Source organism: Motilibacter deserti (assembly GCF_011250635.1).
Classification (GTDB): Bacteria; Actinomycetota; Actinomycetes; order Motilibacterales; family Motilibacteraceae; genus Motilibacter_A; species Motilibacter_A deserti.
Genome location: NZ_JAANNP010000006.1, coordinates 57,672 through 115,342, shown reverse-complemented (window position 1 = coordinate 115,342; position 57,671 = coordinate 57,672). Strand labels below are relative to the sequence as shown.

The window sequence follows — 57,671 nt, the reverse complement described above, 5'->3', positions numbered from 1 at the left end:
AAGGTCGCGTACATCCCCACGCCGACGAGCAGCGCGACGAGGTTCGTCGTCCAGACGGCCGGCAGCCGCATCATCTGCAGGTCGATCAGCGGCGCCGCGGAGCGCTGCTCGGCCGCCACCCAGCCCGCCGCCAGCACCACGGCGGCCACCAGCAGGCCGAGGACGCGCGCCGAGGCCCATCCCCACGCCGGGCCCTCGCTGAGCGCGAGGAGAAGGCAGACGAGCCATGCCGACAGCAGGGCGGCCGGGAGCACGCTGATCCGGCCGGGCGTGCGCACGGGCGACGGCGGCACCAGCGCGTACGTCGCGATGGCGGCGAGGACCACGATCGCCAGCGGGATCCAGAAGAGCCAGTGGTAGTCGAGGGCGTCGACGATCGGGCCGGCCAGGACGATGCCCAGCCCGCCGCCGACCGCGGTCAGCGCGGCGAGGACGCCGACCGCCCCCGCGACCTTCTCGCGCGGGAACTCGTCGCGCACGATGCCGAAGGCGAGCGGGAGGACTCCGCCGCCGATCCCCTGGACGACGCGCGCGAGGATCAGGACCCGCACGTCGGTCGCCAGTGCCGCCAGCAGCGAGCCGGCGCCGAGCGCGACCAGGGTCGCGAGCAGCATGCGCTCCTTGCCCACCGCGTCACCGATGCGTCCGACGATCGGGGTGAAGATCGAAGCGGACAGCAGGTACGCCGTCAGCACCCACGTGACCGTCGCCTGGTCGGTGTCGAGGTCGTGCTGGATCGTCGCGAGCACCGGCGTGACCAGCGACTGCAGGAGCGCGAACGCGGCGACGGCGGCGGCGAGGACCGCGAACGTGGCCCGATGGCCGGTGCGGCGGGCACGACTCGGGAGCGAGGTCGGCATGGCAGGTCCTTCGGTCGAACGGCGCGGAGCCGCGTTGGATGTGGAGGTGCCTCCACTTCGACCCTCAGCTTAACCGGAGGTTGCTCCGCTTCGCAACGCGTTTTCCCGGCCGTCCGGGCAGCCCTGTGCAGGCGCGGCCCGGGGCAGGCCCGGGCGCGGATAGGGTCGCGGCCGTGCGACGACTGTTCGGCGGGCTCCCACCCGAGGTGATGGTGCTCTCCGCCGTGGCGTTCGCCGTCGCGCTGGGCTTCGGCGTGCTGGCCCCGGTGATCCCGCTGTTCGCCGAGAGCTTCGGCGTCGGCGCCGCGGCGACGGGCGCCGTCATCAGCGCCTTCGCCCTGACGCGCCTGGCGTTCGCGCTGTCCGGCGGCCGCCTCGTCGACCGGTTCGGGGAGCGGGCCATCCTGGCCAGCGGTGTCGGCATCGTCGCCGTGTCGAGCGCGCTCGCCGGCCTCTCCCAGTCGTACGCCCAGCTCGTCCTGCTGCGTGGCGTCGGGGGCGTCGGCTCGGCGATGTTCACGGTGTCGTCGATGAGCCTGCTGCTGCGCGTCGTCCCCGATGAGCTGCGCGGCCGGGCGGCCGGCCTCTACCAGGGCGGGTTCATCCTCGGTGGGATCAGCGGCCCGGCGTTCGCGGGACCGTTCAGCGCATGGTCGCTGCGCGCACCGTTCTTCTTCTATGCCGCGACGCTCGCCGTCGCCGGCGGCATCGCGGTCGCGTACCTCAGCCACGCGAACCTCCGCGAGCGGCCCGAGGGCTCCGCCCCTGAGGAGGACCGCACCGGGCTCGGCGAGGCGATGCGCAACCGTGCCTACGTCACCGCGCTCTTCTCCAACCTCGCCACCGGATGGGTGGCCTTCGGCATCCGCAGCTCGCTCATCCCGCTGTTCGTCAAGGAGGGCCTGGACGAGGGTACCGGCGTGGCGAGCATCGGCTTCACGATCTCCGCGGCGGTGCAGGCCGCGTTGCTGCTGCCCGGCGGACGCCTGACGGACCAGCGCGGGCGGCGGCTGACGCTCACCCTGGGCATGGCGCTGGCCACCGTGAGCCTGCTGTTGCTGACCTTCGACGAGACCGTGACCGGCTTCCTGCTCGCGATGGCGTTCTTCGGCGCCGGGTTCGGCCTCGTCTCCCCCGCCTCCGGCGCCGTCGTGGGGGACGTGGTGCGCGGGCGGGGCGGGACCGTCGTCGCCGCCTACCAGATGGCCGCCGACGTCGGGTCGATCTCCGGGCCGCTCGTCGCCGGCTGGCTGGCCGACGAGGTGTCCTACGCCGCGGCGTTCGGCATGGGGGCGGTGATCCTCGGGCTCAGCACGGTGCTGGCGACGACCCTGCCCGAGACCCGCCGCTCCGTCACGGCGGCCCGGGCGCGCTGACCGGCGGCCCGTGCCCGCAGCCCGGGGCCCGTGTTCGCACACACGGGCCCGGGGCTGTCGGAAGCGGCAGTGGTCAGCTCGCCGGCATGAGCACCGAGTCGATGAGGTAGACCGTCGCGTTCGCGGTCTTCACGCCACCGCAGATGACGTTGGCGTCGTTGACCTTCAGCGAGTCGCCGCTGCCGGTCACGTCCACGTCGCCGCCCTCCACGGTCGTCTGCATCCCGACGACCTGCTCGGGCGACAGCTGGCCGGGGACCACGTGGTAGGTCAGGATCTGGGTGAGCAGGGTGTCGTCGGTCTTCAGCGTCGCGAGCGTCTTCGCGTCGATCTTCGCGAATGCCGCGTCGACCGGGGCGAAGACGGTGAACTGGTCGCCGTTGAGCGTGTCCACGAGGTCGACCTTGGGGTTGAGCTTGCCCGACACCGCGGACACGAGGGTCTTGAGCAGCGGGTTGTTCGACGCGGCGGTCGCCAGGGGGTCCTGCGCCATACCCGCGACGGAGCCCGCGCCGCTGGGCACGGCCTTCGCGTAGTCGGCACAGCCCGGCCCCACGAGGCCGGACGCGGCGTCCGTGCCGGTCATGTCGCTGCCCGTGGAGGCCTCCGTCGAGGGAGCCATGGAGGGCGCCATCGACGGCGTCATCGACGGGGCCGACGAGGTCATGCCACTGTCGCTCGTGGTGCCGGCCGCCGTGTCGTCGCCGTCGTCGCCGCACGCGGTCAGCCCCAGCGTGAGGGCGGCGAGGACGCCGGCTACGGCGAGCGGCTTGCGGGTCGCGAGGTTCATGATCTGCCTTTCGTTCCTGTGTCGCATGGTGTGCGAGGGCATGGCTGAGCAGGCCGCCGGCCCGCGAGCGGGCACGGCGCAGCCGTGGGTGTCTCTTGCTGCCCGGCGTCGCCGGGGTGCGGTCAGTCCGTGACCCGGACGACCACCGAGTGCCATCCCTGGGAGCCTTCAGGGAACGGCGCTTCGCGTGTTTGTGGCTGCGTCTCACCGTCCGCGTCGGTGGCGCGGACCTCGAGCTTGTGGGTGCCGGGCTCGGTGGCGTCCCACTCCCAGACCCACTGGCGCCAGAGGTCCTTGCTTCCCGCGGCGGACAGCTGCGCCGGCTGCCACGGCCCGCCGTCCACCCGGACCTCGACCTTGCTGACTCCACGGTGCTGGGCCCACGCGACGCCCGCAACCGCAACGCGTCCGGGTGGGTTCTTCGAGAACGGCCGGGGCGTGTCGATGCGTGAGGCGGTCTTGATCGGCGCCTGCTCGGCCCAGCCGCGCTTGACCCAGTAGGCGTCGTACGCGTCGAAGCTGGTGAGCTCCAGCTCCGTCACCCACTTGGTCGCCGAGACGTAGCCGTAGAGCCCGGGAACCACCATGCGCACGGGGAAGCCGTGCTTCGGCAGGAGCGGCTCGCCGTTCATCGCCACGGCGAGCATGGCGTCCCGCCCGTCCATGACGACCGCCGTCGGAGTCCCTATGGTCATGCCGTCGACGGAACGGCTGACGATCTGGTCGGCTCGGGCGCGGGGGCCGGCCTCCTCGAGCAGCGGCTTCAGCGGGACGCCGAGCCATCTCGCCGTGCCCACGAGGTTCCCGCCCACCTCGTTGGAGACGCAGGTGAGCGTGATGTCGCGCTCGATCATCGGCCTGGCCAGCAGCTGCTGCCAATCGAGGCTCAGCTCCCGTTCCACGTCGCCGTGGATGCGCAGCCGCCAGTCCTCCGTCGTGAGCTGGGGCACCGTCAGCGCCGTGTCCACCCGGTAGAAGTCCCGGCTCGCGGTGTAGAAGGACGACAGGCCCGCCGTCCGCAACATCGCGCCGGGGGCGAGCGCCGGGGCCGGGCTCGCCGGGACGGGGAGGCGTACGGCAGCCCGCGAAGCCGCCACATCGAGCCGGCTGCGAGCCGCCCGTGCGATCAGCTCGGTGCTCACGGCGGCGACGCCGACCCCCGCCGCCGCCACGAGGAACCGCCGCCGTCCCACCCCCACCTGGGATTCCGGCTTCTGGCTTCCTGCTTCCGTCGTCGTGGCGCGCGGAGCCACCCGCGACGACACGGCGTGCAGCAGGAGACCGAGAGCCAGCCCACCGAGCAGCCCCCCGACCAACGAGGGGAGCACGTCCTGCCAATCGGCGTTCGGCCGTGAGACGGCCGCAGACGCGGCCACGGCCGCGAGCAGCGCGATGAAGGCATAGCCCAGGACCCTGCGCCGGACCGCGAGCGCACCAACCAGCAGGGCGAGCACGAGAACGGTCGCGACGACGCCGGCGATGAGGACGTCCTTGTCGTTCTCGCCGAAGGTGCGGATGGCGAACTCCTTGAGCCACCGCGGCGTCCGATCGACGAACGCGCCCCCGACGGCGATCACCGGCGAGGACGTGCGCCCGAGGAGAGCAGCCACCAGCTCCGCGGTGCCGAGCGACAGGAGCGCGGCGAGCAGCCCGGACAACGCCCCGAGGGCGCGTTGTCCGCGGAACCCGTCCCGCTCGCTATCGCCTGTCACACAGAGTCTTCGCCCCTGCTCCGCGTCCGGACTGCTCCGTCCGCTGCGATGGAGGTCACCGTTTGGGAACGCGTGGCGGCGGTCATCCGCGCAGCGCCTGGTCCAGGTCCGCGACGAGGTCGTCGACGCTCTCGATGCCGACGGACAACCGGACGAGGTCGGCGGGGACCTCGAGCGGGGAGCCGGCCGCCGACGCGTGCGTCATGCGCCCCGGGTGCTCGATGAGCGACTCGACGCCCCCGAGCGACTCGCCCAGGGTGAAGACCTTCGCCCGCTCGCAGACACGGAGCGCGGCCTCCTCACCGCCCTTGAGCCGGAACGACACCATGCCGCCGTACGCGCGCATCTGCTTCTGCGCGATCTCGTGCCCCACGTGGCCGGGCAGCCCGGGATAGAGCACCTCGGCGACGGCCGGCGAGGACTGCAGGAACTCGACGACGCGCTCGGCGTTGGAGCAGTGCCGGTCCATGCGCACGGCCAGCGTCTTGGCGCCGCGCAGGACGAGCCAGCTGTCGAAGGGCCCGGGCACGGCACCGGCGGCGTTCTCCGAGAAGGCGAGCCGCTCGCCCAGCCCGGTGTCGCTGACCACCAGCGCACCGCCCACGACGTCGGAGTGGCCGCCGAGGTACTTCGTCGTCGAATGCACCACCACGTCGGCGCCGAGGGCGAGCGGCTGCTGCAGGTAGGGCGAGGCGAAGGTGTTGTCCACCAGCACGAGCGCGGCGGAGTCGTGCGCGATCGAGGAGATGGCCGCGATGTCGGCGATCGACAGCAGCGGGTTCGACGGGGTCTCGATCCACACCAGCTTCGTCGAGCCTGGGCGCACCGCCGCGCGCACGGCGTCCAGGTCGCGCAGGTCCACCGGGTCGTACTCGACCCCCCAGCGCGACCAGACCTTGGCGAAGAGCCGGTAGGTCCCGCCGTAGGCGTCGTTCGGGACGATCACGTGGTCGCCCGGCGACAGCACCGTGCGCAGCAGGGTGTCCTCGGCGGCCAGCCCGCTGGCGAAGGCGAGCGCGCGTCGGCCGCCCTCGAGCGCGGCAAGGCACTCCTCGAGCGCGGTCCGGGTCGGGTTGGCCGAGCGGGAGTACTCATAGCCCCCGCGCAGCCCGCCGACGCCGTCCTGCTTGTAGGTGGACGCCTGGACGATCGGCGGCACCACGGCCCCCGTAAGCGGGTCGGGCTCCTGCCCGGCGTGGATCGCAAGGGTCTCGAAGCCGTACGCGTCGGTCATGCGTCTCACGCTAGCCCCGCTCCTGCTACGGCGCTCCCGAGGGAGCCCCGTGACGCTCGAGCAGATGCTTGACCTTTGATCTCGCGCGCACAGGCAAGGGAGTGCTTGACGATCCAGCGGTCCTCGACCGCGCGTTCCACGCCCTGGCCGACCCGAGCCGGCGCAGCATGGTCGACCGGCTCAGCCGTGGGCCGGCGTCGGTGAGCGAGCTGGCGCGGCCACTGGAGATGTCGCTCGCCGCCGCTCTGCAGCAGGTGCAGGTGCTCGAGGCGAGCGGGCTGGTCGAGTCGCGCAAGACGGGCCGGGTGCGTACGTGCCGGCTGAACGAGGAGGCCATGCAGTCGGCCGAGCAGTGTCTGGCGGAGCGGCGCGGCGTCTGGGAGCACCGGCTCCAGCGGCTCGGCGAGGTGCTCGACGAGCAGGCGGCAACGACAGACGAAGACCGGAGCGCACGTCGTACGACCCGGAAGCGAGCGAGCACGTCGTGAGCGTGGAGATCAGCACCTGGAGCATCGAGCGCGACCACCCGCACCCGCCGGAGCGCGTCTTCACGGCGTCGGCCGACCCAAAGGTCAAGGTCCGGTGGTTCGACCTGTCCGACGCCGCGGACCCGGACTACTCCGCCGACTACCGGATCGGCGGGCGGGAGAGGTTCCGCTCCCCGCGGGCGATGCCCGTCTATACCGAGCGGGGCGCCTACCTCGACGGGCTCGACGAGGCGGCTTCGCGGCGTACGGGCACGCCCGGGCAGCTGGACCGGCTCGCCGCCGCCCTCGAGGAGGCCGCATGAGCGCCAAGGATGAGGCGCTGGTCTCGGTACAGCCGCAGTAGCGGCGCTCTGGCGTGCTGGAATCGCGCACGCTCCAGCAGCGTTGCCTGGACATGGTGTTCGGACGTATGAAGGCATCGATGGTCCCCGCCGAGTCGGCCCTCCCCGGCCGGCCGGCACGGCCGTTCTCCCTCGCCGGCACGCACACCGTGCTCGGCACCCCGATCGAGGGGCCGTACCCGGCCGGCCTCGAGACCGCGTACTTCGCCATGGGCTGCTTCTGGGGCGCCGAGCGGGCGTTCTGGAAGGTTCCCGGCGTCTGGACGACCGCCGTCGGCTACCAGGGCGGGTTCACCCCGAACCCGACCTACGAGGAGACGTGCACCGGCATGACCGGGCACACCGAGGCCGTCAAGGTCGTCTTCGACCCCACGAAGGTGACCTATGCCGAGCTGCTGAAGGTGTTCTGGGAGTCGCACGACCCGACCCAGGGCTACCGCCAGGGCAACGACGTCGGCACGCAGTACCGCTCGGCGGTCTACTGGACCTCGGAGGAGCAGCGTGCGGCGCTCGAGGCGTCGCGGGCGGCCTACCAGGCCGAGCTCACCCGCGCCGGCCACGGCGAGATCACGTCCGAGCTCGCGCCGGCCGGGGAGTTCTACTACGCCGAGGACTACCACCAGCAGTACCTCTCGGACGCGAAGGTGCCGTGGGGCTACTGCGGACTCGGCGGGACCGGCGTGTCCTGCCCGGTCGGGCTCGACACGTCCGCGGCGACGGAGTCCGCGCCCGCTGCGGGCTGACGCTCAGCGAGGGCTGACTCCACAGTGACGACAGAAGGGCCAGCGACACTTGTCGCCGGCCCTTCTGCACGCCTCCCCCACCCCTCATCGCTGATCATGCACATGTGGCAAGTTGTCCACAACGCAGAGCCTGTGGACAACTCGCCACAGGTGCATGATCGCCGCGAGAAGAGTGGGACGGTCGAGGCTCAGGTCGCGAGGTACCCCAGCATGTCCTGGCGGGTGATGACCCCGACCGGGTCGCCGTCGGCGATGACGACCGCGGCGCCGGCCTGCTCGAGCGCGGTGACCGCGGCGCTGACCGGCTCGCCCGCGCCGAGGATCGGCAACGGCGCGCTCATGTGCTGGTCGAGCCGGTCGGCCAGGTGGGCGCGCCCGGCGAAGAGGGCGTCGAGCAGCGCCGCCTCGGACACCGACCCGACGATCTCGGCGGCCTTCACCGGCGGCTCGGCGCGCACGACCGGCATCTGCGACACCGCGTACTCGCGCAAGATGTCGACCGCCTCGCGGACGGTCTCGGTCGGGTGCACGTGCACGAAGGCCGGGACGTCACCGGACTTGGCGCGCAGCACCTCGCCGACCGTGGCCTCCTTCGAGGTCTCCAGGAAGCCGTAGGACGCCATCCAGTCGTCGTTGAAGATCTTCGACAGGTAGCCGCGCCCGCCGTCGGGCAGCAGCACGACCACGACGTCGTCAGGCCCGAGTCGCTCGGCGACCCGCAGCGCCGCGACGACCGCCATGCCGCACGAGCCCCCGACGAGCAACCCCTCCTCGCGGGCGAGCCGCCGCGTCATCACGAAGGAGTCCCGGTCCGACACCGCGACGATCTCGTCGGCGATCTCGCGGTCGTACGCCTCGGGCCAGAAGTCCTCGCCGACGCCCTCGACCAGGTAGGGCCGGCCGCTGCCGCCGCTGTAGACCGAGCCCTCGGGGTCCGCGCCGATCACCTGAACTCGCCCTTGTGAAGCTTCCTTCAGGTATCGCCCGATGCCCGAGATCGTGCCACCGGTGCCGACACCAGTCACGAAATGCGTGATCCTGCCTTCGGTCTGCTCCCAGAGCTCCGGCCCGGTGGTCTCGTAGTGCGACCGGGGGTTGTTGGGGTTGGAGTACTGGTCCGGCTTCCAACCGCCCTCGGTCTCGCGGGCGAGCCGGTCACTGACGTTGTAGTAGGAGCGCGGGTCCTCCGGGTCGACCGCCGTCGGGCAGACCACGACCTCCGCGCCGTAGGCCTTGAGGACGTTGCGCTTGTCCTCCGCGACCTTGTCAGGGCAGACGAAGATGCATTTGTAGCCGCGCTGCTGGGCCACGATCGCTAACCCCACGCCGGTGTTGCCTGACGTCGGCTCGACGATCGTGCCGCCGGGCTTGAGCTCCCCGGACGCCTCCGCGGCCTCGATCATCCGGGTCGCGATGCGGTCCTTCACGGAGCCGCCCGGGTTGAACGACTCGACCTTCGCCAGCACCAGCGGCTGGACGTGCGACGCGACGGAGCGCAGGCGGACCAGGGGTGTGCCGCCGATCAGGTCGACGACGGACTCGGCGTATTCCACGTCGGCAGCCTAGGCGCGAGCCCTTGGATACGGTGAAGGCCCCTGCGGCCCGGCGGGCGCCCACGACCGCCTCCGGCTGCGTACGCATCGAGGAGGTCGCCCCGTGCCCGCCCGCCGTCCTTGTCCCCCGCCCGAGCGCCAGCCGTGAGCCGGGCATCGGCGGCACGGCGGATCGCGGTCGGGGCGGCGTACGGCGGCACCGGCGTCGGCGCGCTGTCCGCCACGACGTACGCGCTGCTCTCCGCGCAGGCCAAGCTCGCCCGCCGGCGCATCGGGCAGCCCGTCGACGACTCGCCGAACGCCGACGGGGTCTACGGCGCGCGCTTCGCCGGCGCCCCGCTGTCGATGGTGATGCTCGGCGACTCGAGCGCCGCGGGCCTCGGTGTGCACCGGGCCGAGGACACCCCCGGCGGCGTCATCGCCGAGGGGGTGGCCACGGCCGCCCGCAGACCAGTACGGCTCACCCGGGTGGCGAAGGTCGGGGCGCGCTCGGACGGGCTCGACCAGCAGGTGACCCGCGCCCTGGAGGCCAGCCCGCACGTCGCGGTCGTGATGGTCGGCGGGAACGACGTGACCCACCGCGTACGCCCCTCGGCGTCGGTGCGGCACCTCGACGAGGCGGTCCGGCGGCTGCGCCAGGCCGGCTGCGAGGTCGTGGTCGGCACCTGCCCGGACCTCGGCACGATCCAGCCGATCGCCCAGCCGCTGCGCCTGATCGCACGGCACTGGTCCCGCCAGCTCGCGGCGGCGCAGACGATCGGCGTGGTCGAGGCCGGCGGGCGCACGGTGTCGCTCGGTGACCTGCTCGGCCCGGAGTTCGCCGCGAACCCGATGGAGATGTTCGGGCCGGACCGCTTCCACCCGTCGGCAGCGGGCTACCGCGCCGCCGGCCAGGCGCTGCTCCCGTCCGTGCTCGCCGCGCTCGGCCTAGCGCCGGTCGGCGAGGACACTCCCGACGCCCGGCGCGGCGAGGGGCTGCGCAGCGTCGCCGAGGCGGCCGTGGAGGCGGCCGACACTGCGGGCACGGAGGTCACCGGCACGCAGGTGGCCGGGCGCGAGCGCGGGCCGCGCGGGCGGTGGGCGCTGCTGCTGCGGCGCCGCCCGGGGCCGGCGGGCAGCGAGCCGGGCGCCGGGACGGAGACCGAGCCCCGCGCCGGGGAGGGGACCGAGCCGGGCATTGCGCGGGGCCGCGGGCCCGACCTCGGGCCCGCGCCGGTTGACCGCGCGGCGCCGCTCGCGGACGAGGAGCAGTCCTTGGACGTACGTGCGCCGGTCGCGCCGCTGCAGCGCCGCGACGCGGTGACGGGGAGCGGGCAGGCCAGCTAGCCGATGGTCGTCCGCCGGATGCGGATCGGCCCCTTCGCCGCCGCCGGGTCGACGACCTCGCCCCCCTGGGTGATGACGACCTCGCCCGCGGCCACGAGGCGGCGCGCCGCAGCCCGCGCGGGCTCCATGAGCTCGCGCCAGGCCTTCCCGCCGACCGCGCGTGCCGCCTCCGACGGGCAGATGGTGGCGCCCATCGCGCGCCGCGCGAGCAGCGTGCGGATCGAGTCCTCCAGCTCGCGGTCGGTCGCCCGCGCGCCCTCGTGCGTGCTCACCGCGCCCACCCTGGCGCGACCACGGCGCCCGCCCGCCGTCGTCCGCGCCCACGCGCCAGCGCCCGCCCTGGCGTGCTCACAGCGCCCGCCGCACGTCGCGCAACGCGCCGAGCGCCGCGTCGACCGCAGGCTCGCCGTCGCCCTGCCCCGCGCGCTCGTCGAGGACGGAGAGCAGGTCGCTCCCGCACACCGCCACCAGGTCCCCGCTCGCCGTGTCCGCCAGCCCGGGCAGCTCACGCCGCGGCTCGCCCTCCAGCTGTGCCGCCGCGTCCGCGAGTGCCTGGGCGGCGGCCCGCGCCGCGGCGGCACGCGAAGGCCACGGCGGAGCCGGCTCGCCCAGCCGGCCCACGGCCAGCGTGCGCAGCCGGTCGGCCACCCGGCGTACCTCACGCTCGAGCTCGTCCCGGGGCGTCCCGTCCTCGTCGCCGATCACGACGCCAGTGTGGCGAGCCCGCGCGGCACTTGCGAACCACCCCGGTCTAGGAGGAACCTCGGAAGCGACACGTTGCCAACCCACGGAGGCACCGCCGATGTCCCTACGCCCGTCCGAGGAAACCCACACCCAGCTCGTCGCGCGGATCCCGCAGGCAACCGGACGACCCATGGCCGAGTGGTTCCAGGCCCTGGAGGACGGGCCGAGCCTGCTCCGCCAGGAGGAGCGGGTCGACTGGCTGCGGACGGAGCACGACCTGTCACACGCGTACGCGCAGGCCATCGTGCACGAGCACGTGAAGCAGAAGGCGTCGCGCAGCTTCAGCTGACGCCGTCGACCAGACGTCACCGGAGCACCGACAGTGGACGCCGAGCGCGCCCGGGAGTTCGTCCGGTCGAACTCCCGGGCCGTCCTGACGACCTTCCGCGCTGACGGGCGGCCGCAGCTGTCCCCGGTCACGGTCGGCGTGGACGACGCGGGCCGCGTTATCGTGAGCTCGCGGGAGACTGCGGTCAAGGTGCGCAACCTCCGCCGCGACCCGCGAGTGGCGGCATGCGTCTTCACCGAACGCTTCTTCGGCGACTGGGTCCAGGTCGAGGGCACCGCGGAGATCGTCGCGCTGCCCGAGGCGATGGAGCTGCTCGTCGACTACTACCGCCGGATCGCCGGTGAGCACCCCGACTGGGACGACTACCGCGCCGCCATGGAGCGTGACCGCCGCGTCCTCCTCCGGTTCGCCATCGAGCGCGCGGGGCCGAACGTCTCCGGCTGACTCAGCCCGCGCCGAGCGGCGCGGGGTTATGCCCCCGGCAGCCCGGGCAAGCGGCAGCCTGTGACTCGAATCGGATACACGATCATGGGCGAGCAGGCCGGCCCGCGCCAGCTCGTCCGCGACGCCGTACGCGCCGAGCAGGTCGGCTACGACTTCCTCGTGAGCAGCGACCACTACAACCCCTGGCTGCGCGCGCAGGGGCATTCGCCGTACGCCTGGACCGTGCTCGGCGCGGTCGCCCAGGCCACCGAGCGCATCCCGTTCATGACGTACGTGACCTGCCCGCTGTTCCGCTACCACCCGGCCGTCGTGGCGCAGAAGGCCGCGACGCTCGCGCTGTTGAGCGAAGGGCGCTTCACGCTCGGGCTCGGCGCCGGGGAGAACCTCAACGAGCACGTCGTGGGCGGCGGCTGGCCGCCGGTCGACGTGCGCCACGAGATGTTCGAGGAGGCGCTCGAGATCATCCGTGAGCTCTTCGACGGCGGCTACGTCACCTTCCACGGTGAGCACTACGACGTGGAGTCGGCCAAGCTCTGGGACCTGCCCGACGAGCCGGTGAAGATCGGGGTCGCGGTGTCCGGCGAGCAGTCGTGCACGCTGGCCGGGTCGTACGCCGACCTCATGATCGCCACCGAGCCGAAGCCCGAGCTCGGGGAGTACTTCGACGCGGCCGGCGGCCGGGGCAAGCCGCGCGTCGGCCAGCTGCCGGTGTGCTTCGACCGCGACAAGGACGCGGCGGTCCAGCGCGCGCACGAGCAGTTCCGCTGGTTCGGGCTGACGTGGAAGGTCAACGCCGAGCTGCCGGGGCCGACGGCTTTCGAGGCCGCGTCGCAGTTCGTCAAGCCCGACGACGTGGCCGAGTCCATCCCCTGCGGCCCAGACGTCGCCGCCTTCGTCGAGGGCGTGAAGCCTTTCGTGGAAGCCGGGTTCACCGATGTGGCGCTCGTGCAGATCGGCGCCGACTCCCAGGACGCTTTCCTCGACTGGTCCGAGTCCGAGCTGCTCCCCGCGCTGCGCGAGGCCTACGGCTCCTGACCGCCCGCCCCCGGGTTGGCAGAATGCCGCATCGTCGCAGGACCGGATTGGCAGGATGCCGCATCGTCGCGCCTCTATCGGCGCGATGCCGCATCGTGACGGGCGCGGATCGGCACGATGCCGCATTCTGAGCCTCGGCGTCCGGAGGAGTGGCGCGTCGGGCGGAGTGGCGCGTCCGGAGCAGTGGCGCGTCCGGAGCAGTGGCGCGTCCGGAGGAGTGGCACACTTCGGCACCGGCACCGGCACCGGCCCCGCCCACGCGACGGCGCGACCCTGGAAACGCCGGAGGGCCGGCCCCCTTGGGGGCCGGCCCTCCGTCCGCTACCGCGAGCGTGCCGCGCGATCCGAGCCGCCATCCGAGCGCGGCGCGGCCTGCGTCAGTCGTTCCCGCGCAGGATGGCGAGCAGCCGGAGCAGCTCGACGTAGAGCCAGACGACGGTGGCCATGAGGCCGAACGCCGCGAGCCAGGAGTAGCGCTCGGGCAGGCCGTTGCGCACGCCCTGCTCGACGAAGTCGAAGTCGAGCACGAGGAAGAACGCGGCCAGCGCGACACCCGCGACGCAGAGCAGCACGCCCAGGCCGCCGATGCCGTAGAAGCCCCAGCCGTCGCCGACGCCGAACAGCGCGCCGACGAGGGACGCGAGGGCCACGCCGAAGTACGCCAGCCCCGCGATCGTCAGGACCTTCATGAACTTCGGCGTCGCGCGGAGCACCTTGGTCTTGTAGAGCGCGAGCATGGCGCCGAACGCGGCCAGCGTGCCGATCACGGCCTGGCTGACGATGCCGGGCCACTGGTCGTTGAAGACCGCGCTGATGCCGCCGACGAAGAGGCCTTCCGCCGCGGCGTAGCTGAGGATGAGCGCCGGGTTGGTCGACTGCTTGAACGAGATGACGAGCCCGAGCACGAGGCCGACGATCATGCCCACGAACGCCAGGCCCGGCGCCACGAACCAGGCGAACGCCGCGCCGACGAGCAGCACGCCGAAGCAGGCGAGCGTCTTCATCACGGCGTCGTCGATGGTCATGCGCCCGGTCTGAACCGGCCCCGCCGACGGACGGCGGTACATCTCCTCCAGCGACCCCGGCGTGGGGGTCGGGACGTCACGGAACGTCGCGTTGCCCCCGCGCGAGAAGCCCTCGCTCCGGTTGAACACGGGGTTCCTGCTCTCCACTGTGACACCTCCGGTGGGCGCCGCACCATGCGGAGCCTCGTAGATGAGAACGTCGCGGCGACTCCGCGTAGTTCCGCGCGCAGGGACGACTTGCCGCAGCCGGCGTCCCGCACCGGAAGGTGTGCCCCCGGTGGGGCTCGAACCCACACTCGGCGCTTTTTAAGAGCGCTGCCTCTGCCGATTGGGCTACGGGGGCGGACGGGCGAAAGGGTACGGCCGACGGGCCGTGCCCGCGGACGCTTCGGCTCGCCCGCGGAAGGCCGAGCCCGGCCTGCGGGACTACAGGTAGGTCTTGCGCTGGTGGATCGCGTGCGCGCCGGCGACGCGGTCGAGGAAGAGCAGGCCGGCGCAGTGGTCGATCTCGTGCTGGTACGCACGGGCCTCGAACGCGTCGGTGCGCACCTCCAGCCGCTCCCCCGTGCCCGGCACCACGCCGGACACGAGCACGCGCCCGGCGCGGCGTACGTCACCGGTCAGGTCGGGAACGGACATGCATCCCTCGCGCCCCTTCTCCCAGCGCGAGGCCTCGACGACCTCGGCGTTGGCCAGGACGACCGGCCCGTGGACCGTGCGGGCCTTGGGGTGGCCGGTGACGTCGAGGGAGAAGAGCCGCCAGCCGACGCCCACTTGCGGCGCGGCGAGCCCTACGCATCCCGGGGACACCCGCTGGGTCGCCAGCAGGTCGGCCGCCAGCTGCACGACGGCCGGGTCGAGCGGGTCGACCTCGGCGCCGGGCCCGGACAGGACGTGGGCGGGGGCGCGTACGACGGGGAGGACCCGGCCCTCGGGGAGCTCGGGCAGCAGGCTGGCGTCCACGCTCAGAGCAGGTCGGTGTCGACCGGTCGCAGCGAGACGTCGACGTCGAGGGACTCGGCGGCGACGCGCAAGGCTCGGTGGAGCGCGGCGACGTCGGTGCCGGTCGGGAGGTCGACCTCGGCGACGAGGACGTAGAGGTCGCCGGAGAGGCGGGTCGTGAGGTCGGTGACGCTGCCGCCGACCCCGGCGACGACGCCCAGCATCGAGGAGACGATGCCGGGGCGGTCCCCGCCGTGGACCGAGAGGAGGTACGGCGCCCCCGAGACCGCCGCGACCCCGGCCTCCGGGACGGGCCGTACCGACACGTCGAGCGAGCCGTCGGCCGAGACCGGGGCCAGCGCGGCCTCGACGTCGGAGAGAGCGCGCTCGGTGGAGACGACGAGCACCATCGCGAAGTGCCCGCGCAGCAGCGTCATCGTCGAGTCCTCGAGGTTGCCGCCGAGGCGCGAGAGGTAGCCCGTTACCTCCGCGACGATCCCGGGCCGGTCGGTGCCGAGCACCGTCACGGCCAGCAGAGCCATGCGCGCGCCCCTGCTGCTACTGGCCCTGGCCGCGGCCCGGGCCGGAGATGGCGGCCTCGGGCTGCTCCTGCACCTTGGGCAGCGGCGCGAACTCCTCGAACTCGTGGCGCGGGCGCTGCAGCGACCCCAGCGACACGACCTCACGGCGGAAGAAGAGCGCGGACGCCCAGTCGGCCTGGACCTCGATCTTGCGGCGGAAGGTGGGCACCCGGCTCATGTGGTAGATGCGGTGCATCATCCAGGCCGGCCAGCCCTTGAGCTTGACGCCGTAGACGTTGGCCACGCCCTTGCGCAGGCCGAGGCCCGCGACCGAGCCGGCGTACTTGTGCTTGTAGTCCTTCGGGCCGAACCCGCGGATCGCCGCGACGACGTTGTCGGCCAGCACGGGCGCCTGGCGCACGGCGTGCTGGGCGCTCGGGCTGCAGAACCCGCCGGGGCCGGTGCCGGTGAGGTCCGGGACGCCGGCGCAGTCGCCCGCGCCCCACGCGCCCTCGACGCCCTCGACCTGCAGCTTGGTCGTGCACTTGAGCCGGCCGCGGTCGTCCAGCGGCAGGTCGCTCGAGCCGAGGACGGGGTTGGCCTTGACGCCGGCGGTCCAGACCACGGTGTTGGTGTCGAACTCCGTGCCGTCGCTCAGCACGACGTGCCCGTCGACGCAGGAGTTGAGGAACGTCTTGAGCTTCATCTCCATGCCGCGCTTGCGCAGCGACTCGAGGGTCCAGACGCCCATCTCGGGACCGACCTCGGGCAGGATGCGGTCGGCGGCCTCGACGAGGACCCAGCGCAGGTCCTCGGCCTTGATGGTCTCGTAGTAGCGCGTCGCGAACTTCGCCATGTCCTGCAGCTCGGCGAAGGCCTCGATGCCCGCGTAGCCGCCGCCGACGAAGCAGAAGGTCAGCGCGCGGCGGCGCAGCTCGGGGTCGCTGCTCGACTCGGCGAGGTCCAGCTGGTCGATGATGTGGTTGCGGAGGTAGATCGCCTCCTCGACCCGCTTGAACCCGATGCCGCGCTCGGCGAGGCCGGGGATGGGGAGGATGCGCGGGACCGAGCCCAGGGCCACGATGACGTGGTCGTAGCCGACCTCGTAGGGGTCACCGTCGTGCGGGTTGACGTGCACCACCTTGCGGGCGTGCTCGATGCCCGTGACCTCGCCGGTCACGACCTTGCACACGTCGAGCACCCGTCGCAGCGGGACCACGATGTGGCGCGGCTCGATGTTGCCGGCGGCCGCCTCGGGGAGGAACGGCTGGTAGGTCATGTAGGACCGGGAGTCGATGACGATGACCTCGGCCTCGTCACGTCGCAGCTTCTTCTGCAGACGGAGCGCGGTGTACATCCCGACGTAGCCGCCCCCGACGATGACGATCCGGGGGCGCGCGGACGACTGAGCCATGCCAACCAAGCTACCCGAGCGGGTCTCAACGACCGAACCGGCCTGGGAGTGCCGCCCCGTGATGAACCTGTTATAGGGGGCCCTGCAAACCGGACAGCTCACGGGCGCGGGCCAGCACGTCGTCGGCCATCGCGGGGGTGAGCCGACCGGTGAAGGTGTTCTGCTGGCTGGGGTGGTAGCAGCCCAGGACGGTCAACGGGCCGAGCCCGACCTCTGCCCCGTGGCCGAACGCGGGCCGCGGCGACGGCACGTCGAGCCCGCGCCGGGAGAGCGCCGTCAGCAGGGCCTGCCAGGCGAAGCCGCCGAGCGCGAGGGCGACCCGGGCGTGCGGGAGGAGCAGCTCGAGCTCGCGGTCCAGCCAGGGGGCGCAGGTGTCGCGCTCGCCGGGCGTGGGCTTGTTGGCCGGCGGCGCGCAGCGCACCGCCGGGAGCATGCGGGCCTGCAGCAGCCGCTGCCCGTCGTACGCGCTGGTGCTCGTGGGCTGCGCGGCGAACCCGGCCCGGTGCAGCGCGGCGAAGAGGAAGTCCCCGCTCGCGTCGCCGGTGAAGATGCGGCCCGTCCGGTTGCCGCCGTGGGCCGCCGGCGCGAGGCCGACGATGAGGAGCCGGGCCTCCGGGTCGCCCCAGCCGGCGATCGGGCGGCCCCAGTAGGCCTCCGTCGCGAACATCCGGCGCTTGGCCCGGGCGACGTCCTCGCGCCACTCGACGAGCCGCGGGCAGGCGCGGCAGACCGAGACGCGGGCGTCGAGCTCGGCGAGCCCGCCCGCGGACCCGGCGAGGGCGCGTACGCCGGCCGCCCCTTGTGCCACGGGGGTCGCCGCGTCCGCGAGGTCGCCCGGCCACCCGCTGCCGGGCGGCACCGGCGACGGCAGCGGGGGCGGGTCGACGCCAGAGGAGGCGTTCAGGGCCGGCCTGCCCGGCCCGTGCGCCCGGGGGTCGCTCGCACCCGGAGGACGCGCACGCTCAGGAGGAGGGGGCGCGGAAGCCGCCGACGGGGCCGTCGGTCCCGCCAGGGTCCTGCTCGCCCGCGCGGCGGCCCTCCTCGACGGGGTCCTCCGTGGGCGCGTCGGCCTCCCCCGCTGACGCCACGGCGGCCGGCGGCACGACGGCGCCTGCGGTGATCGTCGGCGCGGGGATGATCGGGGCCGCGGTGTTGCCGTCCTTGTCCGGCTCGTCCTGCTCGACGTCGGGCACGGTCATGGCGCTCTCCTTCCCGCCGCGGTGCGCGTCCGCGACGGGTCTCCTCCTGCCCGGCCGGCGCCCGGCTCATCCCACGGCCCACTGAGAAGGATCAGCAGGCACCCGGACAGCCGACCGGCCCGGGCACGCGTGAGTGCCCGGGCCAGTTGGGGAGCAGAGGTCCTACTGTGTGTAGGCGCCTTGCAGGTCCGCGATCAGGTCGATGCTGCCGGAGTCGTTGTAGAGCGTGACGCTCCCGTCAGCGGCGACCTTGGTGATGACGAGGTTGGGGATCGTGCGGGCGGCGAGCACGTTCAGGTTCGACGTGTCCGGGCCGCCGGCATAGCCCGTCGGATAGACCGAGATGTACGTGTCCGCCGACGCGTTCGTCGCCGTAACGTTGAGGACGACCGCCGTGGCGCCCACCGGCGCGAGCCCGCTCCCGGGCGGACCCGTCACCTGCAGGCGCAGAGTTCCGCCCGGCCCGACCTTCGACTGCGGCGCGCCGGTCCCGTTGCGGGTGTCCAGCACGCGGCTCGGGTCCTGCGGGGTGTAAGCGGACGCATCGGTCGTGGCCGTGTAGGCCCCCTGCAGGTCGGCGATCAGGTCGACGCTGCCGGCCGCGTTGTAGAGCGTAACGCTGCCGTCCGCGGCCACCTTCGTGATCACGAGGTTGGGGATCGTGTAGTTCGCGACCACGTTGAGATTGGACGTGCCGGGCCCGCCGGCGTACCCCGTGGGATAGACCGAGACGTATGTGTCGGCCGACGCGTTCGTCGCCGTCACGTTGAGGACGACCGCCGTGCTTCCCACCGGCGCCAGTCCGCTGCCGGGCGGGCCCGTCACCTGCAGCCGAAGGGTCCCGCCTGGCCCGACCTTTGCCGACGGCGCGCCGGTCCCGTTGCGGGTGTCGAGCAGGCGCCGCGGGTCCTGCGGGGTGTACGTCGAGCCGGTCGGCGCACTGCTGTAGGACCCCTGCAGGTCGGCGACCAGGTCGATGCTGCCGGAGTCGTTGTAGAGCGTGACGCTGCCGTCAGCGGCCACCTTGCTCACGACCAGGTTCGGGATCGTGTAGTTCGCCAGGACGTTGAGGTTCGAGGTGCTTGGCCCACCTGCGAAGCCCGTCGGGTAGACCGAGACGTATGTGTCCGCCGTCGCGTTCGTCGCCGTCACGTTGAGGACCACCGCGGTGCTCCCCACCGGCGCCAATCCGCTGCCGGCCGGGCCTGTCACCTGCAGCCGCAGCGTCCCGCCTGGCCCGACCTTCGCCTGCGACGCGCCGGTCCCGTTGCGGGTGTCCAGCACCCGCGTCGGGTCCTGCGGGGTGTACGTCGAGCCCGGCGCTGCACACGGCGAGGTCTGCGGGTTGGGCTGGAAGCCCGGCGCCGCCGACGTGTCCGCGCCGCTGCACAGCCAGGGGTCGTAGTCCACGAGCCCGACCACGCTGTCCCCCGTGCCGGTCGGCGCCGGCCCGGTGTTGGACCCCCACCAGTTGCTCTCGGCGTTGACGGGGACGGTGATGACCGCGCCGAGTGCACGCACCCCGAGGCCATTGGCAGAAACGGAGTTCTGGTTCGCCACCGCGCCGCCCGTGGCCGCGTCACCGCGATCGAAGAACGGCGTTCCCTGGGTGTTGGCGATGTTGCCGCCCTGCACCTGGAAGCCCACGTCGTTGTTCGCCAGCACGTTGTTGCGGACGGTGTTGCCGGTGCCCTCGACGACGATTCCGAAGCCGTCGCCGGTCGAGCCCGACGCACTGCGCCGGAAGCCCCGCACCTCGTTGTCCGCGACGACGGCACCGCCCGGCTGGTCCTGGTTGTACGTCGTGTTCTGGGAGCGGCGGATCACCGCGATGCCGGCGGAGTCGCGGGCGTCGGTGGCTGCCACGGTGCGCTCCACCACGTTGGCGGACACCACGAGGCTGCCGGAGCCGCTGTCGCTGCCCGAGCCGTTGGACGCCTTGACCTCGATTCCGAAACGGCCGTTGTTGCGCACGGTGTTGCCGCTGACGCGGTTGGCGCCCGGCCCCCTCGCGCCCAGGACGCTGATGCCCGCGTCGCCGTTGCCGTTGACCGTGTTGCCGGTGACCGTGAGGCCGGTGACGTTGCCGTCACCGAAGTCGATCCCGGTCAGACCGTTGTTGCTGAACGTTCCCTCGGTGACGCTGACGGTGGTCTTGACCCCGTTGATGACCCACACACCGCGGCCGTTCGAGCCCGCCGTGGTGCCGTTGTTCGACGCCGTGACGCGGTTGACCGTCAGGTTGTCGACGACGCCGGCCTGCATGAAGATGCCGTGCCGGCAGTTCGCGCTCGCGTTGACGTCCTCGACCGTCACGTTCGACTGGGTGTCACCGATGACCCCGAGGTAGACGCCGTTGTCGAACCCAGTCACGGTCAGGTCCTCGATCGTGAGCCCGTTGCGCGACCCGACCAGGGTGAACCCGTTGCCGGCGCACGACGAGCCTTGGACGACGGTCGCGCCCGTGCCCGCGCCGGAGATGGTGATCCCGTCCTTGGCGATGCTCGCCCCGGCCGCGTAAGTACCTGCCGCCACGATGACCTGGCCGCCGGACGACACCTGGGTCACCGCCGCCTGGATCGTCCGCTTGGCGTCCGCGGGGCTCGCTCCGCCGTTCCCGTCGTTGCCCGTCGCGCCGTTGACGTAGCAGAAGCTCGTGCAGGCCGGTCCCGGCTCGAAGTTCGCCGACTCGCTGTCCGTGCCGAACTGCACGTTCACGTTGTCGACGTAGCCGCGGAAGGTGCCTCCCCATCCGGAGCCGACACCGGTCTCGACCCCGATGATGTTGGTGTCCGGGCCGAGCAGGTCCGAGCCGGGATAGGCCGCGCCGTTCTGCCATTCGTCCAGGGTCACGTCGTAGCGCTCGACCGTGAAGCCGGGGTTGTAGGTCCGCATCCAGAAGTTGCCGTTGAGGACGTCCTTGGCGATCCACTGGTCCGTCGGCACGGGTGTGGCGGTACTGCCGCCGTTGTAGACGTTCTCCCAGATGAGCAGCCCGGAGTCGCCGCTCGGAGTGCTGTAGGCGAGCCGGAGGACGGGAGCGTGGTGCTGGCCGGTGGTGCTGGACGACGCGCGGTAGAACTCATAGCTCAGTGCGCTCAGATTGCCCAGCGTGCGCCCCGGGACCACGCCCCAGTACTTCACGAAGTCGGCCTTGTCCTGGCCGCTCGTGACCGTGTTCGTACGGAACTCCAGCGAGCCCAGGTTGTTCGGGGCCTCCCCGCGCGGCTGTGCGTTCGTGATGGAGACCGACGCGTCCGCGCGGACGTTGGCGGCCTGCCATCCGTCGAGGCTGGTCGGGGTCACCACGGTGAAGGGCGGGGGCGAGCACGGAGAGGTCAGCTCGTTCGGCTGGAAGCCGACGGCCGGAGAGGTGTCACGGCCGCTGCAGAGCCACGGGTCGGAGTCGACGGGCCCGACCACGCTGTCGCCGGTGCCGGTCGGCGCGGGCCCGGTGTTCGATCCCCACCAGTTGCGCTCGGCGCTCACGGGCGGCGAGACGATGGCGCCGACCGCGCGGAACCCGACCCCGTTGCCCGTGATCGAGTTGCGGACCAGCACGGCGCCGCCCAGGGAAGCGTCCCCCCGGTCGAAGTACGCCGTGCCCTGCGTGTTCGCGGTGTTGCCGCCTTGCACCTGCACGCCGACGTCGTTGTTGGATACCGTGTTGTTGCGGACCGAGTTGTTCAGCCCCTCGACCACGATGCCGAACCCGTCACCCGTCGAGCCCGACGCGCTGCGCAGGAAGCCGCGGACCACGTTGGCGGCGACGACCGCTCCGAACGGCTGGTCCTGGTTGTACGCCGGGTTCTGCGACCGACGGACCACTGCGATTCCGGCGTGGTCGCGGGCGTCCGTCGCCGCCAGTGTGCGCTCGACAGTGTTCCCGGAGACCACGAGGCTGCCCGAGCCGCTCTCCACGCCGGTGCCGGTCGACGCCTTCAGCTCGATGCCGAAACGACCGTTGTTCCGCACGGTGTTGCCGCTGATCGCATTGGCCCCCGGGCCGCGCGCGCCGAGCACGCTGATCCCGGCGTCGCCGTTGTCCTCGACGGTGTTGCCCGTCACGGTGAGCCCGGAGACGTTGCCGTCACTGATGTCGATGCCGCTGAGGGCGTTGCCGCTGAACGTGCCGCCGGTGATGCTGACGTTGGTCTTGACGCCGTTGATCACCAAGATGCCGCGCCCTCCGGAGCCGGCCGTGCCGTTGCTCGAGGCGGTCACCCGGTTGACCGTCAAGTTGCCGACCGTCCCCGCCTGCATGAAGATCCCGTGCCGGCAGTTGGAGCTGATGCTTGCGTCCTCGAGAGTCACGTTCGTCTGGGTGTCACTGCCGACGCCGAGGTAGACGCCGTTCTCGAACCCTGTGACCATGAGGTCCTCCACGGTCAGCCCGTTGCGCGAGCCCACCAGGGTGATCCCGTTGCCGGAGCACGACGTCCCCTGGATCACGGTCGCAGCCTTGCCTGCGCCGGAGATCCGCACGCCGTCCTTCGCGACCGTCACCGACTCTGCGTAGGTCCCCTGCGCCACGATGACGGTGCCGCCCGCTGCGACCTGCGAGACCGCTGCCTGGATGGTCTTCTTGGCGTCCGCAGCGCTCGTGCCGCCGTTGGCGTCGTTGCCGTTGACCGCGTCGACGTAGCAGGTCGTCGTGCACTGCGGGGTCGGCTCGAAGTTCGCGGACACAGAGTCCGCGCCGAATCCCGCGTCGACGTTGTCGACGTAGCCGCGGAAGGTCCCGCCCCAGCCGGATCCGACGCCGGTCTCGATGCCGGTGATGTGGGTGTCGGGGCCGAGGACGTGAGAGTCACCGAACGCGGCGCCGCTCTCCCACTGGTCGAGGGTCACGTCGTAGCGCTCGATGGTGCGGCCGGGGCCGAACGCGCGCATCCAGAAGTAGCCGGCGAGCACGTTTTTCGTCAGCCACTGGTCCGTCGGGACCGGCGCCGAGGTGCTGCCACCGTTGTAGACGTTCTCCCAGATCAGATAGCCGCTCTGGCCGCCGGCCGTCTGGTACGCCAGCCGCAGCACCGGCGCGTAGTGCTGCGCGGTCGTGCTTGATGCGGCCCGGTAGAACTCATAGCTCAGCGCGCTGAGATTGCCCAGGGTGCGCCCGGCGACCTGGCCCCAGTACTTCACGTAGTCGGCCTTGTCCTGGCCGTTGGTCACGGTGTTCGTGCGGAACTCCAGCGACCCGAGATTGTCCGGCGAGTCGCCGCGCGGCTGTGCCGTGCTGATCACGACGGACGCGTCGGGGCGTACGTTCGCCGCTTGCCATCCGTTCGGGCTGCTGGGGGTCACGACGGTGTAGGGCGGCGCTTCGGCCGCCTGCGCCGGCAAGGCCATGGGCACCGCGGCGACGAGCGCCGTGGACAACAACGCGACGAGACGTCGCGGTCCATGTCTCACGTTGTTCTTCCTCCTTGAAGATCTCTTGCTGTCGAGCGGAGCCGCTGCGCCCACCAGGCCGTACGCTGGCGCCACATTCCTGGTGCCGGCTGGCCCCGCCGACGCTGTCGAATCCAGCTGCAGCTGCCACGGAAGTGCGGGGAAAGCGTGTGCGGGCACGAAGATCGTTCCTGTCGACGCGACCGCAGGAGATATGTGCCTCGGGGCGCTGTCCGGACGTGACCATGTGCGTGTGGACTGGCCACGACACCCTCCCCGGAGTCGGGGACCTGTCTATCAGAAATTGCGGTTCCTGGCGGCCAGTTGAATGAGCCGCCCTAGCCGGTCGAGAAATGGCCAGAATTGGCTACTTGCAAAGATGTGATTCTCGCCCGTCGCCTCCTGAGCGGGCACCTGCCTTGCACGAACGGGCAGGTCTTCGCGGCGGGTCGGGCCGCGGCCAGCCCCGGTGAAGCCTCACGCAGGAGCCGGGTACGACGAAGGCCCCGTCGGCGGGCGGGGCCTTCGAGCAGTTGACAGGCGGCCTCGTGACAGCTCGTCAGGGTCTCAGCGGACCCCTCGGGTCAGCGGGTCAGCGGGTCAGCGGGTCAGCGGGCGAGGCTCCAGGCGATCCCGTCGAGGATGTCGTGCTCGCTGACCACCATGTCGGTCACGTCGAGCCGGTTCACGATCGCCTCGAGCACCAGTGCCCCGGCCCCGATGACGTCCACCCGTCCCGGGTGCATGAAGGGCAGCGCGGCCCGCTCGGCGTGCGTCGCCCGCAGCAGCCGGGCCGTCACGTCCCGGACGTCGTCGGCGGGGATCCGGGAGCGGTGGATCACCGCGGAGTCGTACGCCTCGAGGTCGAGGGCCATCGCGGCGACCGTCGTGACGGACCCCGCGACGCCGACGAGGGTGTGCGCCTCGTGCAGCGGGACGTCCTGCGCCGCGACCGTGATCGCCGCCTCAACGTCTACCCGAGCGGCGGCGACCTGCTCCGCGGTCGGGGGGTCGTCGTGCAGGTGGCGCTCGGTCATGCGTACACAGCCGATGTCGACGGACCGGGCCGCCCGGACGCCGGTCGCGTCACCGAGGACGAACTCGGTCGAGCCGCCGCCGATGTCGACCACGAGGTAGGGCCCGGCCACGCCGTCGGCCGCCAGCTCACGCGTCGCACCGGCGAAGCTGAGCCCCGCCTCCTCTGCGCCGGTCACGACCTCGGGCTCGACCCCGAGGACCTCCTGGACGCCCTTGGCGAAGTCGGCGCGGTTCTCGGCGTCGCGGGTGGCGGACGTCGCGACGAAGCGCACCTGCTGGGCGCCGAAGGCTCGGATCGCCTCGGCGTAGCGAGCCGTGGCGTCGAGCGTCCGGGCCAGCGCCTCGGGGGCGAGCCGGCCGGTGCGGTCGACGCCCTGTCCGAGGCGGACGACCTCCATCCGCCGGTCCAGGTCGAGCAGCGTCCCGGCCTCGGGGTCCACGTCGGCCACGAGCAGGCGGATGGAGTTGGTGCCGCAGTCGATCGCTGCGACGCGCTGGGAGGTCATGGGCCGTCCTGGTCGTGAGCGTGGGGGGACTTCGGGGCGCGCCGGGGCCGTCGTCAGTCGGCGGTGTCGCGGGCGCAGGGCCCGCCCGCCCACCACTCGGGAAGCGCGGCGAGCGCCTCGTCGCCGAGCGGGTTGACGCCGCGGCCGGCGGCGAGGGAGTGCGCGACCAGCACGTGCAGGCACTTGACCCGGTCGGGCATGCCCCCGGCGCTGACCGCGGCGATCTCCGGCACCTGCGCGACGGCGTCGCGTCGGCGCAGGTAGTCCTCGTGGGCAGCTGAGTAGGCGGCGGCGAGCTCGGGGTCGTCGCTCAGGCGCTCGGTCATCTGCCGCATCAGCCCCTCGGACTCGAGGGTGCTGACGGCGCCGGTCGCCCGCGGGCACGTGAGGTAGTAGAACGTCGGGAACGGCGTGCCGTCCGGCAGCCGGGGCGCGGTCTCGACGACGTCGGGCTGGCCGCACGGGCAGCGGTGGGCGACCGCACGGAGGCCGCGCGGCGGACGGCCCAGCTGCCGCCCGATCGCCGCGATGTCCGCGGCGTCGATGTCGTCCGGCCCGGAGGCTCCGGGGCCGGCGTCGGAGGCGGTCACGTCAGTGGGCGGCGTCGGCGGCTTCGACCGACTCCCACAGCGTGCCGAACCACGGCCGCTCCCCGGGGTCGGCCGCCGTCGGCGGGGCCTCGACCGTGTCCTGCTGCGTCATGGTGCGGTCGGGCTCCTTGACGACGTAGTGCGACTCGCCGGCACGCACGCGGTGCAGCCGCTCCTCTGCCTGCGTCACCACGTAGCTCGGGTCGTCCCACCGCGCCTTGTCCGCCTCGAGCGCGGCGACGCGCGCCTCCTGCTGGGCGGTCCGCTCACGCAGGGCAGCGATCTCGGAGCGCTGGCCGAGGTACTCGCGCAGCGGGTAGGCCAGCGAGAGGGCCAGGGCGCACACGACGAGGGCCAGCACCGCAGCGCGTGTGGTCAGGCCGGCGCCGCGCCGGGCCCCGCGATGGGCCGGGCGCGAGCGCCGTGGCGGGGCGTCCGGGCGCGGCCGCGGACGCCCCGACTGCCCCGCCGCGCGCCCAGGGGCGCGCGGCGGGGTGCGTCGGGACGGGGATGCGGGCACGGCCGGAGGCTCCGGGTCAGGCCTTCGCGGCCCGCGGGAAGGCCGAGCGGCCGGCGTAGCGCGCGGCGTCGTCGAGCTCCTCCTCGATGCGCAGCAGCTGGTTGTACTTGGCCACGCGCTCGCTGCGCGCGGGGGCGCCCGTCTTGATCTGGCCGCAGTCGGTCGCGACCGCGAGATCGGCGATCGTCGTGTCCTCGGTCTCGCCGGACCGGTGGCTCATCATGCAGCGGTAGCCGCTGCGGTGCGCGAGCGCCACCGCGTCCAGCGTCTCGGTGAGGCTGCCGATCTGGTTGACCTTGACCAGCAGGGCGTTGGCCTGGCCGCCGGCGATGCCGCGGGCGAGGCGCTCGGGGTTGGTCACGAAGAGGTCGTCGCCGACGAGCTGGATCCGGCTGCCCAGCCCGCTGGTGATCTCCGCCCAGCCGTCCCAGTCGTCCTCGGCCAGCGGGTCCTCGATGGAGACCAGCGGGTAGTCGTTGACCAGCTCGGTGTAGTAGGCCGTCATCTCGGCGGCGGTGCGGTCCGAGCCCTCGAAGCGGTAGGTGCCGTTCTCGAAGAACTCGGTGGCCGCGACGTCGAGCGCGAGCGCGATGTCGTCGCCGAGCTTGAAGCCCGCCTTGTCGATCGCGCGGCCGATCAGGTCCAGCGCCGCCCGGCCGTTCGGCAGGTTCGGCGCGAAGCCGCCCTCGTCGCCCAGGCCCGTGGCCAGGCCCTCGGCCTTGAGCACGGACTTGAGCGAGTGGTAGACCTCCGCGCCCCAGCGGAGCGCCTCGCGGAAGGTCTCCGCACCCACCGGCGCGATCATGAATTCCTGAATGTCGACGCCGGAATCCGCGTGCGCACCACCGTTGATGATGTTCATCATCGGGACCGGCAGGGTGTGGGCGTTGGGCCCGCCGAGGTAGCGGAAGAGCGGGAGCTTCGCCGACTCGGCCGCAGCGCGCGCGACGGCGAGGCTCACGCCCAGGATCGCGTTGGCTCCGAGCCGGGCCTTGTTGGGCGTGCCGTCCAGGTCGAGCAGGGCCGCGTCGACCAGCCGCTGCTCGCTGGCCTCGAAGCCGAGCAGCTCGGGGCCGATCTCGTCGAGGACGGCCAGGACGGCCTTCTCCACGCCCTTGCCGCCGTAGCGCGACTCGCCGTCGCGCAGCTCGACCGCCTCGAAGGCGCCGGTCGAGGCGCCGCTCGGCACCGCCGCACGGGCGATGGTGCCGTCGTCGAGGGCCACCTCCACCTCGACAGTGGGGTTGCCGCGGGAGTCAAGGATCTCCCGGGCGCCGACGGCGTCGATGCTCGCCACGTCGTTCTCCTCATGCAGGCTGGGATACGACCGCAGCCTACCGGCGTCAGCCGATCTTCCCGCGCAGGCGCTCCACGGGCCTCGGCGCCACCTCGCTGCGCGGCCCGCACGGGTGGCCCGTCAGACCCCCAGCAGCGCCCGCACGTGCCGCGGCGCGGGGGACCCGTGAGCGAGCACGGCGTCGTGGACGCGCCGGTCGTCCCACCCGGGGCGCGCGGAGCGCAGGTCGGCGACGAGGTCGCGCACCGCGGCGTACCCGACGAAGTAGGTCGCGAGCTGGGCGCTGGTCAGCAGGGCGCGCCGCCACTTGCCGACGGCCTCGCCCTCCTCCTGGTGGCCCCGCTCGACCATCAGCCGCAGCGCCTCCTGCTCGGTCATCCCGCGCGTGTGCACGCGGATGTCGAGGATCGCGTTGATCGTCATGCGCAGCTGCAGCTTCAGCTGCTGCATCCGCAGCGCGGCGTTGCCGTCGGGGCCGCCCACGCCCGGGTAGCCGCGGTCGGACATCAGCTCCTCGGCGTAGACCGCCCACCCCTCGACGAAGGCGCCGTTCCACAAGCAGGCGCGCACCGGTGTGGAGCCGGGAAAGCGGCGCGAGGAGGCCAGCTGCAGGACGTGCCCCGGAGCGGCCTCGTGGATGGTCAGCTGATGGAGCATGTGCGCGTTGTACTCGCGGTAGAACGAGCGCGACCGCTCGGCGCTCCAGTCCGCGGGCGTCGGGGCGACCGCGAAGTAGGTCGGCAGCGGCGCGGCCTCCAGCGGGCCGGGCGGGTCGCAGTAGGCGACGGCGACCCCGCGGTAGAGCTCGGGCATCACGATCACCTCGACCGGGTCGTCGTGCACGGTCATCAGCCGCTCCTCCTGCACGAACGCCGTCGTCGCGGCGAGCGCCTCGCGGCACATCCCGACCACGGTCGAGTCGTCGACCGCCCCCTCGGCGGCGAGCCGGTCCAGGACCTCGCGCACGCCCCCGCCGAGGCGCGCCGCCGCCTCCGCGATCTGCGCCTCGACCCGCTCGAGGTTCTCCTCGGCGAGCGCGAGGACCGTGTCCGCCGCGTCGCCGGCCGTGTCCTTCCCGAGGTCGAGGGAGAGCGCGAGCTTGCGGGAGAACCGGTCGGGGCCGAGCCGCGGGTCACCGTCGGCCGACCCGTCCGTCGCCGCCAGCCGCTCCCGCAGCCACGCCACGTGCTCGTCCAGCGCGTCGAGCGCGGCGGACCGGGCCGGCTCGACCTCTGCGCCGAGCGCCGGCTCCTGCTCCAGCGCTGCTGCCAGCTCGTCGCGGATCAGCGAGCGGGTGCCGGCGAACTGCCCGGCCGCGGTCTCGAGATGTACGCGGGGGGCCACCGTCAGCGCGTCTCTCGCCGCTGCGAGGCTCGCGGGCACCTGGCGCAGCCGGGCCGCGGCGGACCGCAGCCGGTCGCCGAGGGGCGCGAAGTCGCGGGCGAGCAGCGTGTAGAGCGCAGTGCCCGGGTTCGGCTCCAGCGGGTCGTGCTCCAGGGGTCGCAGCTCGTCCAGCGTGAAGGCGCGCGAGAGCAGCGCGACCCGCAGGACCTCCTGGTCGACGGCGTCGTCGGCGGACAGCTGGGCCGGGTCGACGGCGTCGAGCGCCGCGAGCGCCAGGTCGAGGTCGGCCCGCTCGGCGGCGAGCGACGCGGGGTCGAGGCGCTCGAGGCGGTCGTCGAAGCGGTGGTCGCCGGACACCGTGGCGAGCGTGGGGCTGTGCGTGAGGAGCACGTCCAGCCCGGAGGTGGCGGCGGTGCGGAAGCCCGTGGCGACGTCGGTCATGGCCGAATCCTGAATGAGCCGGGCCTCGGGCTCGCACGAGGGCTGCCTGCTCGCGACGGGCCGCACCGGAGCCGCCCTGGCCGGGGGCGCGTAGCCGGAGCCGGGAGGGGCGCGCAGCCGGTGGCGCCGGTCCGCGAGCGGGGCGCGGCTCAGCCGGCGGAGCCCTCCACGGTGCGTACGCGGTCGGCGTAGCGCCGCGCGGCCGTGCGCAGCGCCCCCTCGGCGTCCACGCCCTCGCGGCGGGCCCGCGCCACGACCGCGAGCAGCAGCTCGCCCACGTCGGGGTCGTCCGCGTCCACCGCGGCGACCGGCACGTCCAGCCCGGCGCGCTCCGCCCGGCCGAGCAGCTTGGCAGCGAGCGAGAGGGCCGGCTGGGCCATCGGCACGCCGTCCACCGCGGACGCGCGGCCCTTCTCGGCGCGCTTCACCGCGTCCCAGGTCTTCTCCGTGTGCGACGCGGCGACGTCGGCAGTCCCGGCCTCGGGCCCGAAGACGTGCGGATGCCGGCGGACGAGCTTGGTGACGATGCCGTCGGCGGCGTCGTCGATCGACCAGGGCGCGTCGTCCCGCTCCTCGCCGAGCCGGGCGTGGAAGACCGCCTGCAACAGCAGGTCGCCGACCTCCTCGACGAGCGCGTCCCGGTCGTCGTCCTCGATGGCCTCGACGACCTCGTAGGCCTCCTCGAGGAGGTACTGCACCAGGCTCTGGTGCGTCTGCTCCGCGTCCCAGGGGCACCCGCCGGGGCTACGCAGCCGGTCCATGAGTGCGACGAGGTCGAGGACGTGCGCGCCCGGCAGGTCCGCGGAGGCGATGACCGTGACCTCGGCCCCGTCGTCGATCAGCTGCGCCGCGAGCGCGTCGACGGCCGCCGGCGGGACGAGGCGCACGTCGCCGTCGTCGGCCACCCGCGCGCCCGCCTCCCGCAGGGCGGGCACGTGCGCCGCCAGTCCCGCGTCCACGACGACCGCGGCGGCGGACCGCAGCGCCTCCCACGCCGGCCAGGAGAAGGCTCCCGGGGGCACGCGGGGGCTTGCGACGACGAGCGTGACGTGGGCGAACTCCCCCGTCACCCGGCCCCCGCGCCCTCGGTGCCCGCGCCGGGCTCCCCCACCGCGGGGGTGGGGGTCGCGCCGGTCGCGAGGCCTCCGCTGGCCAGCGGGCTCAGCGCGCCGGCCGACGCGTCGTAGTCGCCGTAGCGCGGGCTGACCTCGACGCCGACCCGGTCGACGAACTGGCGGCGCACCTCCTCCACGGCCTGCTGGCGCTGGGCCTGGAGCTGCTCGCCCTGCACGCCCGGCACGAGCCGCTCGCCGAGCTTGGTCTGGATGAGGTACCACCGCAGGTAGCGGTCCTCGGTGCCGGGCGCGACGCCCTGCTCCAGGAACGCCTGCCCCAGCCCCTCGGCGCCGCCCGCGCGGACGAGCTGGCCGCGTACGGCCTCGATCTCGCTCTGGTCCACGGTGATCGGCGGGTCCTGAGCGGCCGCGATCTCGTCGAGCAGGGCGTACTCGAGCAGGTAGTTGAGCGTGTAGGAGACGGCGGCGGGCCGGTCGTCGGCGAACGGGCTGGCGTCGGCGGTGTAGAGCCGGTCCGCCACCGTGCGGACCTCGTCGTTGCTCACCCGCTGGTCCCCGACGACGACGGCCGAGCCCGCGCCCGACGGCGTGCAGGCGCCGAGCGCGACGGCGAGCAGGACCGCTCCCCCGGCCACGGCGGCCCGGCCGCGCCGGCTCACCGCCCGCTCCCACCGGCAGCGGCCGGGGCCGGGGCGTCCAGCAGCACCGCGTCGATGAGGTCGCGGCACCAGTCGAGCAGGGCGACGTCGCGCAACGGGGTCCCTCCGATCCGAGCGGTCGCCGGCCGTGGCACCAGGATCGTAGATGTGGCCGGCTTCACAAGAGTGCGAGGGTAGAGCCGCTGGAGCCGCAGCTGCTGCGACTCGCGCAATTCGACCGGGCCGAACCGGATCTGCGAGCCCTGCAGCGCGACGTCCCGGAGGCCGGCCTTGCGGGCGTGCGCCCGGAACCGCGCCACCGCGAAGAGGTTCTCGACCGGCGCCGGCGGCGTGCCGTAGCGGTCGGTGAGCTCGGCCCGCACGGCCTCGATGGCCTCGTCGTCCGCCGCCTCGGCCAGCTTGCGGTAGGCCTCCAGCCGCAGCCGCTCCCCCGGGACGTAGTCGTGCGGCAGGTGCGCGTCGACCGGCAGCTCGACCTTGACCTCGGCCGGCGCGGTGTCGGCCTCGCCCTTGAACTCCGCGACCGCCTCGCCGACGAGGCGCACGTAGAGGTCGAAGCCGACGTCGGCGATGTGGCCGGACTGCTCGCCGCCGAGCAGGTTGCCCGCGCCGCGGATCTCCAGGTCCTTCATCGCCACGCGCATGCCGGCGCCGAGGTCGCTGTTCTGCGCGATCGTCGCGAGCCGGTCGTGCGCGGTCTCGGTGAGCGGCTTCTCCGGCGGATAGAGGAAGTACGCGTACGCCCGCTCGCGCCCGCGGCCGACGCGGCCGCGCAGCTGGTGCAGCTGGGAGAGGCCGAGCGTGTCGCCGCGCTCGACGATGAGGGTGTTGGCGTTCGAGATGTTGAGCCCGCTCTCGACGATCGTCGTGCAGACGAGCACGTCGACGCGGCGCTCCCAGAAGTCGAGCACGACCTGCTCGAGGGTGTGCTCGTTCATCTGCCCGTGCGCGCTCGCGATGCGCGCCTCCGGGACGAGGTCGCGCAGCCGGGCCACGGCCCGGTCGATCGACTCGACGCGGTTGTGGATGTAGAAGACCTGCCCCTCGCGGAGCAGCTCGCGCCGGATCGCCGCGGAGATCTGCTTCTCGTCGTACGCCCCCACGTAGGTGAGCACCGGGTGGCGCTCCTCCGGCGGGGTGAGGATCGTCGACATCTCGCGGATGCCGGTGATGGACATCTCCAGCGTGCGCGGGATCGGCGTCGCCGACATGGTGAGCACGTCGACGTTCGTGCGCAGGTGCTTCAGGCGCTCCTTGTGCTCGACGCCGAAGCGCTGCTCCTCGTCCACGATCACGAGGCCGAGGTCCTTGAAGTGGACGTCGCCCATGATGAGCCGGTGGGTGCCGATGACGACGTCCACGCTGCCGTCGCGCACGCCCTCCTGGACCGCCTTCGCCTCCTTGTCTGTCTGGAAGCGGCTCAGCGCCTTCACGTTCACCGGGAAGCCGGCGTAGCGCTCGGCGAACGTCGAGAAGTGCTGCTGCACGAGCAGCGTCGTCGGCACCAGGACGGCGACCTGCTTGCCCTCCATCACGGCCTTGAACGCCGCCCGCACCGCGATCTCGGTCTTGCCGTAGCCGACGTCGCCGCACACGACGCGGTCCATCGGGACCGGCCGCTCCATGTCTCGCTTGACCTCGTCGATGGTCGAGAGCTGGTCCGGCGTCTCGTTGTAGGGGAACGCGTCCTCGAGCTCGCGCTGCCAGGGCGTGTCGGGGCCGAACTGGTGCCCCTGCGTCGCCATGCGCGCGCTGTAGAGCTTGATGAGCTCGGCCGCGATCTGCTTGACCGCCTTCTTGGCCCGGCCCTTGCGCTTCTGCCAGTCGGCTCCGCCCATCCGGTCCAGGGCCGGCTGCTCGCCGCCGACGTAGCGGGTGACCAGGTCGAGCTGGTCCGTCGGGACGAAGAGCCGGTCGCCGGGGGCGCCGCGCTTGCTGGGGGCGTACTCGATGACGAGGTACTCGCGGGTCGCGCCCTGCACGGTGCGCTGCACCATCTCGACGTAGCGCCCGACGCCGTGCTGCTCGTGCACGACGGGGTCGCCCGGCTTGAGCTGCAGCGGGTCGACCTGGTTGCGCCGCCGGCTCGGCATGCGGCGCATGTCCTTGGTGGACGCCTTCTGGCCGTTGACGTCGGTCTCGGTGAGGATCGCCAGCTTGAGCTGGGCGGACACCAGGCCGTGCTCGATGCAGCCGGTCGTCACCTCCGCCACCCCGGGCGACGGCTCCTGCCGCAGGCCGACGTCCAGCCGCGACGGCACGCCGGCCTCCCTGAGGCGCTCGACCGTGCGCTCGGCGGGGCCGTGGCCCTCGGTGACGTAGACGACGCGCCAGCCCTCACCGAGCCAGCCCTTCGCGTCCGCGATCGCGCGCTGGACATCACCCCGGTAGCCCTCGACCTCCCTCGCCGAAACCGGAAGCACGTTCTCCGCTTCGCTGATCTCGACGTCGGTCTCGAACGGCGACATCGTCCACCAGGCCCGGCCGCTGCTCAGCGTGGCTTCGCGGACCTCGGCCAGCTCGCGGTAGGACGACGCGTCGAGGTCGATCGGCGCCTCCCCGCCGACCGCCGCCGTCGCCCAGGAGGCCTCGAGGAACTCCCGGCTCGTCGCCACCAGGTCGGAAGCGCGGGCGCGGACGCGCTCGGGGTCGCACACCACGACGTACGAGCCGGCGGGCATCGCCTGCGGCAGCAGCTCGAGGTCGTCGACCAGGGCCGGGATCAGCGCCTCCATGCCCTCCACCGCGATGCCCTCGGCCAGCTTGCCGAGGACGTCGAGCAGGCTCGGGTGCGACTCCCCCAGCGCCCGGGCCCGCTCCCGGACCTCCGGCGTCAGCAGGAGCTCGCGGCACGGCGGCGCCCACAGCCCGTGCTCGGCGACCTCGAGGCTGCGCTGGTCCGCGACCTTGAACCAGCGGACCTCCTCGACCGTGTCGCCCCAGTACTCCACCCGCAGCGGGTGCTCCTCGGTCGGCGGGAAGACGTCGAGGATCCCGCCGCGCACGGCGAACTCGCCGCGCTTCTCCACCATGTCGACGCGGGAGTACGCCGCGGCGGCCAGCCGCTCGACCGCGTCCTCCAGCGCCAGCTCGTCACCGGGGCGCAGGCTCACCGGCTCCAGGTCGCCCAGCCCGCGCACGAGCGGTTGCAGGATGCTGCGCACCGGCGCGACCACGACCTTGAGCGGGCCGGCGGCGGGGTCGTCTGCCGACGGGTGCGCCAGCCGGCGGAGCACCGCCAGGCGCACGCCGACCGTGTCGCTGCGCGGGCTGAGCCGCTCGTGCGGGAGCGTCTCCCACGAGGGGAAGTGCGCCACGTTGTCGGCGCCGATCAGCGACCCGAGCGCGGTGACCAGGTCCTCGGCCTCCCGCCCGGTCGCCGTCACCGCGAGCACGGTCCGGCCCGCGCCCAGCGGCCCGGGCGCGGCGAGCGCGGCCACGGCGAACGGCCGCAGCGCGCCGGGGGCCGCGATCTCCAGCGTCGGGGTGTCCCCCGCCCGCGCGTCGGCGACGGCACGGGCCAGGGCAGGGTCGGCGGCGACGGCGGTCAGCAGGCCGCTCAGGGTCACGGGCGCTCCTCAAGCGGCACGTACGCGGCGTCCCTCCGATAACGGAAAGGCGTGGATCCCAGCCTACGGCGCGGGACGCAGCCCCAGCACTCCCACGGGCGGCGCCCTGCCCACGCGCGAACCCCGATCGGATGCAGATCCGCCTCGTGGCGAGGCGGCGATGGCCCCCGAAGTAGGGTGACCCGCACCGGACAGCGCCGTCCGACCGCCGCCGCCCGGGTGGACGACGCGAGGAGAGCCCGTGACCGACGCCGACGACATCCCCGCCGGCCTGCGTGCCGACATCCGCAGGCTGGGGACCCTGCTGGGCGAGACGATCGTCCGCCAGGAGGGCCAGGAGCTCTTCGACCTGGTCGAGCGCGTACGCCGGTTGACCCGCGAGGACGGCGACGCGGCCGCCAGGCTGCTCGCCGACGTCGACGTGCCCACCGCGGCGCGCCTCGCGCGCGCGTTCTCGATGTTCTTCCACCTGGCCAACATCGCCGAGCAGGTCCACCGCTCCCGGGACCTGCGCCGGCTGCGCGGCGAGCAGGGCAGCTGGCTGAAGAAGGCCGTCGACTCGATCGTCGAGGCGGTCGAGGAGGAGCGGGTCCCCCGCGACGAGGTCGCCGAGATGGTCCGCCACGTCTCCGTGCGCCCCGTCTTCACCGCGCACCCGACCGAGGCCGCGCGCCGCACCGTCCTCACGAAGCTGCGTCGCATCGGCGAGCTGCTCGAGCGCGACGACTGGCAGTCCGACCCCCGCTCCGTACGCCGGCTCGCCGAGCTGGTCGACCTGCTGTGGCAGAGCGACGAGCTGCGCTCGGAGCGCCCGGAGGTGCTCGACGAGGCGCGCAACGCCGTCTACTACCTCGACGAGCTCTTCCGCATCGCGGTCCCGGACGTGCTCGAGGAGCTCGTCGCCGAGCTCGACCGCGCGCAGGTCGGCCTGCCGCTGGAGAGCCGGCCGCTCACCTTCGGCTCGTGGATCGGCGGCGACCGCGACGGCAACCCGAACGTCACGCCGCGGGTGACGTACGACGTCCTGCTGCTGCAGCACGACCACGCGCTCAACGCGGTGGGCGAGCAGATCGACCAGCTGCGCGCCGAGCTCTCCTCCAGCCTGCGCAACGCCGGCGTCAGCCAGGAGCTGCGCGACAGCCTGGCCGCCGACCTCGAGCGGCTGCCCGAGGTCCCACCGCGCTACCTGCGGCTGAACCAGCAGGAGCCCTACCGGCTCAAGCTCACGTGCATCCGGCACAAGCTCGAGCACACGCGGCGCCGGCACGCGGCCGCCGCGCCGCACGAGCCCGGCCGGGACTACGCCTCGACCGCAGAACTCGTCGACGACCTCGTCGTCGTGCGCGACTCGCTGCTCGCGAACAAGGGCGAGCTCGTCGCCCACGGCCGGCTCGAGCGCCTGGTGCGCACCCTCGAGGCGTTCGGGCTTCACCTGGCCACGCTCGACGTGCGCGAGCACGCCGACGCCCACCACGACACCCTCGCGCAGCTTTTCGACCGGCTCGGCGAGTCGCCCACGCCGTACGCCGACCTCAAGCGCGAGGACCGGCTCGCGCTGCTGCGCGCGGAGCTCGCCAGCCGGCGCCCGCTCGCGCCCACCCCGCCACCGCTCGACGCGGCGGGGCAGCGGGTGTTCGCCGTCTTCACGACCGTCCGCGAGGCCTTCGAGCGCTTCGGGCCCCAGGTCGTCGAGTCCTACATCGTCTCCATGACCCGGGGCGCGGACGACGTGCTCGCGCCCGTGCTGCTGGCCCGCGAGGCCGGGCTCGTCGACCTCGCCGGCGGCGTCGCGCACATCGGCTTCGTGCCCCTGCTCGAGACCGTCGACGAGCTGCGCGCGGCCGACGAGATCCTCGAGGACCTGCTCTCCGACCCGTCCTACCGGCGCCTCGTCGCGCTGCGTGGGGACGTGCAGGAGGTCATGCTCGGCTACTCGGACTCGAACAAGGACGCCGGCATCGCGAGCTCGCAGTGGGAGATCCACCGCGCGCAGCGCCGCTTGCGCGACGTCGCGATGCGCCATGGCGTCCGGCTGCGGCTCTTCCACGGGCGCGGCGGGACAGTCGGCCGCGGCGGCGGCCCGACGTACGAGGCGATCCTCGCCCAGCCATGGGGGACGCTCGACGGCGAGATCAAGCTGACCGAGCAGGGCGAGGTCATCAGCGACAAGTACCTCCTGCCGTCGCTGGCCCGCGAGAACCTCCAGCTCACGCTGGCCGCCACGCTGACCGCGACGGTCCTGCACCGGACGCCGCGCGAGACGACGGTCTCGCTGCTGCCGCAGTTCGACCCGGTCATGGACCTGGTGTCGGGCAAGGCCCAGGAGGCCTACCGGGCGCTGACCAGGGACGCGCAGATCGCCGCGTACTTCTCCCAGTCGACCCCGGTCGAGACACTCGGCGACCTCAACATCGGCTCCCGCCCGTCCCGGCGGCCCTCCTCCGACGCCGGCCTCTCCGCGCTGCGCGCGATCCCGTGGGTGTTCGGGTGGACGCAGTCGCGCCAGGTCGTCCCGGGGTGGTTCGGCGTCGGCAGCGGCCTGGCCGCCGCGTTCGAGGCGGGTCACGGCGCGCAGATCGAGCGGATGTGGGCCGAGTGGCACTTCTTCCGCAACTTCCTGTCCAACGTCGAGATGACGCTGGCCAAGACCGACCTGCGCATCGCCCGGCACTACGTCGAGACGCTCGTCGACCCGGCGCTGCGGCCGATCTTCGAGCGCATCGTCGAGGAGCACGACCGGACGGTGGAGCAGGTGCTCCGTGTCACCGGCGAGACGCAACTGCTGGGCAAGAGCCCGTCGTTGGCCCGGACGCTGCAGGTGCGCGACGCCTACATCGACCCGATCTCCTACCTGCAGGTCGCCCTGCTGCGCCGGGTGCGGGCCGCCGGCGACGACGTCGACCCCGAGCTGCGCCGTGCCCTGCTGCTGACCGTCAACGGTGTCGCCGCAGGCTTGCGCAACACGGGCTGACGCTCGCCCGTCCGCGAGGAGCGTCAACGCCTGCTGACCGAGGAGGCGGCAGGCGGAAAATCGGGTGAGACGGATGAGGGCGGCGAGCCGGTCGGCTCGCCGCCCTCGTGGCTTCATGGGTCGCACCCGCCCGTTAGCGCGGGCAACTTAGTGCACGTTCACGCCGACGGCGAGAACATCCAGTCACTCGCCGTGACGAGGCCGCCGAGGACCCCGCCGGTCTCGCCCAGCTCGCTCAGCACGATCGGCAGGTTGCTGGTCGCGAGCGGCATCGACTGCCGGTAGACAGTCTGGCGGATCTCGGCGAGCAGCGGGTGGCCGAGCCGGGAGATGCCGCCGGCGATGACCACGAGCGAGGGGTTCATGAAGTTGACCAGCTCGGCCAGGACGGTACCGAGACGCTGGCCCCCCGTCTTGATCAGCGACAGCGCGACCGCATCGCCCTCCTGCGCCGCCTCGCCGACGTCGATCGCCGTGAGCGTCTGGCTGTGGGCCAGCCGAGCGGCCAGGGCCGGTGACTCGCCCGAGGTCGCCGCGGCCATCGCGTCCCGGCCGAGCGCCGCACCGCTGAACATCGTCTCGAGGCAGCCGGTGTTGCCGCAGGCGCAGACGTGGCCCTCGCCGGCGCGGATGTGGCCGATGTCGCCGGCGCAGCCTGCCGCGCCGCGGTAGACGTCGCCGTGGATGACCGCGGCGCTCCCGACACCTGTCCCGATCTTCACGAACAGGAAGTCGTCCATGCCCTTGGCGACTCCGCCCCAGCGCTCGCCCTGGGCCATCATGTTGACGTCGTTGTCCACCGTGACGCTGCAGCGGAAGCGCCGGGAGAACTCGTCGCGCAGCGGGTAGCGGTTCCACCCCGGCATGAGAGGCGGGCTGACCGGGATGCCCTCGCGGAAGCTGACCGGCCCCGGGACGCCGATGCCGATCCCCGAGATGGTGTCGCACGCGACCGTGCTCTGCGCCTTGGCCACGAGCTCGTAGACCTTGGGCAGGACCACGTCGGGACCACTGCGGATGTCGCAGGGCTCCTCGAGGAAGGTCAGCAGGTTGAGCCGGCTGTCACCGATCGCGATGCTGATCGACGTCGCCCCGAGGTCGACGGCCAGGAACCGCAGGCCGCTGTTGAGCGACACCTGTGGCGAGGGCCGGCCGCCGCGCGAGACGCTGAGGCCGCTCTCCTCGATGAGCCCCGACGCCAGCAGCTCCTCGAGCTCGACACCGAGCCGTGCCCGGCCCACTCCGACCAGCCCGACGAGGGCCGCCCGGGAGGCGGGCCCCTCGTCGCGCAGGAGGCGGAGGATCTTGCACTGGACGTCCGTTGCGGGACGCATTGTGCCCATACGCGTCATGCCCTTGCCCTTCACCCGCTGAGTTCGGGCAATGGCCTAGACAACGTGCACCACGCCGCAGGTCGCACCGACAGAAGTGCCACCAACTCTTTGGCGAGTCTAGACCAAAGCCTTCTGATTCGGGAGTACCACAACGTCCGAAACGTCCACCCATTGGCCGCTGCGCGCAGAAGCCAGAACGGCCTCCGTCAGGCGTGCACCGCGCAGCCCGTCGGCGAACGTCGGCATTCCGACGGGCTGCTCGCCCCGCACGGCCGCGTAGACGTCGGCGATGAGCGCGTCGAAGCAGTCCTGGTAGCCCTGCGGGTGGCCGGTGGGCAGGTAGGCGTAGCGCAGCCCCTCCGGGCTCATGAGCTCGCTGCCGCGCGGCACCACCGTGGACGCGTCCCGGCCGCCGATCCACAAGGTGTCGGGGTTCTCCTGGTCGAAGCTGTAGGAGGCGTCGGCGCCGTCGATGTTGAACCAGAGCCGGTTCTTGCGCCCGAGCGAGACCTGGCTGACCACGAGCGTCCCGGTGGCACCGAGATCGGTCTGGAAAAGAATTGCGGCAATGTCCTCGGTGGTGACCGGGGCCATGTTGCCCTTGTCGTCAGCGAAGCGGGCCAGCGGGGTGGCCGTCATCGCAGACAGCCGCACGATGCGGTGTCCGGTCACGAATTCGACCAGGTCGCACCAGTGGATCCCGATGTCGCCGAATGCGCGCGAGGAGCCGCCCAAGGCCGGATTGACCCGCCAATTGTTGTCGGTCTCCCGGGCCAGCCAGTCCTGCAGGTAGGAGCCGTGGAACAGGTGCAGCTTGCCGGCGTCGCCGCGCGCGATGCGGCCGCGGGTGTCGCGGACCGTCGGGTAGTAGCGGTAGACGAACGGGACCGCGTTGACGACCCCGGCCTCCTCGGCCAGCGCGGTCAGCCGGGCGGCGCTCTCGACGTCGATCGCCAGCGGCTTCTCGCACACGACGTGCTTGCCGGCCGCCAGCGCCTTCTCCACCAGCGGTGCGTGCAGGTGGTTCGGCGTGCAGACGTGGACGACGTCGATCTCGTCGCTCTCGATCAGCTCGTCGGAGGAGGCGAAGAAGCGGTCCGCGCGCATGCGCTGCGCAGCCGCCTCAGCGATCTCAGGTGTCGCATCCGCGACTGCGATGGACGTCGCTCCGGCCCGGGCGGCAGCACGCACGTGCACTGCCCCGATGAAGCCGGTCCCCACTACGCCAACGCGCACAGTAGCCGTCATGCCGCGAAGTAAAGCATCGGGTTGCACGAGTTTCAACCCCTGCTGCGAAAGTTCTGCATAGGAGTTGTCGAAGTGCCGGGACATGGGTCATCGCCGGAAGACCAGCTGGTCTTTCGGTTCGCGGAAATGCGGAGTGGGGCGGCGAGCGCGGCGCGGCGATGTCCCGGGCAGGGCCCCCACAGCGCCCGACAGGGCCCCCAAGAAGCTCGAGACGCTGCGAGAAGCCGGAGGAGCCGCCCACGGCCCCTGAGGTCGCCGCCGAGGTCGGCGGAACAGGTGAGGCGAATCGAGCCGACGTCGGGGCTGGCCAAGCTCGAGCTCCGGACCGCGCAGGCGCTCGTGCCGTCAGTGGCGCCGGCGGTGCTCCGGTCGCCGGAGCCGGGGACACGCCCCGCACTCGGCCCGGCGGGGCGCCCGCACCGGTCGCTGTCGCGTTGTACGCACCAGAAAACCTCCTCGTTGAGGTCGTCGGACGGAGCCGTGCCGGTGCCGGCGGAAGCGGCACCGGCACGGTCGTCCCGGTCGCTGCGTCGCAACCGCGACGCAGGGTCAGTGGCCGGGCCGGTCGACGGGCAGGCCGTCGCTGCCGGTCGCCGGGCCGGCCTCCGGGGTCAGTGCCCGGAGTTCAGTCGCTGGAGGAGCTGAAGGCGGCGTCGAAGGCCGCCGCCGGCGGCTCGATCTGCACGAGCTTCTGGATGAACGCGAGGGCGTCCGGGCCGCCGACCAGGCGGTCCATGCCGGCGTCCTCCCACTCGATGGAGATCGGGCCGTCGTAGCCGATCGCGTTCAGCATGCGGAAGCACGCCTCCCACGGGACGTCGCCGTGACCGGTGGACACGAAGTCCCACCCACGGCGCGGGTCCGCCCAGGGCAGGTGCGAGCCGAGCCGGCCGTTGCGGCCGTTCAACTGCTTGACCGACTCCTTGCAGTCCACGTGGTAGATGCGGTCCTTGAAGTCCCACAGGAAGCCGACCGGGTCGAGGTCCTGCCACACGAAGTGGCTCGGGTCGAAGTTGAGCCCGAACGCCTCGCGGTGGCCGATGGCCTCCAGCGTGCGCACGGTCGTCCAGTAGTCGTACGCGATCTCGCTCGGGTGCACCTCGTGGGCGAAGCGGACGCCCACCTCGTCGAACACGTCCAGGATCGGGTTCCAACGGTCGGCGAAGTCCTGGTAGCCCGCCTCGATCATGTGCGGCGGCACCGGCGGGAACATCGCGACATAGTGCCAGATGCTGGAGCCGGTGAAGCCGACGACGGTCTTGACGCCGAGCTTGGCCGCCGCGCGGGCGGTCAGCTTCATCTCCTCGGCGGCGCGCTGGCGTACACCCTCGGGGTTGCCGTCACCCCAGACGCGCGGGTTGACGATGCCCTTGTGCCGCTCGTCGATCGGGTTGTCGCAGACGGCCTGGCCGTTGAGGTGGTTCGAGATCGCGTAGACGCTGAGGTTGTACTTCTCCAGCAGCGCCTTCTTCTCCTCGACGTAGCCGTCGTCCTCCACGGCCTTGAGCACGTCGAAGTGGTCGCCCCAGCAAGCGATCTCGAGGCCTTCGTAGCCCCACTCGCTCGCCCGGCGGGCGACCTCCTCGAAGGGCAGGTCGGCCCACTGGCCGGTGAAGAGCGTGATCGGTCGTGCCATCTGCCGTTCTCCTCGCGTCGTTGGTTGTCGGACGGTCGACGTCCGGCTGCCCCGGGGACGGGTCAGCCGGCTGCTGCCGGGCGCGGTCGGCCGTTGCGGGCCAGACGCAGCAGCAGGTCCTTCACCTCGGTGGCCCCCACCCGGTCCACGCCGACGCTCGCGTCGGAGCAGACGAGGACGGGACCGTCGGCGTCGCTGTCGGGCAGCCGTCCGTGGCTGCCCTTCACCGGCGACGGGTCCAGCGGGATGACCTGCATCGAGTAGCGCAGGCCGACCTTCTTGCGGACGAGCGCGGCCCCGGCCTTCGCCTTGGCCAGCTTGTCCTCCGGGTTGAGGAAGAGCTCGGCCGGGTCGTAGCCGGGCTTCTTGTGGATCTCGACGGTGCGGGCGAAGTCCGGCGCCCGGTCGTCGTCGAGCCAGTAGTAGTAGGTGAACCACGCGTCCGGCTCGGCCACGAGCACCAGCTCGCCGGAGCGCTCGTGGTCCAGGCCGTACTTCGCCTTGCCCGCCTCGTCGAGCACCTCGGCGACCCCGGGCAGGCTCTCCAGCATCGCGCGCACCCGCGGCAGGTCGGACTCGTCGGCGACGTAGACGTGGGCGACCTGGTGGTCCGCCACGGCGAAGGCCCGCGAGGTCCAGGGGTCGAGCAGCTCGTACCCGTCCTGCACGTAGACGTTGAGCAGGCCCTCGCGGCGCAGCAGCCGGTTGACGTCCACCGGGCGGCGGGCGGCGGTGATGCCGTACTCGCTCAGCGCGACGACCGTGATGCCGCGCCCGCGCGCGTCGTCGAGCAGCGGCTTCAACGCGCCGTCGACCTCGCGCGCCGCCGCGACGGCCTCGGGCCCGTCGGGGCCGAAGCGTTGCAGGTCGTAGTCGAGGTGCGGCACGTAGGCCATGGTCAGGTCGGGGCGGTTGCGGGCGAGGATGCGGCGCGTGGCCTCGATGATCCAGCGGGAGGAGGCGATCGAGGCGGTGGGGCCCCAGTACTGGAAGAGCGGGAAGGTCCCGAGCTCCTCGGTCAGCTCGTCGTGCAGCTGCGGCGGGTAGGTGTAGCAGTCGGGCGACTTGCGCCCGTCGGCGTGGTAGACCGGCCGCGGGGTGACGGTGAGGTCCGTCGACGCGCCCATGGCGTACCACCAGCAGACGTTGGCCGACGTCGATCCGGCGGCCTCGCGGCGTGCGGCCTCCCAGACCTTCTCCCCCTGCACCAGCTTGTTGTGCTGGCGCCACAGGAAGACCTCGCCGAGGTCCCGGAAGTACCAGCCGTTGCCCACCACGCCGTGATCGCGCGGCATGAGGCCGGTGAGGAACGTGGACTGGGCCGAGCACGTCACCGCCGGCAGCACCGTCCCGAGCGGCGCGGTGAAGCCCGTGGACCCGACGGCCTGCAGGTTGGGCATGTGCGCGAGCAGCTTCGGCGTCAGGCCCACGACGTCGAGCAGGAGCACGGGGTTGCGGCCCTCAGTCATGCGATCTCCTCATGTCAGCTCCCGGAGGCCGAGAGCCAGCAGGTTGTCCCGGGCCCACGCGAGCTCGGCGGCGATCCCGGCCACGAGCCCCGCATCCCCTTGGGGGCGCAGCTGCTCGGGCAGGACGTGCCAGGTGTAGGTCTCGACCTCGACCGTATCCGTGCGGGCGGCCGAGCCGGCGAACAGCGTGCGCAGCGTGTCCTGCAGCTGCTCGCGGGTAGAGCGCAGCGGCGGCTCGGGGTCGGCGTGCAGCGGTACGTGGAAGTGCACCCGCCAGGGGGCGTCCCCGGCAAGCCCGGCCGCCGACCCGTCCGCGGCGAGCGCCGCGTCGAGGTCGTCACGGCCGTCGAGCCAGGCCCCGACGCGCTCCCGCGTCTGGTGCAGGTAGCGCGGCTCGACGAACGACGCGAGCGCCGCGCGGGTCGCCGGGTCGCGGGGGTCGTCGGCGTGCAGCGCTGCGGACGCCTGCAGCTTCACCACGGGCATACCGAGCTCGTCGAGCCGCTCGACCAGCTCCTCGGCGGTCTCGAACGCGACGGCCAGGTGGCAGGCGTCCAGACAGAGGCCGATCCGGCGGGTGTCGAGCCCGGCGAGGAACGCGCTCACCTGCGCCCCGGTCTCCACCACGCACCCCGGCTCGGGCTCGAGCGCGACCCGCACCACCTTGCCCGTCGCCGCCTCGACGTCGGCGAGCTCGGCGGCCAGGGCGTCGAGCTGGCCACGGGCCGCCTGCTGGGACCGCTCGTCCCACGGGTCTCGCCAGGCCAGCGGAAGCGTGGAGATGCTTCCACGGGCGACGTCGTCGGGAAGCAGCCGCGCGAGCAGCCAGGCCAGGTCGGCGGTGTAGCGCAGCCGCTCGGGCTCGGACCAGTCCGGGGAGTAGACGCGCAGCTTCACGACCTCCTGGCCGAAGCCGGCGTAGGGGAAGCCGTTCAGGGTGACGACCTCGAGCCCACGCGCAACCAGCTCGCCGCGAAGCCGGGCGAGGGCAGCGTCGTCCGCGCGCAGCGTCGTCGCCACCTCGCGGGCCAGCCAGAGCCCGAGGCCGAGCCGGTCCGTGCCGAGCGTCTCGCGCACCGGCCCGGCGTAGGCATCCAGCTGGCGGAGGACCCCGTCGAGGTCCTCGGCCGGATGGACGTTGGTGCAGTAGGCCAGATGGACCGTCTGCCCATCGGGATGCCGGAATCGCATCGCGCTAGTTGTCCCGCGCTCCGCGCAGCACCGAGCTGCCTTGGAAGGTCGCCGAGGCGCCGGTCTCGATGCTCTCGTCCTCGAGCGTGAGACGCCCGCTCTGGGCGTAGAACTCGACGGGGTTGAGCCAGAGCACGCGGTCGACGTCGTCGTCGCTGAAGCCGGCCTCGAGCATCGCGCGGCCCGTCTTCAGCGTCTTGAGCGGGTCGCTGCGGCCCCAGTCGGCCGCTGAGTTGACCAGCATGCGCTCGAGCCCGTGCTCCTGCAGGATCCGCACCATCCGGTGCTCGTCCATCTTCGTGTCGGGGTAGACCGAGAACGCGGCCCAGCACCCGGCGTCGCGCACCATCGCGACCGTCATCTCGTTGAGGTGGTCGATGATGACCCGCTCCGCCGGGACCCCGGCCTCCTTGATGACGTCGAGCGTGCGCCGCGTCCCGGCGGCCTTGTCGCGGTGCGGCGTGTGCACGAGCACCGGCAGGTCGTGCTCGAGCGCGAGCTCGAGCTGGCGGGAGAAGGCCTCGTCCTCCTCCTTGGTCATCGAGTCGTAGCCCAGCTCGCCCACCGCGACGACGCGGTCCTTGGCCAGGAACCGCGGCAGCAGGTCCAGGACCTCGACGCAGCGCGGGTCGTTGGCCTCCTTCGGGTTGAGCCCGATGGTGCAGAAGTGCTCGATGCCGAACTGGGCGGCCCGGAAGGGCTCCCACCCGAGCAACGAGTCGAAGTAGTCGACGAACGAGCCGACGTTGCTGCGCGGCTGCCCCAGCCAGAACGCCGGCTCGACGAGGGCACGGACGCCGGCGGCGTACATCGCCTCGTAGTCGTCCGTGGTGCGCGAGGTCATGTGGATGTGCGGGTCGAAGATGCGCACGGTCAGCCTTCCTGTGCGACGGCGGCGTCGTGGCCGGCCAGTGCACGCTGCGCCGCGGCGCGGCGTTCGGGGACGGGGGACGAGAGCTCCTCGCGCAGCCCGGCGGTCTCGACCGCCTCCGGGAACCGGTCGAGGACGAGCCAGATGTCCGCGGGGACCTCGCGCCCGGCGGCGATCCGCTCGTGCGCGAAGTCCGCGAGCATCCGGGCCAGCTCCGCGTCGGCGCGCTCGCTCAGGCCGCTGAACGAGGCCAGCGGGACTCCGACGAAGACGCACTTGAGGACGGCCTGCCGGAACGCGTCCGCGTCCAGGTGCGACGCCGCGTAGGGGCCGACGGCCGCGCCGACGATGCGGGTGTCGTTGGTACGCAGCGCGTCCGTCACCACCGGCAGCGCGCGGTCGCCGAGGACCGCGTCGAGCAGGGGCAGCGCGCGCAGCACCGCCCGCCGCTCCGCGGCGTCGCCGTAGCGGTAGAGGTCCTGCACCTCGCGCGCCAGGTCGTCCGGCGGCAGCCCGGCGCGGGCGACGTCGACCAGGAGCAGGGCGCGGGCGGCGTCGTCGACCGTCCATCCGCTGAGCGTGGCGTCGGGCGACGGGAGCAAGCCCGCGCCGCAGGAGCGCCGGACGGCGGGGAAGACCGCGCCCACCTGCGTGGGGGCCGCCGAGACGCGTGCCCGCGCGTCTGCCAGCCAGCCGGCCTGCTGGTCGGAGAGGACGGCCTCGAGCGCGCCGGCCACGCCGGCCTCGGTCGGCGCAGTGGTGGTGCTCGGGTAGGTGGTGCTCGGGGAGGTGCTGGCGGAGTCGCTTGCTGGGCTGCTCATGTCGGTGACACCTTCCTCGAGAGAGCGCGGGCCAGCGGGAACACCGCCGCGACCGGGATCGCGGCCACGACGGAGCCGTTGCGCGCCGCGAACGCCGCCTGCAACGGCATCATGCCGTGGATGCCGGCACCCACCGCACGGCGGACCGTTGCCGCGGAGGGGTCCTGCACGGCGTCGAGCTGGCGCCGTCCGACGGTCACGGCGTAGGTGCCGGCAGCGGCAGCGGCCGCGAGGCGGTGGAGCGCGCGGGTGCGCGGTCGGTCGCCGGCCACCGGGCCGGCGACAGCAGCGACCGCGACGAGGGCCGTGGACGCGAGCGCGGCCGCGGGTACGGCCGCCGACTTCGCGCCGCTCACCTCGTCACGGCTCAGCTGGGTGACGGCGAGGGTGTGACCGCCGACGCTCAGCGCGGCCGGGAGGGCGGCACGCAGCTGCCCGCTCGCGCCGAGCAGGACGTCGAGGGCGCGCGCCGTCCCCATCGCGAGCGGCCCCACCGGGGTGGGCTTGAGCAGCACGTCGTAGGCCCACACGGTCGCGGCGAGCGGCACTGCCACACGAAGGGCTGGCCGGCCCGCGCAGGCGGCGGCCGCGAGCCCGAGGCCGGTGAGCCCGGTCGCCACGGCGAGGGCCTGTCGCGGGCTGACCCGTCCGGACGGGATCGGCCGCTCGGGCCGCTCGACCGCGTCCAGCTCGCGGTCGGACCAGTCGTTGAGGGCCATGCCCGCCCAGTAGAGGCAGGCCGACGCGACCGGCAGCGCCGCCGTGCGGCGGCCCAGTGGCCATCCCGCGGCCGCGGCCCCGGCGACCGAGTCGCCCGGCACCGTCAGCGCGGCCGGCAGCCGGACCAGCTCCGCGAGGTCGCGGAGGGAGGTCACGCCGACCGCCCGGCCAGGTCCCGGGCCCATGCCACCAGCACGTCGTACTGCGTCGCGAGCCGGTGCTCGCTGGAGGCCACCGGGTCCTTGAAGAAGAACCCGAGCGCCGGCAGCGGGCCGGACTCCCCCGCCTGCGCGGCCCGCGCGGCCAGCCGGGCGAGGTCGAGGACGAGCGGTGCGGCGAGCGCGGAGTCGCAGCCCTGCCAGGTGAACTGCATCGTCATGCGGACGCCGAGGAAGCCCTCGAACGCGATGTGGTCCCAGGCCGTCTTCCACTCGCCCATGTCCGGGACGTTGTCGATGTGGACTGGGGCAACTACCTCGTAGCCCAGGGTCTCGGCGACGCTGCGGCCCTTGCTGCGGGTCTTGCTGAGGCTGGCGTGCGGGTCGGCCAGGGTGGCACCGTCACCCCCGCCGAGGATGTTCATCCCGACCCAGGACTGCACGTGCAGCTCGCGGGTCTGGAACATCGGTGCGAGCGTGGACTTGACCAGCGTCTCACCGGTCTTGCCGTCGCTGCCGGCGTAGGGGAGGCGCTCACGGCGGGCCAGCTCGTCCAAAGCGGGGAGCCGCGCGCCGGTCGAGGGGGTGAAGTCGACGAAGGCGGACCCGGCCTGCAGCGCCGCGTAGGCGTAGAGCGAGCTGGTCGGCAGCACGGTCGCGCCCTGCTCGAGGGCGGTCTCGAGCGCGTCGAGGGACGCGTGGGCCGGGTGCGGCTCGGCCGGGGGCTCCGTCGAGGCGACGTTGACCACGACGACGCGATCGACGCCGCTCGCCTGCGCGAAGGAGCGGATGTCCGCGGCCAGCCGGGCCGCGTGCTCGGCCTGGGTCTCGCCCTCCTGCCGGCCGCCGGGCCGGATGCGGGCGTCCACCTGGTCCAGCTCGTCCGCCAGCACGGCGGGCAGGTGGCGCGGGACGACCCCGGCCTGGCCCAACGCCTCGGCCCGCTTCGCCAGCGGCATGGCCGTCACGTCGTGGCCGCCGAAGACGAACCCCTCGAGCGGGGGCAGCCCGGCCTCGGCGAAGGCAGGGCTCTCCGTCACCAATCCATTGCGTGCGGCCAGGCCTGCCCGCACCGCAAGGGCGCCGACGACCGCAGTCGTCGCGACCGACCCTCGCGCGCCCACAAGCCATAGTCCGGTGCTCACCGCGTCCTCCTCGGAACTGCCGTAGTCCTCGAAGCTCCCGGACAGATTCCCCGTGTTCTGCCTGGAGCGCTGTTGAGCGTCATTCGGGCGCTCCCTTCTGCTGTCTGGCACTGCTCGCTCTCGTGCTGCCCGCTCGTGCTGGGCCGCGCCGCGCTGCCGACGACTGATCTTCTGCCGCCGACTACGTGACGCGCAGTCGTTCGGTTCTGTTTCCGCCGATCGATTCCTCGGCCCGGGCCGCCGCCCCAAAAAGCCGAGAGAAGGGCGTGGACGGGGAGCGCGCCGGCCGGAGCCAACGTTGTCAACGACCCCGGGGACGAACCACAGCGCCCCCTCGTCCCGCGGGCCGAGGCCGAACCGGGGCGAGGGGGCGCGCGTGGTGGGGCCGCGCCGGGACGCGGCGCGAAGCCACGTCCCGGCGCGGAGCTCAGCCTGCCGCGGCGTCCACCGCGGTCCAGGAGCTGTCGCCGGACGCACTGCGCTCGACCGCCTCGAGCACGCGCTGCACCTGCAGCCCGTCGGCGAACGACGGCGCGGGCGCCTGGGACGTGGCGATGTCGGTCAGCAGGTCGCGGGCCTGGTGGATGAAGGTGTGCTCGTAGCCGATGATGTGACCCGGCGGCCACCACGCGTCCATGTAGGGATGCGTCGGCTCGGTCACGAGGATCCGGCGGAACCCGGCGCTGTCCGCGTCGATCGAGTGGTCGTGGAACTGCAGCTCGTTCATCGACTCGAAGTCGAAGGCGATGCTGCCGGCCGAGCCGTTGATCTCGATGCGCATGGCGTTCTTGCGGCCGGAGGCGAAACGGGTCGCTTCGAACGAGCCCACGGCCCCGCCCCCGAACCGGGCCAGGAACAGCGCGGCGTCGTCCACGGTGACCTGTCCCCGCTCACTGCTGCCCGAGGCGCTCAACCCGCTGGACGCGGTCGGCAGCGGGCGCTCCTTGACGAAGGTCTCGGTCAGTCCGGAGACGCCGGTGATGCGGTCACCGGTGATGAACTGCGCCATGTCGATGATGTGTGCGCCGAGGTCTCCGAGCGAGCCGGACCCGGCGTGCTCCTTCTGCAGGCGCCACACCAGCGGGAACTCGGGGTCGACGATCCAGTCCTGGAGGTACTGGGCGCGCACGTGGTGGATCGTCCCCAGCCGGCCCGACTGCACCAGGTCGCGCGCGAAGGTGATGGCGGGGACGCGCCGGTAGCTGAAGCCGACCATGGCGCGGACCCCGCGCTCGGCGGCGCGCTCGGCGGCGGCGGTCATCGCCTCGGCCTCGGCGACCGTGTTGGCGAGCGGCTTCTCGCAGAGGACGTGCTTGCCGGCCTCGAGCGCCGCGATCGCGATCTCCGCATGGCTGTCGCCGGGGGTCACGATGTCGACCAGCCCAACGTCGTCGCGCGCCACGAGCGCACGCCAGTCCGTCTCGACCGACTCCCACCCGAGCCGGTCCGCCGCTGCGCGGGCGTTGGCCTCGTTGCGCCCGGCGAGGGCCACCATGCGCGGGACGAGGGGGAGGTCGAAGACCCGTGGGACGGTGCGCCACGCGTGCGAGTGCGTCGCCCCCATGAAGGCGTAGCCCACCATGCCGACGCCGATAGTCGGCTTGCCTGCGATCGTCACTGACCGGTCCGTTCTTGCACTGTGTTCAGCGGTTCGAGGAAGCCCTGCGACAGGCGCGCTGCCGAGGGGTCGTGCCTGTCGGGAGGACGGGAGCCACCGACAGCCGGGAGGACTGCGGGGCCGGGCCAGCGCCGGTGCTGGCCCGGCCCGCGCAGGGCCTACCGGTCAGGAGGGCGAGAGCCACCGAGGCTCTCGTCGCCCTGAAGGGTCAGGAGGCGAAGCCGAACTTGTAGTCGGCCGCGTTCTCCTTGGTGATCGTCTCGGAGGTGAGGATGATCCGCGAGGGGACCTCGTGCTCGACCAGGTCGCTCATGCCCTTGCCCTGGCCGATGTTGCGCGCCAGGCGGATGGCCGACGCCGACATCGAGGGGCTGTAGGTCACCGTGGCCTTGAGGACCGTGTTGTCGGCCGCGATGTCCTTGACGGCGGTGCCGGAGCCCGCGCCACCGACCATGATGAACTCGTCACGGCCGGCGTTCTTGATCGCCTGGAGCACACCGATGCCCTGGTCGTCGTCGTGGTTCCACACGGCGTCGAGCTTCGGGGCGGCCTGCAGGAGGTTCGAGGCGGCGCGCTCGCCGGACTCGACGGTGAACTCGGCCGGCACGCGCGGGCCGAGCTTCAGGCCGGCCGCGGTCAGTGCGTCCTTGAAGCCCTGGCTGCGCTCCTGGGTCAGCGGGAGCGAGTCGATGCCGGGGATCTCGCCGATGACCGGGTTGCTGACGCCCTTGGCCTTCATCTGCTCGGCGATGAAGTTGCCCGCCGCGACACCCATGCCGTAGTTGTTGCCGGCGATGAACAGGCGGTAGGCCAGCGCGTCCGAGAACTCGCGGTCCAGGTTGATGACCGGGATGCCGGCCTGGGTCGCCTTGCGGCCGATCTCGGTGAGCGCCTTGCCGTCGTGCGGGAGGATGACGAGGACGTCGACCTTGTCGTTGATGAGCGTCTCGACCTGCGAGATCTGCAGGTTGACGTCGTTGGTGCCCTCGGTGGCGTTGAACGTGACCTCGGGGTACGCCTCGGCCTGCTCCCGGGCGTAGGTCGTGATGGCCGCCATCCAGCCGTGGTCGGCAGCGGGCGCCGAGAAGCCGATGGTGACCGGGGCGCCGGGCGCCTCGGAGCCGCTGGCCGCGGGAGCCGCGACGTTCGCCGCGACGTCGTCGTCCTCCTCCGAGCTGTTGGTGCAGCCGCTGAGGACCACGCCGGCCCCGATCGCGGCGCCCCCGAAGAGGAAGCCGCGACGCCCGAGGGCACGGCTGATCTGCTCGTCCTTGCTCATGATGTTCTCTCTCCTGTGAGAGCCGCGAAATGGGCTGTGCTGGAAGGCGTCCAGGGATCCCTGGGCTTCGATGTGCAGGATCGTTGAGTGGGTGGTGCGGGTGGTGCGCTAACTGCGGGACGTCTTCGCGACGCGCTGCTGCAGGAGCACCGCCGCCACGATGATGAGGCCCTTCGCCACGGCCTGCGTCGAGGTCGTGAGGTTGTTGAGGGTGAAGATGTTGTTGAGCGTCTGGAAGATCAGGACGCCGAACACCGTGCCCACGATGGTGCCGCGGCCGCCGCTGAGCAGCGTCCCGCCGATGACGACGGCAGCGATGGCGTCGAGCTCGTACAGGTTGCCGTGCGTGCTCGTGCCGGCGGAGGTGCGAGCCAGGATCATGATGGTCGCGATGCCGCAGAGGAACCCGAGCAGCGCGTAGAGCATGACCGTCTGGCGCTTGACGTTGATGCCGGCGAGGCGCGCGGCCTCCGGGTTGCCGCCGATCGCGAACGTGCGCCGGCCGAAGGTCGTGCGGTTCAGCAGCAGCCAGCCGAGCACCGCCACGACGGCGAACATGATGACGAGGACCGGGATGCCGCCGGGCTCGGCGCCGAAGAAGTCGAGGAAGCCCGACGGAGTGTCGATCGACTGCGTCTTGCGGTCGGAGAGGTTCTCGGCCAGACCACGGTAGGTCGCCAGGCCCGCGAGCGTCGCGATGAACGCGACGACCTTGCCGTAGGCGATGAGGACGCCGTTGATGACGCCGCAGGCCGTGGCCACGACGATGGAGGTGAAGATGATGCCGAAGGTGCCGATGTCCTGGGTGCCCGTGGTCGTCGCCCACACCGAGGCGAGCGCGACGATGGCGCCCACCGAGAGGTCGATGCCGCCGGCGATGATGACGAACGTCATGCCGACGCTGATGACGCCGCCGACCGCGGCGAGGCGCAGGATCGTCCAGACGTTGTCCGTGGTCGCGAAGGTGTCGCCCTTGGTGATCAGGCCGATGGCGCAGATGACCACGAGCGCGAGCACCAGGCCGCTGTTGCGCCCGGCGCTGCTGTCCGCGAGGCGGGCGAACGCAGACTTGGGAGCAGTCGACTCGGCAGCCGCACGCTCGATGCGGGCGTGCTCGTCCGCGACCGGCGCCCCGGCAGCAGCGCCGAGGTCTTCGTTGCGGGGGGTCAGTTGCTCCCTCACTTGAGGGCTCCTTCCAAAGTTCCGGCCATGACAAGGTCGAGCACCTTGTGTTCGTCGAGCTCGGTCGCGGGTGCCTCGCGCACGATGTGGCCCTCGCGGATGACCAGCACGCGGTCCGCGAGGCCCAGGACCTCGGGGACCTCGCTGGAGACGAGGAGGACGCCGACGCCGGAGTCGGCGAGACGGCGGACCAGAGCGTAGAGCTCGGCGCGGGCGCCGATGTCGACGCCTCGGGTGGGCTCGTCGAGCAGCAGCAGGCGGCAGCCCTTGAGCAGCCAGCGGCCGACGACGGCCTTCTGCTGGTTGCCACCGGACAGGTTGCGCACGGGGCGCATCGGGCCTGCCGGGCGCAGCTCGAGCGCGGTCGACTGCTCGGCGGCGTCCTTGAGCTCACGCCGGCGGTCGAGCCAGCCGAGCTTCGAGTAGCGCTTGAGCGTCGCCGCGGAGATGTTGTGCGCCACGGGGTGGTCGAGGAAGAGCGCCTGGCTCTTGCGCTCCTCGGGCGCTAGGCCCATACCGAGCTTCACCGCCGCCGGGACGTTGCCCGGGCGCAGCGTCTTGCCGTCGAAGACGACCGTGCCGCTGTCCTGGGCGCGCGCGCCGTAGATCGTCTCGAGGATCTCCGAGCGCCCGGCGCCCACGAGCCCCGCGAGGCCGACGATCTCACCGGCCCGCACGGAGAACGAGACGTTGTTGAACTCGCCCTTGCGCGTCAGGCCCTCGACGCGGAGGAGCTCCTTGCGCTCGGCCAGCGGCGTGCCGGTCTGGCGCGGCGGGAAGGCGTACTCCACCGAGCGGCCGGTCATGAGGCGGACCACGTCGTCGGTCGGCGTCGTCTTGGCCGGCAGGTTGACCGCGACGGTGCGGCCGTCCTTGATGACCGTGATCCGGTCGCCGATCTCGCGGATCTCCTCGAGACGGTGGGAGATGTAGACCACCGCCACGCCCGAGGCGCTGAGGTCACGGATGGTGCGGAAGAGGTTCTCCACCTCGTCCTGGTCGAGCACGGCGGACGGCTCGTCCATGATGATGAGCTTGGCGTCGTGGGACAGCGCCCGCGCCATGCTCACGATCTGCTGGCCCGCGGCCGACAGCCGGCCGACCTCACGGTTGACGGGGATCTCGGGGTGGCCGAGCCGCTTGAGCATCTCGCGTGCGGTGGACCGCTCGGAGCCGCGCTTGGAGAAGCCGACCGTCGAGGGCTCGTGGCCGAGCCAGATGTTCTCCGCGACCGAGAGGCCGGGGATCAGGTCGAGCTCCTGGTACATCGTGGCGATGCCCGTGTTGATCGCAGCGACCGGGCTGGAGAGCGTGACCTCCTTGCCCTGCCACTCGATCGTCCCCTCCTCCGGCGTGTGGGCGCCGGCCAGGGTCTTGATGAGCGTGGACTTGCCCGCGCCGTTCTGCCCGAGCAGGCAGTGCACCTCACCGGGCAGGACCTCCAGGTCCACACCGTCCAGCGCGCGGACGCCCGGGAAGATCTTGACGATGCCCTTCATCCGCAGCAGCGGAGCAGTCATGCCGATACCTGCACCCTCTGAGGCCTGCAGCATCGCCGCTGTCGCATGCCGGTCTCCCTCTTCCACGATCTGGTCGGACTTACGTCGCAGGTCAACCTTGCTTTGTTCGCGCCGACTGTCAAGAGCTTCCGTCCCTGCAAAAGTCGGTTGTTACAACGATGTTGTGAACGGCGGCCGAGCCGTCCCCCGAACGGCGGGCCAACCGTCCCCGGCACCGCTCGCGCACGGTCGCACGAGGCGGCGGCCCCCCGGGTACCGACGACCGCCCGACGACCGCCCGACGGACGGGCCGGCCGCCTCTGCGACGCCGACGAGTGGTGAAGGTGCTGCGGCGCAGCGCACGGAGCAGGTGAGGGCGGTCCGCACCGGGGACGTCAGGACCTGGGACAGCGGCGTCCCCGACGAGCCCCGGAGTGTCCTGGGTCACATCCTCCGAGCGCTTCTCACATCGTGCCTGACGCAGGCCGCGCGCGGAGCCCGAAAAGCAGGGCTTCCCCACAGCGGTAGGCAACGATCCGGCCACGACGCCCGCCTCGGCGCCTCGGCGCCGCCCGTCGACCGCCACGTGACGTGATGACCGAGCCGACGTCGGGCAGGATCGCGCGTCCGGAGGCCGCCGAGGCAACGGTGTCGCGAACGACACAGATATATAGGCCTCGCGACGAGGCCGCGAGCAGGAGGAGCATGGACGACGCGGAGAGGCGGCCGGGGTGGCGGCCACGGTGTCGCCCACGCGGGGAAGGTAGCCAGCGCGTCAGCGTCGGTCAAGGATAGTTTTGCCGTGCACCTAAACGATTGACCGGCCCGCCCAGGGCGGAGACGGCGGAGCAGGTGGCCCAAGATGGGCGCGTGAACTCCGGCGCGGCAGACGAGGGGCGCCCGCTGCGGGTCCTCTACAGCTTCCCGCACACGTGGGGTGCGCCCGGGATCGGCACCACGGCGTACGGCCAGGTGACCGCGCTGGCGCGCCAGGGGCACGAGATCACCCTGGTCACGACCGCGACCGCGCGGCCGGTCCCCCCGGGGGTTCGCGTCGTGCGCACCCTCTCCGCCGGTGGGCTCCGGCTCCCCCACCGCGCCCTGGGCGGGGTGGAGCGGGCTCTCGCCTACCACGATGCGGTGGCCACCGCCCTGCTGCTGGGCAGGCGGCGCTACGACGTCGTGCACACCTGGCCGCTCGGGGCGCTGCGGACCCTGCGGGCGGCGCGAGACAAAGGCGTAGTCGGGTTCCGGGAAGTGCCGAACTGCCATACCGAGCACGCGTACGCCGTGGTCGCGCGGCTCGGCGAGGAGCTGCACCTGCCTGCGCAGCCCGGCCACTCGCACGCCTACGACGAGCGGCGGCTGCGGCGCGAGGAGCGGGAGTACGCCGCGGCGGCGCGGCTGCTGGTGCCGAGCCCGTTCGTCGAGCAGACCTTCCTCGACCGCGGCTTCGCGCCCGCCGTCCTGGCACGGCACCGCTACGGCTTCGACCCCGCGCGTGTGCCGGCGACGCCCCCGCGCGGACGCCGCGAGGGCGGGCTGCGCGCCCTCTTCCTCGGCCGCTGCGAGCCGCGCAAGGGGCTGCACGTCGCGTTGGCGGCGTGGCGCGCGTCGCAGGCGTCCCGGGCAGGGTCGCTCACTATCGCGGGCGGGTTCGTCCCCGGGTATGCCGAGGCGCTCGCCGTGGACCTCGCGCAGCCCGGGGTGCGCGCCGTGGGCGTCGTCGGGGACGTGTCCGGGCTGCTGGCGGACGCCGACGTGCTGCTGCTGCCGTCGTACGAGGAGGGCAGCGCCCTCGTGACGTACGAGGCGCAGGCCGCGGGAGCCGTGCCACTGGTGAGCGCGGCGGCGGGGGCGTACCTCGAGCACGGCGTCTCGGGGCTGGTCCACGAGGTCGGCGACGTCGGCGGGCTCACCGGGCATCTGGACCTGCTGCACGCGGACCGGGGGCGGCTCCTGGAGCTGGCGCAGGCAGCGCAGCGGCGGCGCGACGACCTCACGTGGGACGCGGCGGCAGACGTGCTCGCCCGGCGTTACGGCGAGGCGGTCGGCTGACACGAGGCGGGGCGAACCGGGCTTCAGCGAAGCGCGATGTGCGACTCGTCGATCAGCATTGCAGCTCGCGCCGCTCGGCCTCGGCGACCCGCTCGAGGAACGCGGCACGGTCCTCCGCTCCCCCCGCCGGGTGCAGCACGGAGCGGGACCAGTCCGAGCCGGGCACCCGGTGGCCGGGAAGCCGCTCCTGCGCGCGGTCGCGCAGGAAGGCGACGGCGGCGACGAGCGTGCCGAGCAGCGTCGAGTCCACGGCGCGGGCGGCCGTCCGCGGCAGGGACCCGGGGCGCCGCACCTGCTGCACCGGGACCAGGCGGTCGACGGCCTCGAGCGTCGCGCGGAGGGGGCGCGAGGGCTGCAGCAGCGCCACGGCGTGATCCGCGCCGGGAACCGGGAGCAGCCGGTCCGCCCGGCGCAGCATCAGCGCGACCATGCTGCCCGCGCCGGCCTGTCCGGCCCGCGCCACGAGCTGGTCCATGCCAGGCCACCCGCCCGGGCCCGCGTCGGCGCCCGCGCTGCCCGGCAGCGCCCGGGCGGCCAGCGCGATGTCGGCCAGCCAGAGCAGCCGGTCCCCACCGGCGAGCCCGGCGTGCAGGCACAGGTGGTTGAGCGTGTCCACCGGGTCGAGCACCGGGATGTCGCGCCCGGCGACGTCGGCCCGGGCCGCGCGCCCGAGCAGCGGCCCGGTAGGCAGGTGGAAGCGGGCGCGCACCTCCGGCCGGTTCACCAGCTGCCAGTGCAGGTCCACGGTGGACCCGCTCGGAGCGCGCAGGTGCAGCTCGCCGAGCACGCGCTCGCGAAGCAGCTGCCAGTTGCGGTCGAGCACCTGGAAGCCGGCCCGCTCGAGGGCGCGGAGTGCCGCGCCCAGGGCCAGCGGGTCGACGAGCACGTCGATGTCGCCGTACGGGCGCAGGTCCTCGCGCGGGTAGACGCGCGCCGCGAGGACGGGGCCCTTGAGCGCGGCCCACGCGAGCCCGGCGCCGTCGAGGGCGTCGGCGACCAGGCCCAGGTCGTGCACGGCGCGGACATGCCCTGCGCTCGCGGCCAGGTGTTGCGCGCGCAGGTCGGCGGCGAGCAGAGCCGCCGGGTCGCCCGGCCGCGGCGACGGCGTCGAGAGCAGGACGCCGAGCCGGACCATGGGGCCGACGCGGTGGTGCCAGGCCCGGGCGAGCAGCTCGGCACGGCCGGCTGCGTGGAGCGCCGCCACCGCCGCGCGCAGCGCGGGCTCCTGCCCCGGCACCCCGAGCGCGCAGCGCACCGCCGTCACGAGCGCGGTCGACGGCGCTGACCGGCGTCGGGCCCTCACCAGCGCGCCCGGCCGCCGAGCGACCTGCGGACCCGTCGGGCCAGCGCCCTCCGCCGCGCGCGCCACGGGGAGTACTCGCGCAGGTCCAGCGACGCCGTCTGGGCGGTGCGCGCGGAGTCGCGCATCTGCTCCTCCCAGTCGGCCAGCCGCGTCACTCCGAGGGCCTGCGCGCTCAGCGGCCGCCGACGGGCGAAGTCCGCGTCGGTGCGGAACAGCGTGTGGGCCGACCGGGGGTCGTCCATGTGGTCCTCGCGGACGAAGGGGTAGCTCCAGCCGTTGACGGCGCCCCTGCGGGCGAGCGCGAGGCAGTACTGCGTGAACGACTGGCCCTCGCGCAGCGGCCCCTGCTCCGCGACGAGCCGGCGGGGCAGCAGGTAGCCGCTGCCCTGGACCCAGTGGTTGCGCAGGACGCGGTGCCCGCCGGGGAACTCGGCGATCTTGCGCCCGGCCAGCTCGGGGACGAAGTCCTCGTCCGGGAAGCGCCACGACCCGAGCACGCCGAACCCGGCGAAGTCGGCGTAGGGCCGGCGCAGCAGCTCCAGCCAGTCGGGCTGCACGAGGCAGTCGTCGTCGACCTTGCTCACGAAGTCGGCGTCGCCCTCGGCCCAGAGCCAGTTGGTGGGCGTGCGCAGCCGTACGTTCTCGCGGCTGTGGTGGAACCGGTGCACGCGCGGGTCGCCGGCGTGGGCACGCACGGCCTC

47 protein-coding genes and 1 tRNA gene (2 of these 48 cut by a window edge) are annotated in these 57,671 nt (G+C 72.8%); 10 read left to right on the top strand and 38 right to left on the bottom strand.

All coding sequences use genetic code 11. From position 1 onward, the window contains the following. Nucleotides 1-860, bottom strand: partial view of an MFS transporter gene (locus G9H71_RS11805; RefSeq protein WP_166282002.1) — the 5' portion only. 613 nt of this gene lie to the left of the window's left edge; the window shows 860 of its 1,473 coding nt (coding positions 1-860); it begins with the start codon at nt 858-860; its stop codon lies beyond the left edge, outside the window. Nucleotides 861-1,033: 173 nt separating this feature from the next. Between G9H71_RS11805 and G9H71_RS11800 the strand changes: the two genes are divergently transcribed. Further along, complete coding sequence (locus tag G9H71_RS11800; protein WP_166282000.1) at nt 1,034-2,236, top strand: MFS transporter; 1,203 nt, start codon at nt 1,034-1,036, stop codon at nt 2,234-2,236. A gap of 73 nt (nt 2,237-2,309) precedes the next feature. On the opposite strand, the gene G9H71_RS11795 is transcribed toward G9H71_RS11800, so the two are convergent. From G9H71_RS11795 to G9H71_RS11785, 3 genes are all read right to left on the bottom strand, one after another. Further along, nucleotides 2,310-3,026 (bottom strand): fasciclin domain-containing protein, encoded by a 717-nt coding sequence (locus G9H71_RS11795; RefSeq protein WP_166281998.1) that lies wholly within the window; start codon nt 3,024-3,026, stop codon nt 2,310-2,312. Between the two features lie 122 nt (nt 3,027-3,148). Next, complete coding sequence (locus tag G9H71_RS25090; protein WP_331272929.1) at nt 3,149-4,738, bottom strand: molybdopterin-dependent oxidoreductase; 1,590 nt, start codon at nt 4,736-4,738, stop codon at nt 3,149-3,151. 82 nt (nt 4,739-4,820) lie between these two features. Further along, the gene (locus G9H71_RS11785) at nt 4,821-5,972 is read right to left on the bottom strand and encodes a cystathionine gamma-synthase (protein WP_166281996.1); all 1,152 of its coding nucleotides are present in this window, start codon (nt 5,970-5,972) and stop codon (nt 4,821-4,823) included. A 101-nt stretch (nt 5,973-6,073) separates the two neighbouring features. Between G9H71_RS11785 and G9H71_RS11780 the strand changes: the two genes are divergently transcribed. The 3 genes from G9H71_RS11780 (at nt 6,074) to msrA (ending at nt 7,544) form a co-directional block, all read left to right on the top strand. Further along, the gene (locus tag G9H71_RS11780) at nt 6,074-6,460 is read left to right on the top strand and encodes an ArsR/SmtB family transcription factor (protein WP_166281994.1); all 387 of its coding nucleotides are present in this window, start codon (nt 6,074-6,076) and stop codon (nt 6,458-6,460) included. Then, nucleotides 6,457-6,762: an SRPBCC family protein gene (locus G9H71_RS11775; protein ID WP_166281992.1), complete on the top strand. Its 306-nt coding sequence runs from the start codon at nt 6,457-6,459 to the stop codon at nt 6,760-6,762. Before G9H71_RS11780 ends, G9H71_RS11775 begins: the two co-directional genes overlap by 4 nt. A 92-nt stretch (nt 6,763-6,854) precedes the next feature. Next, nucleotides 6,855-7,544 (top strand): peptide-methionine (S)-S-oxide reductase MsrA, encoded by a 690-nt coding sequence (gene msrA, locus G9H71_RS11770; protein WP_166281990.1) that lies wholly within the window; start codon nt 6,855-6,857, stop codon nt 7,542-7,544. Between the two features lie 188 nt (nt 7,545-7,732). On the opposite strand, the gene G9H71_RS11765 is transcribed toward msrA, so the two are convergent. Continuing rightward, a complete protein-coding gene (locus G9H71_RS11765) occupies nt 7,733-9,097 on the bottom strand; it encodes a cystathionine beta-synthase (protein ID WP_166281988.1) in 1,365 nt (454 codons plus the stop codon). 144 nt (nt 9,098-9,241) lie between these two features. On the opposite strand from G9H71_RS11765, the gene G9H71_RS11760 reads away from it, so the two are divergent. Further along, entirely contained in the window at nt 9,242-10,423 is a 1,182-nt protein-coding gene (locus G9H71_RS11760) for an SGNH/GDSL hydrolase family protein (protein ID WP_166281986.1), read from the top strand. Here the strand turns inward: G9H71_RS11760 and G9H71_RS11755 are convergent. Further along, on the bottom strand, nt 10,420-10,824 hold the full coding sequence (locus tag G9H71_RS11755) for a DUF3253 domain-containing protein (RefSeq protein ID WP_407939733.1): 405 nt from the start codon (nt 10,822-10,824) through the stop codon (nt 10,420-10,422). The two genes, G9H71_RS11760 and G9H71_RS11755, sit on opposite strands and share 4 nt — an antisense overlap. After that, a complete protein-coding gene (locus tag G9H71_RS11750) occupies nt 10,772-11,128 on the bottom strand; it encodes a hypothetical protein (RefSeq protein ID WP_166281984.1) in 357 nt (118 codons plus the stop codon). Before G9H71_RS11750 ends, G9H71_RS11755 begins: the two co-directional genes overlap by 53 nt. Nucleotides 11,129-11,225: 97 nt before the next feature. On the opposite strand from G9H71_RS11750, the gene G9H71_RS11745 reads away from it, so the two are divergent. Genes G9H71_RS11745 through G9H71_RS11735 form a run of 3 tightly spaced genes read left to right on the top strand, consistent with a single transcriptional unit; the run spans nt 11,226 to nt 12,935 of the window. Beyond that, nucleotides 11,226-11,456, top strand: coding sequence for a DUF4287 domain-containing protein (locus G9H71_RS11745; RefSeq protein WP_166281982.1), 231 nt, complete (start codon nt 11,226-11,228; stop codon nt 11,454-11,456). A 33-nt stretch (nt 11,457-11,489) separates the two neighbouring features. Beyond that, nucleotides 11,490-11,900, top strand: a complete 411-nt coding sequence (locus tag G9H71_RS11740) for a PPOX class F420-dependent oxidoreductase (protein WP_166281980.1) — start codon at nt 11,490-11,492, stop codon at nt 11,898-11,900. A 60-nt stretch (nt 11,901-11,960) separates the two neighbouring features. Continuing rightward, complete coding sequence (locus G9H71_RS11735) at nt 11,961-12,935, top strand: LLM class F420-dependent oxidoreductase (protein WP_166281978.1); 975 nt, start codon at nt 11,961-11,963, stop codon at nt 12,933-12,935. A 377-nt stretch (nt 12,936-13,312) separates the two neighbouring features. On the opposite strand, the gene G9H71_RS11730 is transcribed toward G9H71_RS11735, so the two are convergent. From G9H71_RS11730 to mfd, 16 genes are all read right to left on the bottom strand, one after another. Next, nucleotides 13,313-14,089 (bottom strand): Bax inhibitor-1/YccA family protein, encoded by a 777-nt coding sequence (locus G9H71_RS11730; protein ID WP_331272927.1) that lies wholly within the window; start codon nt 14,087-14,089, stop codon nt 13,313-13,315. 140 nt (nt 14,090-14,229) lie between these two features. Further along, nucleotides 14,230-14,303, bottom strand: a tRNA-Leu gene (locus G9H71_RS11725). A gap of 83 nt (nt 14,304-14,386) precedes the next feature. Beyond that, nucleotides 14,387-14,923 carry a peptide deformylase gene (locus G9H71_RS11720; RefSeq protein ID WP_331272926.1) on the bottom strand — a complete coding sequence of 179 codons (537 nt, stop codon included), beginning with the start codon at nt 14,921-14,923 and terminating at the stop codon, nt 14,387-14,389. A 2-nt stretch (nt 14,924-14,925) separates the two neighbouring features. Beyond that, on the bottom strand, nt 14,926-15,444 hold the full coding sequence (locus G9H71_RS11715) for a glycine cleavage system protein R (RefSeq protein ID WP_166281974.1): 519 nt from the start codon (nt 15,442-15,444) through the stop codon (nt 14,926-14,928). Nucleotides 15,445-15,460: 16 nt separating this feature from the next. Beyond that, nucleotides 15,461-16,837, bottom strand: coding sequence for an NAD(P)/FAD-dependent oxidoreductase (locus G9H71_RS11710; RefSeq protein ID WP_166281972.1), 1,377 nt, complete (start codon nt 16,835-16,837; stop codon nt 15,461-15,463). A 70-nt stretch (nt 16,838-16,907) separates the two neighbouring features. Beyond that, nucleotides 16,908-17,696 carry a uracil-DNA glycosylase gene (locus G9H71_RS11705; RefSeq protein WP_331272925.1) on the bottom strand — a complete coding sequence of 263 codons (789 nt, stop codon included), beginning with the start codon at nt 17,694-17,696 and terminating at the stop codon, nt 16,908-16,910. Between the two features lie 103 nt (nt 17,697-17,799). Then, nucleotides 17,800-18,036 carry a hypothetical protein gene (locus tag G9H71_RS11700; protein WP_166281970.1) on the bottom strand — a complete coding sequence of 79 codons (237 nt, stop codon included), beginning with the start codon at nt 18,034-18,036 and terminating at the stop codon, nt 17,800-17,802. Nucleotides 18,037-18,198: 162 nt separating this feature from the next. After that, a complete protein-coding gene (locus G9H71_RS11695; protein WP_166281968.1) occupies nt 18,199-23,448 on the bottom strand; it encodes a right-handed parallel beta-helix repeat-containing protein in 5,250 nt (1,749 codons plus the stop codon). 587 nt (nt 23,449-24,035) lie between these two features. After that, nucleotides 24,036-24,971, bottom strand: a complete 936-nt coding sequence (locus G9H71_RS11690; RefSeq protein ID WP_166281966.1) for a Ppx/GppA phosphatase family protein — start codon at nt 24,969-24,971, stop codon at nt 24,036-24,038. Between the two features lie 53 nt (nt 24,972-25,024). Beyond that, nucleotides 25,025-25,561, bottom strand: coding sequence for a DUF501 domain-containing protein (locus G9H71_RS11685; protein WP_166281964.1), 537 nt, complete (start codon nt 25,559-25,561; stop codon nt 25,025-25,027). Between the two features lies 1 nt (nt 25,562). After that, nucleotides 25,563-25,922, bottom strand: a complete 360-nt coding sequence (locus G9H71_RS11680) for an FtsB family cell division protein (protein WP_166281962.1) — start codon at nt 25,920-25,922, stop codon at nt 25,563-25,565. Nucleotides 25,923-26,097: 175 nt separating this feature from the next. Further along, nucleotides 26,098-27,378: a phosphopyruvate hydratase gene (gene eno / locus G9H71_RS11675; protein ID WP_166281960.1), complete on the bottom strand. Its 1,281-nt coding sequence runs from the start codon at nt 27,376-27,378 to the stop codon at nt 26,098-26,100. A 120-nt stretch (nt 27,379-27,498) separates the two neighbouring features. Beyond that, complete coding sequence (locus G9H71_RS11670; RefSeq protein ID WP_166281958.1) at nt 27,499-29,163, bottom strand: DUF885 domain-containing protein; 1,665 nt, start codon at nt 29,161-29,163, stop codon at nt 27,499-27,501. Nucleotides 29,164-29,312: 149 nt separating this feature from the next. Further along, nucleotides 29,313-30,233 (bottom strand): MazG family protein, encoded by a 921-nt coding sequence (locus tag G9H71_RS11665; RefSeq protein ID WP_166281956.1) that lies wholly within the window; start codon nt 30,231-30,233, stop codon nt 29,313-29,315. Beyond that, nucleotides 30,230-30,898 carry a hypothetical protein gene (locus G9H71_RS11660; protein ID WP_166281954.1) on the bottom strand — a complete coding sequence of 223 codons (669 nt, stop codon included), beginning with the start codon at nt 30,896-30,898 and terminating at the stop codon, nt 30,230-30,232. The genes G9H71_RS11665 and G9H71_RS11660 overlap by 4 nt, the downstream gene beginning before the upstream one ends. Continuing rightward, nucleotides 30,895-34,467: a transcription-repair coupling factor gene (mfd, locus tag G9H71_RS11655; RefSeq protein WP_166281952.1), complete on the bottom strand. Its 3,573-nt coding sequence runs from the start codon at nt 34,465-34,467 to the stop codon at nt 30,895-30,897. Before mfd ends, G9H71_RS11660 begins: the two co-directional genes overlap by 4 nt. Nucleotides 34,468-34,708: 241 nt before the next feature. Between mfd and ppc the strand changes: the two genes are divergently transcribed. After that, on the top strand, nt 34,709-37,438 hold the full coding sequence (gene ppc / locus G9H71_RS11650) for a phosphoenolpyruvate carboxylase (RefSeq protein WP_166281950.1): 2,730 nt from the start codon (nt 34,709-34,711) through the stop codon (nt 37,436-37,438). A 158-nt stretch (nt 37,439-37,596) separates the two neighbouring features. Here the strand turns inward: ppc and G9H71_RS11645 are convergent, their stop codons facing one another. The 13 genes from G9H71_RS11645 to G9H71_RS11585 all read right to left on the bottom strand — a co-directional run bounded on the left by G9H71_RS11645 (nt 37,597) and on the right by G9H71_RS11585 (nt 53,630). Continuing rightward, nucleotides 37,597-38,772 (bottom strand): ROK family protein, encoded by a 1,176-nt coding sequence (locus G9H71_RS11645; RefSeq protein WP_231134654.1) that lies wholly within the window; start codon nt 38,770-38,772, stop codon nt 37,597-37,599. A 117-nt stretch (nt 38,773-38,889) separates the two neighbouring features. Next, nucleotides 38,890-40,104, bottom strand: coding sequence for a Gfo/Idh/MocA family protein (locus G9H71_RS11640; protein WP_231134653.1), 1,215 nt, complete (start codon nt 40,102-40,104; stop codon nt 38,890-38,892). A gap of 541 nt (nt 40,105-40,645) precedes the next feature. Next, on the bottom strand, nt 40,646-41,656 hold the full coding sequence (locus G9H71_RS11635) for a sugar phosphate isomerase/epimerase family protein (RefSeq protein ID WP_166281946.1): 1,011 nt from the start codon (nt 41,654-41,656) through the stop codon (nt 40,646-40,648). Between the two features lie 62 nt (nt 41,657-41,718). Beyond that, complete coding sequence (locus G9H71_RS11630; RefSeq protein ID WP_166281944.1) at nt 41,719-43,125, bottom strand: alkaline phosphatase family protein; 1,407 nt, start codon at nt 43,123-43,125, stop codon at nt 41,719-41,721. Between the two features lie 9 nt (nt 43,126-43,134). Continuing rightward, complete coding sequence (gene eboE / locus G9H71_RS11625; protein WP_166281942.1) at nt 43,135-44,316, bottom strand: metabolite traffic protein EboE; 1,182 nt, start codon at nt 44,314-44,316, stop codon at nt 43,135-43,137. Between the two features lie 4 nt (nt 44,317-44,320). Next, entirely contained in the window at nt 44,321-45,187 is an 867-nt protein-coding gene (locus G9H71_RS11620; RefSeq protein ID WP_166281940.1) for a TatD family hydrolase, read from the bottom strand. A gap of 2 nt (nt 45,188-45,189) precedes the next feature. After that, nucleotides 45,190-46,008, bottom strand: coding sequence for an EboA domain-containing protein (locus G9H71_RS11615; protein WP_196791999.1), 819 nt, complete (start codon nt 46,006-46,008; stop codon nt 45,190-45,192). Beyond that, nucleotides 46,005-46,913: an SCO3242 family prenyltransferase gene (locus G9H71_RS11610; RefSeq protein WP_166281938.1), complete on the bottom strand. Its 909-nt coding sequence runs from the start codon at nt 46,911-46,913 to the stop codon at nt 46,005-46,007. Before G9H71_RS11610 ends, G9H71_RS11615 begins: the two co-directional genes overlap by 4 nt. After that, a complete protein-coding gene (locus tag G9H71_RS11605; RefSeq protein ID WP_166281936.1) occupies nt 46,880-48,031 on the bottom strand; it encodes an inositol-3-phosphate synthase in 1,152 nt (383 codons plus the stop codon). Before G9H71_RS11605 ends, G9H71_RS11610 begins: the two co-directional genes overlap by 34 nt. 427 nt (nt 48,032-48,458) lie before the next feature. Next, the gene (locus G9H71_RS11600; protein WP_166282036.1) at nt 48,459-49,613 is read right to left on the bottom strand and encodes a Gfo/Idh/MocA family protein; all 1,155 of its coding nucleotides are present in this window, start codon (nt 49,611-49,613) and stop codon (nt 48,459-48,461) included. Between the two features lie 244 nt (nt 49,614-49,857). Then, complete coding sequence (locus G9H71_RS11595; RefSeq protein ID WP_166281934.1) at nt 49,858-50,928, bottom strand: substrate-binding domain-containing protein; 1,071 nt, start codon at nt 50,926-50,928, stop codon at nt 49,858-49,860. A 108-nt stretch (nt 50,929-51,036) separates the two neighbouring features. Then, a complete protein-coding gene (locus tag G9H71_RS11590; protein WP_331272922.1) occupies nt 51,037-52,110 on the bottom strand; it encodes an ABC transporter permease in 1,074 nt (357 codons plus the stop codon). Beyond that, complete coding sequence (locus tag G9H71_RS11585) at nt 52,107-53,630, bottom strand: sugar ABC transporter ATP-binding protein (RefSeq protein WP_231134651.1); 1,524 nt, start codon at nt 53,628-53,630, stop codon at nt 52,107-52,109. The genes G9H71_RS11590 and G9H71_RS11585 overlap by 4 nt, the downstream gene beginning before the upstream one ends. Before the next feature lie 849 nt (nt 53,631-54,479). Here G9H71_RS11585 and G9H71_RS11580 point away from each other — a divergent pair. Beyond that, nucleotides 54,480-55,667, top strand: a complete 1,188-nt coding sequence (locus G9H71_RS11580; protein ID WP_166281932.1) for a glycosyltransferase family 4 protein — start codon at nt 54,480-54,482, stop codon at nt 55,665-55,667. A gap of 52 nt (nt 55,668-55,719) precedes the next feature. Here the strand turns inward: G9H71_RS11580 and G9H71_RS11575 are convergent, their stop codons facing one another. Both G9H71_RS11575 and G9H71_RS11570 read right to left on the bottom strand, forming a co-directional pair. Next, nucleotides 55,720-56,931, bottom strand: a complete 1,212-nt coding sequence (locus G9H71_RS11575) for a nucleotidyltransferase family protein (RefSeq protein ID WP_166281930.1) — start codon at nt 56,929-56,931, stop codon at nt 55,720-55,722. Between the two features lie 35 nt (nt 56,932-56,966). Continuing rightward, nucleotides 56,967-57,671 carry the 3' portion of a glycosyltransferase family 2 protein gene (locus G9H71_RS11570; RefSeq protein WP_166281928.1) on the bottom strand. The gene runs 153 nt beyond the window's last position, so the window shows 705 of its 858 coding nt (coding positions 154-858); its start codon lies beyond the right edge, outside the window — the gene reads right to left on this strand; its stop codon occupies nt 56,967-56,969.

What these genes read in the sequence shown, in the direction of transcription:
- G9H71_RS11795 (WP_166281998.1), bottom strand. Translation starts at nt 3,026, where the DNA reads ATGAACCTCGCGACCCGCAAGCCGCTCGCCGTAGCCGGCGTCCTCGCC.
- G9H71_RS11785 (WP_166281996.1), bottom strand. Translation starts at nt 5,972, where the DNA reads ATGACCGACGCGTACGGCTTCGAGACCCTTGCGATCCACGCCGGGCAG.
- msrA (WP_166281990.1), top strand. Translation starts at nt 6,855, where the DNA reads ATGGTGTTCGGACGTATGAAGGCATCGATGGTCCCCGCCGAGTCGGCC.
- G9H71_RS11745 (WP_166281982.1), top strand. Translation starts at nt 11,226, where the DNA reads ATGTCCCTACGCCCGTCCGAGGAAACCCACACCCAGCTCGTCGCGCGG.
- G9H71_RS11715 (WP_166281974.1), bottom strand. Translation starts at nt 15,444, where the DNA reads ATGGCTCTGCTGGCCGTGACGGTGCTCGGCACCGACCGGCCCGGGATC.
- G9H71_RS11710 (WP_166281972.1), bottom strand. Translation starts at nt 16,837, where the DNA reads ATGGCTCAGTCGTCCGCGCGCCCCCGGATCGTCATCGTCGGGGGCGGC.
- G9H71_RS11700 (WP_166281970.1), bottom strand. Translation starts at nt 18,036, where the DNA reads ATGACCGTGCCCGACGTCGAGCAGGACGAGCCGGACAAGGACGGCAAC.
- G9H71_RS11690 (WP_166281966.1), bottom strand. Translation starts at nt 24,971, where the DNA reads ATGACCTCCCAGCGCGTCGCAGCGATCGACTGCGGCACCAACTCCATC.
- G9H71_RS11670 (WP_166281958.1), bottom strand. Translation starts at nt 29,163, where the DNA reads ATGACCGACGTCGCCACGGGCTTCCGCACCGCCGCCACCTCCGGGCTG.
- G9H71_RS11645 (WP_231134654.1), bottom strand. Translation starts at nt 38,772, where the DNA reads ATGCGTCCCGCAACGGACGTCCAGTGCAAGATCCTCCGCCTCCTGCGC.
- G9H71_RS11640 (WP_231134653.1), bottom strand. Translation starts at nt 40,104, where the DNA reads ATGTCCCGGCACTTCGACAACTCCTATGCAGAACTTTCGCAGCAGGGG.
- G9H71_RS11635 (WP_166281946.1), bottom strand. Translation starts at nt 41,656, where the DNA reads ATGGCACGACCGATCACGCTCTTCACCGGCCAGTGGGCCGACCTGCCC.
- G9H71_RS11630 (WP_166281944.1), bottom strand. Translation starts at nt 43,125, where the DNA reads ATGACTGAGGGCCGCAACCCCGTGCTCCTGCTCGACGTCGTGGGCCTG.
- eboE (WP_166281942.1), bottom strand. Translation starts at nt 44,316, where the DNA reads ATGCGATTCCGGCATCCCGATGGGCAGACGGTCCATCTGGCCTACTGC.
- G9H71_RS11615 (WP_196791999.1), bottom strand. Translation starts at nt 46,008, where the DNA reads ATGAGCAGCCCAGCAAGCGACTCCGCCAGCACCTCCCCGAGCACCACC.
- G9H71_RS11610 (WP_166281938.1), bottom strand. Translation starts at nt 46,913, where the DNA reads ATGGGCCCGGGACCTGGCCGGGCGGTCGGCGTGACCTCCCTCCGCGAC.
- G9H71_RS11600 (WP_166282036.1), bottom strand. Translation starts at nt 49,613, where the DNA reads ATGGTGGGCTACGCCTTCATGGGGGCGACGCACTCGCACGCGTGGCGC.
- G9H71_RS11595 (WP_166281934.1), bottom strand. Translation starts at nt 50,928, where the DNA reads ATGAGCAAGGACGAGCAGATCAGCCGTGCCCTCGGGCGTCGCGGCTTC.
- G9H71_RS11585 (WP_231134651.1), bottom strand. Translation starts at nt 53,630, where the DNA reads ATGACTGCTCCGCTGCTGCGGATGAAGGGCATCGTCAAGATCTTCCCG.